Raw genomic sequence first — 57,671 nt, 5'->3', positions numbered from 1 at the left:
CCCACAAGGCGCTTGAGGCCATGGGCGGCGTGGGCGGTTCGGTGGACCGTACGGTCGGCGACGAGCACAAGCAGCTCGCCGCGGCACCGCCGAACATGCAGCGCCCGGCAGGCGCGCCGCAGACCCTGGAGGGGAAGCCCAAGACGGACGCCGCGGCGCAGTACTCCCAGGATCCGGCACAGAAGTCCGACGCTCCCAAGGACGAGAAGGCCGAGGTCAAGGGCGAGAAGAAGCCCGAGGGACAGATCGAGGCGGAGAAGGCGGAGGAGCCCGGCGGCTGGGACACCTTCAAGATGGCCCTCGGCTTCGGCGTCGGCTGGGTCGCGGAGAAGCTCGGCTTCAAGGTGGACAAGGAGGAGCTGGCCGCCAAGTTCGCGGGGCTCCCGACGAAGGACGAGGCTCTGAAGCAGGCCCAGGCGGGCAACGCGCCGGGCGTGAACATGCAGGGTGCAGCCGACGAGAAGGCCGGTGAGCAGGACCAAGCGGTCGACGCCAAGGGCCAGGAGGCCGTCACGACGGGCCGTGACGACGCCGGGCGCTCGATGGGCGAGAACCAGGTCTACCCCAACGCCCCCAAGGAGGAGCTGAAGGGCAAGGTGCCCGGCCGCGAGGGCGGCAAGGGCGGGGTGCGTACGGGCAAGGCGTCAACGGGGGCGGTGCCGGCAGAGGCAGCATCGACCGTGGCGGAGCACGACCGGAAGCCGCAGTTCCAGCAGGCGTTCAGCAAGGGCCAGAAGGAGATGTCCGACGGTCGCCAGACCAAGGACAAGAACTTCCGCCAGTCGCAGGCGAAGCACAAGCAGCAGGTCGCCGGCGAGGTGGCCAAGAACACCGCGGAGCAGACGGGCGAACGCGCGAAGGCCCAGTCGGAGGTCACGTCACAGCGCGCCGACTGGCGCACGGAGCAGGACCAGGAACTCAAGAAGCTCGGCACGAAGAAGAGCGAGAAGCGCGACAAGGTCCGCAAGGACGTCAAGGACCGCGAAAAGAAGACCGACGATGACACGAAGAAGGAGAAGGAGGACAGCGACAGAAAGATCAAGGAAAAAGGCAACAAGGCGGAGACCGACGCCAAGAACAAGACCGACACCGCGGCCAAGGACTCGGGCAACTGGCTCACGAAAGCCTTCGACTGGCTCAAGGAGAAGGTTCTCGAAATCAAGAACGCGATCGTCCGGATCATCCGGGAGGCGCGTGACGCGGTCGTCAACTTCATCAAGAACTTCAAGGAGAACGTCGAGCGCTGGATCAACGAGGCCCGCAAGTGGATCGTTGACACGATCAAAAACCTGATCAATGACCTGATCGAGTTCGCAAAGAACATGGTCAAGGCGATCATCGACCTCGCCAACCGCATCAGGAAATTCATCACGGACCTGATCGCCGCGGCGATAGCCCTGGTCACAAAACTGGCGGCACTCCTCAAGAAGATCATCACAGATCTCCTCAACCGCATCGCCAAGCTCCTCAGCGACATCCTGAACGTCCTGAAGAAGATGCTCATGGACGTCATCAAGGCGGTCGTGGACGCGATCAAGACGGTACTGGAGTACGCGTCCAAACTCCTCGGCGCGCTGGGCGAGTTCATGATGATTGCGATCGACTTCATGGACGACCCGGGCGGCTGGCTGAGCGGTGCGAAGAACTCGGCGGTCGACGGCGCGAAGAACCACCTGTTCCGCGAGGTCAAGAACGCGGTCAAGCAGTGGTTCCAGTCGAAGATCGAAGAGATCATCGGCGTCCCAAAGGCGATCATCGACAAGCTCATCAAGGGGGGCTTCACCCTCGAAAAGATCGTGAAGGAGACCTGGGACGCGATCGTCCCCCAGCTCCCCTTCATCATCGGCGAGATCGTCATCACCAAGGTCGTCGCGAAGCTGATCCCCGGCGCCGGCTGGGTCATGGCGGTCATCGACGCCATCCGCACGGCCATCGGCGCCCTGGGCGAGATCCTCCGCGCAATGGGCGCGGTCCTCGACTGGCTGAAGGCCGTACGCCAGGGCGGCGCGGGCATCCTCTTCGCCAAGGCGGTCGCGGCGGGCATCGTCGCCCTCCTCGAACTCGCCTACGAGGCCCTCCTCAACGGCATCGGCAAGTACGTCGCCAAGGTCGGCCGCCGCCTGAAGTCGGTGGCGGCCAAGCTCGGCAAGGGAGACAGGGGCGGCCCGTCGAGAGCCGGCGCGGGCGACGACAAGGGCGGCAAGCGGGAACAGCGCCGCGGCGACAACGACACCCCTCACCCCACCTCCACCCTCCCCAAGCCGGCCAAGGGCACCGGCCCGGACACCCGCCCCAACGCACAGCCCCACCCGAAGGCCGACCCGAACAAGCCCACAACAAAGAGCGGCCCGGACAAGGGCAAGGAACCAGGCCCGGCCAAGCCCAAGGACACGGACCCGTCCCGCCCGAAGGACCAGAACGCCCCGGGCAAGCCGAGGACCGACAAGGACACCCCCGGCAAGCCCAGGGACAGCAGGAACGACGACAAGGCCACCCCGACCAGGCCCAAGGACCAGGACGGCCGCACCACGCCCAAGGACACGGACAAGCCCGGCCGCCCGAAGGACAACAACGAAGACACCCGCCCCACCCCGTCCCCCAAGCCCAAGCCCAAGCCGGAACCCAAGCCCAAACCGAAGCCCGACCCGGAAACCAAGCCGAAGCCCAAGGACGACAAGGACGCTCCCGGCAAGCCCAAGGACGACAAAGGCACCCCGAGCAAGCCGAAGAACGACGACAAAGACCCCACAAAGCCGAAGGACGGCGACAGCAAGAAGCCCCGGGACACCAAGGACGGCGACCGCAAACCCCGCCCCAAGCCCGACCACGACCGCGACCGCCGCAAGCCCCGCCCCAAGCACGACAAAAAGGGCCCCGGCAGAACCCGGCCCAAGGACGACCACCGCGGCCCGGGCCGCCCGAAGACCAAGCCGGAAAAGAACAGGCGCAAGAAAGAGGAAGAGGAGGATTCCAAAGCCGAGCGCTTGGCTAAGATTGTCGCCCGCATCCGCCCCATCATCCGCAAGCGACTGGACGAGGGCTTGGAACCGGCCGCTCACCGGAACCTTCTCGCAGGACTACGTCGCTGGTACCGGCTTACCAGCCTCGCCAAGTCCGGAAGTCCCCATTTCACCGTTATCGCCAAGCTCAATCCACAAGCCCCGGTAACCCCCGGATACACCAAAGCCGAAGACCTCGATACGGACGACTACAAAGAACACACCGACTACCTCAAGAACGAACCGGACCCGGACCTGCCGGCCCCCCGCATACCCGAATTCACAAATGGCGTGCTCGCCAAGAACTTCAAAGCCGAATTCCTCAACGAGAAGTTCGCCAAAGCCAACGGCCAGAAGGCTCACTCCAGGCTGGTCCATGAGCCGATTGGTTTCCGCTACCTCAATAAGTACGACCTCAACACCGACGCCAGTACCCGGTGGGTGCGGATGCACCTGTTGACCGAGAAGCTGGGTGGGCCGTTCCTTGGATCCAACCTCGTACCTGCCCGCAACGTCATAAATAACCCCACTTTCAAGCGGGGCATCGAACGATTCCCCGAGGAGGAGATGCGCCGCAAGGACGACACTCGGGACGACAAACTGCGTATGGTCTGGTACAAGATCGATCTGACCTGGCACACCGGGCCGATCAAGGGTTTCCCACATTCAATCTCAGCTTCCTGGGGAACCTACAAGTTCGATCGCGGTGCCGGAAAATGGGAAGAAAAGCAGCCCGTCAACCGCGGGCCGCTGGCGCTATCTGTCGGACCGCTGGAGAAGCCGCCTCAGCCTCGCGGCCAGAGCAGCTTGGTTCGCGTCAAGCGCGACTCGGTCCGGCGCATGATACGCATGCTCCATATTTCGCCGGCATTCGCCGAAGCGATCGAGTACGTACGCACCCACCTGGGTGACGGCACACCGACCACCGTCAAGCCGGGCAGCACCGCTGAACTCACCCAACGCCTGAGCAATCTTCCGACGGAACGCCAGCAGAAGATCCGTGACTTCGCGGCTGGGATGATGGCCCTTGCCGTAGCCGAGCAAGAGAACCATCTGTCGTACGACGATTAGCCATGAGACCACAGAGCGGAACCTATGCGCACTCCAACCGAAATCGAAAAACGCCTTTTGCAGGCGCAGCAGGAGATCCTGGACTGTTCCGAGATCGCAGTGGAGCGCTCGGTCACGGGGGATCTGGGCGAGACATTCACCGAAGCGCCGGCACTGTTCTCCTATCTGCCGGATTGGCAGGGTGTCCAACTCGGCAACCGACTCTGCGCAGGAAGCCCTCGCATCTCGGAACTCGCCAACTTCTGGCACTACGGGCAAGCATCCGATGCCACGAAGATTAGCGGCGAGTTCCGAGTGACTGACCTGTTCACCGCTCTCCTCAAGAATCCGCCCGACCTGGCGTGGTCCGGTTCCACAGACGAGGAGAGGGACTTCTTCACTCAGTGGCGGGTCATCGATGACACCCCGTTGTCCGCCATGGGCCAGCTCGCAGCCATCCGCATCCAGCCTGAGGTCGATCCCTTGGAGATCTGGTACTACGACATGGAGCTGACCAGCACCGAAACCCGGGCCCGGCAGTACGTCCCCCTTGATCTCACCTACATCGAGTACCTGGAGCAACTGGCAATCACCAAGGGCACGCTGGGATGGCAGTACCTCTTCACCGACGAAGTCATGCTCGGCCACCCCGACTTCGAAGATGTCAGAAATCAGCTGACAGCGATGCTTGAACTTTTCCCGCGGCTCTTTCCTGCCTGGGACTACACAGAGCTCACGCGACGCCTGGAGGCACGGCTGTGACCACCTACGCCGACATACCCAAGCCCATTCGTTCCGGCATTGTCATTGTTGATCCTGAGCGTGGCACCCCCCAGCGGATCATCGTGCTGCAGTTCAATCCCGACACGCTTGAGCGCTCCGTCGCGCCTCAAGCCGCCGGCGGCGAAGGCGGAGGCGGTGGTGGCGATAGCGGCGGGGACCGGAATGAGGCGCTGCGGCTTAAGGGGCCGGCGCAGGAGAGCTGGAAGTTCACTGCGGAGATCGACGCTACCGATCAGCTGGATGTCGCGGCGCCGGATGGGATTCATCCTCAGCTTGCCGTGCTGGAAATGCTTGTGCAGCCGACTACCGAGCAGTTGAGGGCGGCCAGCAAGCTCAGCAAGAAGGGGACTATTGAGATCAGTCCCATTGAGATGCCGCTCACGCTCTTCACTTGGGGGAGCAAGCGGGTGATGCCGGTCAGGTTGACGGAGTTGTCTGTTAACGAGTCGGCGTTTGACGTCAACCTCAATCCCATCAGGGCCTCGCTCTCCATCGGGATGAAGATTTTGACGGTGAGTGACCTGCCGGCTGGGCATCGGGGGGCGGAGCTCTACCTCGCGCACCTCGCGCAGAAGGAGCAGTTGGCTCGGCGGGCTCGGGCCGGGAGCTTGGCGCAGTTGGGGCTCGGGGGAGGGATCTGAGCGTGATCGAGCCGTATGAGAGTGCGTTGGACGATGTGCCGGGGGCTCACCCGTATCCCCGGAGTAGTCGGTACCACGATGTGGAGATCGGGGTGCATCGCGCGCCCGACGGTACCGAGGTGAAGTACGCCAAGCGGAGGCTGTTGCCGCCGCTTGAACGGGATGAAGACGAGACCGTGCCGCATGTCGTGAGTGATGGCGAGCGGGCCGATCAGCTGGGGCAGCGGTATTTCGGGGAGTCGGGGCAGTGGTGGCGGATTGCTGATGCCAATCCGGTGTTGGCGCCGAGTGAGTTGACGGACGAGCCGGGTGAGGAGATCGCCGTGCCGTTGCCCGGTGGGTTCGCCGGCGGGATGGGTGGGCCGGGGGTGCGGAATGGCTGATGACCTGCCGGTGGGGGGCGGACCCGTCCACGCATCGCTGTACATGGGGCCGAAGTTGGCGCGGCTGGTGCCTCAGGAGGTGATGGAGGCGCTGCTGTCCGCGCAGATCACCAGTACGGCGGGGGAGAGGAGCGGGTTTCAGCTCGCCTTCGACCTCACGAAGAGGGGCGCCATCGTCGACCGGTTGCTGCCGGAAGGGTTTTTCGATCCTAAGACGCGCGTCATCCTCACCGTGGCCGTGAAGGGGACGCCTGTCGTGTTGCTGGATGGGCTCATCGTGCGGCAGGAGGTGGGGGCCAGTAATCAGCCGGGCCAGACCACTCTCACCGTCACCGGGGAAGACCTCACGCTCCTCATGGACCTCGAAGAGCGGACAGATCGGTATCCCAACCTGGCGCCCTCGCAGCGGGTGGAGCGGATTCTCGGGAAGTACGCGGATTACGGGATCGATGCGCGGATCATTCGGGAGCAGGTGCCGCAGCCGCCGAGGGAACAGGCCCGGGTGGATTACCAGACGGGGACTGATCTGCAGTATGTGAATGATCTGGCGAGGGCGAACGGGTACACCTTTTACCTCGATCCGGGGCCGGTTCCGGGGCGGTCGACCGCGTTCTGGGGGCCCGAGCAGCGGCTCGGGCAGCGGCAGCATGCGTTGAACGTGAATATGGATGTGAATTCGACCGTTGATCAGCTGACCTTTGCCTACGACGGGACGGCGAGGGAAGAGCCGCAGGCTCGGGTGCAGGACCCGGTGACGCGGCGGGCGCCGTTGCTGGCGCAGCCGGACATCAGTCCGTTGCGGCCGCCGCTCGGGCGGCGGGCCTCGCCGGCGCTGAAGCGTAAGACCCTCACCGGTACCGCGAAGAAGGATGAGGCGCTGGCGAAGGCGGAGGCATTGGGGCGGGCTGCCACCAGTGCCGACGCCATCAGTGGGTCGGGGCAGTTGGACGTCAACCGGCATGGATATGTGTTGCGGCCGCGGGAGTTGGTCGGGGTGCGGGGCGCCGGTGTGACGTACGACGGGGATTACTACGTGAAGAGCGTGACGCACAATCTCCGGCCGGGTTCCTACCAGCAGAATTTCACGCTTTCGCGGGAGGGACTGATCGCCCGCAGCAACGTCGTCCGCCCGTGACATCCACTCGTACCACCCAGGAGAAAGACACCACACATGGCGCCAGCATCCAACAACCGCTTCCTCGGCAAGTTCCGGGGCCGGGTGGCGAGTAATGACGATCCGTTGCGGATGGGACGGATCACCGCCCATGTGCCGGATGTACTCGGTGATGAGGCGTCGACGTGGGCCATGCCGTGCTTTCCGTTCACGGGGGCGCAGGCGGGGCAGTACGTGATCCCGAGCGAGGGCGCGGGGGTGTGGATCGAGTTCGAGCAGGGGGATCCGAGTTTCCCGGTGTGGACGGGGTGTTGGTACGGGTCCGAGGCCGAGATGCCGGTCGATGCGCAGACCGGCGCGCGGGCCGGGGCCGAGCCGGTGGTCATCGAGACGCAGGGGCATCACAAGATCGTGCTGTCGGACGTGCCGGAGGAGGGGATTCTGCTCCAGGCACCCGGGGGTGCGTCCGTGCGGATCAACGCGTCGGGGGTTCATATCAACAACGGGCAGGGGGCGTCGGTCCTGCTCAAGGGAGACCAGGTCGACATCAACGAGGGCCGGCTCACCGTGCCCAAGAAGCGCTGACGGAGACGGGGGAGCAGGAAGACGTGGGGAACGGGAATCTCATGCACGGCGGTGCCGTGATCAGTTGTCCGCACGGCGGGCGGGCGGTGTCCACCGCGGCCGGCGGGAACGGCGTACGCATCGACGGTCTGCCTGCCGTCACCGCCGCCGATCTCTTCACGGTCAGCGGCTGCCCGCACTCCGTCGGCGGCCGGCCGCAGCCGTGTACCAGCGTCCGCTGGACCACGGCGGCGCGCAGTGACGACGTGACGATCGACGGGGTGCCGGTGCTGCTCGACACCTCGGCGGCGATGTGTTTCAGCGCCGGGCTGGTGCCGCAGGGCCCGCCGGTCGTGGCGCCCGTCCACCAGGGGGTGTCCAGCCGATGAGGGCTGTGAAGAAGGTACGTAGTGAGATCGCGTTTCCGTTTCGGGTGGACCGGCGGGGGCGGACGGGGCATGCCGACCACGACGCGCATGTACGGGATCTGATCGAGCAGTTGCTGTTCACGAGCCCGGGAGAGCGGGTCATGCGGCCGGACTTCGGGTGCGGGCTGCTGGACCTGGTGTTCACGCCGAACAGCCCGGAGCTGGCGTCGGCCGTCGAGCTGTCGGTGCAGGCCTCGTTGCAGCGGTGGCTGGGCGATCTGATCGACGTCGAAGCGCTGGACGTGGTGAGTGAGGAGAACGTCGTACGGGTCGAGCTGCGCTATGTGGTGCGCTCCACCGGGAGCCGGCGCGACGAGGTGTTCGAGGGGCGGGGCGAGATATGAGTGACCAGCAGCTCATCGGCGGTGAGCTGGTGTGCCGTACCGACCAGCGGCGCGGGCGGATCAGAGCCGCGCGGCTGAACGGCATCGATGGAGTCGAGGTCGCCGATGACGGGGTGACGCTGACCGTCACCTTCCTGGGGAAGGCGCCGCACGGGCTGCGCCCGGAGAACGTGCGCATCGACGGCGGGCGCCGGATCACGGGCCTGGAGGCGCTGGAGGTGTCCGTCGAGCGGGAGGAGGACCCCGAGCTCGACGACCGGCTGCATGTGGTGCTGGACCGGACCGGGGACACCTCGCGGTACCGGCTGTCGGTCGTGGAGACCGATCCGTACGGGCGGCCGGGGACGGAGCCGTACGAGGGGTTCGACCAGCGGTACTTCACCGCCGACTTCCGGTTCCGGACCGACTGCCCGAGCCCGTTCGACTGCGCCGAGCCCTCGCCTGACGACTGCCCCGACACCTTCGAGCCCGCGCCGGTCATCGACTACACCGCGCGGGACTACGACACGCTGCGGCAGCTGGTCCTGGACCGGCTGCGGCTGACCACGCCGGACTGGGTCGAGCGCAATCCGGCGGATCTGGGGATGACGCTGGTCGAGATGTTGGCGTACACCGCGGACCAGATCAGTTATCAGCAGGATGCGGTGGCTACGGAGGCGTATCTCGACACCGCGCGGCGGCGGGTGTCCGTACGCCGGCACGTGCGGCTGATCGACTACCCGATGCACGACGGGTGCAGCGCGCGGGCCTTCGTGTCCGTGGCGGTGGCCACCGATCTGGTACTGCTCCCGGGGACGTTCCGGTTCGCGGCGGTGGACTTCCGTACGTACGGGCCGCGGGACCGGCCCGAGATCGGGACGGTGATCGACGACCGGGACCTGGCCGTGCTGGACGAGCGCGGGTCGGTGGAGGTCTTCGAGCCGGTGTCGGACGCTCCCCTGCGGCTGCGACCGGAACACAACGCCATTCGGCTGTGGACCTGGGGGGATGAGGTCTGCGCGCTGTCGAAGGGCGCGACGGCGGCGACGCTGCGGGACGAGTGGGCGGACGAGGCCTGCGAGGCCCGTGCGCTGAAGCTTTCCCCCGGTGACCTTCTCCTCTTCGAGGAGGTGAAGGGGCCGCGTACCGGGACGCCCGGCGACCAGGACCCGACCCACCGGCAGGCCGTGCGGCTGACGTCCGTCACCCCGGCCGTCGACCAGCTCGACGGGCAGCCGGTGCTGGAGGTCACCTGGGCGCAGGAGGACGCGCTGACGTTCCCGCTGTGTCTCTCGACGCGGGGTGGGACGGACTGCGCGCCGGTCGAGGACGTGAGTGTGGCGCGCGGCAATGTGGTGCTCGTCGACCACGGCCGGTCGCTGGTCTTCGGCGAGGACCCGGAGGGGGTGCCGGAGACGGTGACCGTGCCGCCCGTACCGGCCGTGACCGGCTCCTGCGAGCCGCCGGCCTTCGGGTGTGCCGAGCACGAGGGCGACGGGAACGCCACCGCGCGGACGATCAACCATCTGATCGACAAGACGAAGCACCACCGGGCGTTGACCGTCGACGACATCCGCGAGCTGTTCGAGGTCGTGGGCGAGGAGGCGACCGCACGGGCCGGGCTCGGGCTGGAGCTGGCCGGGCAACGGCGCGAGAAGGTCGTGCCGGGGACGGTGTACGCGCAGGCCGAGGCGTTGCGCACGCTGCTGGCGCAGTCCGTGTACCCGGGCATCAGGGCGCGGTTCCGGCCCGTCCTGCACCACTCCCCCGTCGCCCGCACGGTGCCGTTCCCGCGCCCTGAGCTGGTGGCCGCCGGGCAGGCCGAGCGGCTGGCCGGGATCCGGGAGCGGGTGCGGGCGCGGCTGGTGGAGCTGTGGCGCAGCGCCCGGGACCACGACGGACTGTCGGAGGCGGAGATCGCGGAGCTGACGGTGGTGTTCGGGCTGCGCGTCCTGGAACACATCGAACTGCACCGGCATCCGGCACGGGCGCTGCGCGAGCTGCTGCACCGCGCCGACCGGCTGCTGGCCGCCAAGCTGCGCCGCCTTGAGGTGCTGACCGCGCGGGCGCGGGCCGGCACGGTGCTGGACGGGCGGATCGCCTGGGAGATCGCGCACAGCTGGGGCCCGGCGTACGCGGCGGGACTGCACCCGGACGAGCCGGTGCTGCACGGCCCGGCGGCCGCGCTGCTGCCGGACGCGCGGGCCGCGCTGCCGGCCGTACGGATCGAGGACGGCGAGCACACCTGGGAGACGCGCCGGGACCTGCTGAACAGCGGGCCGCGCGACCGGCACTTCGTGGGCGAGTGGGAGGACGACGGGCGGATCGCGCTGCGCTTCGGCGACGGCCGGTACGGCGCGCGCCCGGAGCCCGGCAGCCGGCTCACCCTGCACTACCGGCTGGGCGGTGGCACGGCGGGCAATGTGGGGGCCGAGGCCATCAACCATCTGGTGCTGAGCCGCCCTGCTGAGGATTCGGACGGCGGGGACCCGATGCCGGTGGCGGGGGTGCGCAATCCGCTGCCCGCCGTCGGGGGCGCCGAGCCGGAGCCCGTCGAGCAGGTGCGGCAGCTCGCGCCGCTGGACCTGAAGCGGACGCGTCGGCGGGCGGTCACCGCGGCGGACTACGCCGAGCTGGCGTCCGCGCTGCCCGGTGTGCAGCGGGCCGCGGCGGAAATCCGGTGGACCGGCAGCGGGCAGGAGGCGCACGTCGCGATCGACGCGGCGCGCACCGGAGAGCCCGCGCCCGAGCTGCTGGACTCGGTCGCGTACGCGCTGGAGAGCTACCGGCGCATCGGGCACGACCTGGTCGTGGAGCCGGCCCGCACGGTGCCGCTGGACATCGAGGTCGAGGTCTGCGCCGCGCCCGGCCATCAGCACGGCCGGATCCTCGCCGAGCTGACCCGCGTACTGGGCAACCGCCGGCTGCCCGGCGGACGGCTGGGCTTCTTCCACCCGGACGCGCTGACGTTCGGGGAGCCGGTGCGGCTGAGCCGTCTCACCGCGGTCGCCGCCGCCGTACCGGGCGTGGAGAGCGTACGGGTCACGCGGCTGCAGCGGCTCTCCCAACAGGAACACATCGACAACAGAGCGCTGGAGGACGGTGTGCTGCGGCTCGGCCCGCTGGAGATCGCCGTGTGCGACAACGACCCGGAGCGGCCGGAGAACGGCCGGCTGGTCATCGAACTCGGAGGCCTCGGAGAGCTCGGGGGTGCGCGATGAGCGCCACGTGCGGCTGCGGCTGCGGGGGCGGCAGCGACGAGCGGCGCGCCCCCGATGCCCTCTACAACCCGCCGGGGCGGAACGCCCTGGACTACCGCGTGGGTACCTACGGCACGTTCCTCGCCGGGATGCTGGACCGGCTGGCCTCGCCCGCCTATCCGGCGCTGCGCGGCCTGACCGTCCGTACGCCCGACGACCCGGCGATCGGGCTGCTGGACGCCTGGGCCGTGCTCGGTGACGTACTGACCTTCCACAGCGAGCGGATCGCGGACGAGGGGTATCTGCGGACCGCCAACGAGCACCGGTCGCTCGCGCTGCTCGGGCGGCTGGTCGGGCACCGGCCGCGGCCCGGCGTCGCGGCCGACACCCACCTCGCGTACACCCTGGACAAGGACCCGCGCGCCGAGGACGTGCCGGTCGTCATCCCGCGCGGGGCGCGCAGCCACAGCGTGCCGGCGTCGACGGGCGAGGAGTCGCAGACCTTCGAGACGACCGAGGACCTCACCGCGCGCTGGGCGTGGAACGAGCTGAAGGTCCGCAGGCGGCGGCCCGCGCTGCTCGTCCCCGAGGACCTGAAGACTCGGTCGGAGCTGTACGTCTCGGGCACGAACACCTCCCTGCAGACCGGCGACCAGCTGCTGTTCGACTTCGGCGGCAAGGAGCAGCAGTTGCTGCCGGTCGCCAAGGTGCGGATCGACCGGGAGGAGGACGTCACCGCTATCGGGCTGCAGCAGTCCGCGCCGCCCACGCTCAAGGAGCTGGTCGACGAGCTGAAGCAGTGGATCACCGAGCCGGAGGACGGCGGCGATCCGGACGATCCCGACGAGCCCGGCCCGCCCACCGCCGAGACGCCGAACCCGCGGCCGGTCAGCAAGCTGATCGAGACCTTCGACACCCAGGTGCTGGCGCCGCTGCGCAAGGACCTTGAGGGCGAGGCGGCCAAGACGCCTGCCGCGTTCGCCGAGCGCCTGGCGGGACCGCACGAGCGGCTGGCCGAGGCGCAGGTGCTCGCCGCGCCGTACGAGGCGGTCGCGGCCTGGTTCGAGCAGCTCGAAGCGGTGATCGGGGAACTCCGCGAGCGGGCCGAGGACTTGGAGCCCGCCCGGACCGTGCCGCCGTCGGAGCCGCAGCCGAAAAACGCGGGAGTCGGGGCCGGTGCCCCGCGACCCACGCCCGCGCTGCGCGTCCTGGACGCCGTGCTGCCCGCGCTCCGTACGAGCGTGGTGCGGCCCCCGTCCGGCGCGCGGGTCGTCTCGCGCGACCCCGGGCGGCTGTTCGCGCCCGGCTCGGACCTCACCGCGCGGCTGCTGTCCGCGCTGGACCCGCGGCTGTCCGACGGGATGTATACGGCGTGGCGGCAGGCCGCGCCGACGACGCCCGCCGCGCTCCGCGCACTGCTGGCGATGCGGGTGACGGCCGCGCCCTTCGGGGCCACCGCGCCGCTCAAGCCCGTGCAGGACGAGAAGGGCCGGGTGATCCGCACCTCGGACTGGCCGCTCACGGGCGGGGTGCTGACCAGTGTGCGGATCGTCTTCGACACGGCCGGCAAGGTGCCGGTGAAGGCGGAGTTCCAGCACGCCGAGACCGGCAGCTCCGTGCAGTACACGGAGAACCTGCCGTCGGAGAGCTCCTTCGACCTCGGGCCCGGCCGGGTCCAGGTGTCCACCCGCACCGGACAGGACCGCGATCTGAGCTGGCTGAGCCGCCGCCCGACCGAGTCCCAGGAGCCGGGGGTGACCATCCGGCTGCTGGCCGGGCTGCCCGAGCGGTCCCTGTTCGTGGCCCGCCCCGACGAGGACGGGAAGATCGAGGTCGCGGTCAACAACGGCGAGACCAGGACCTGGGACCTCGCGCCGGGCGACAAGCACCAGGTCCGGCACGGTGAGTACGAGGTGACCGTGCGGCGCACGCCGGGCAGCGAGCCGCCCGCCGTGGAGATCGGCATCGCCACCGTGCCCGAGCCCGCCAACCGCTACGTCCTGCCGCTGGACTCCGTACAGGACTCGATCACGGTCGGCAGCTGGGTGGCGATCCAGCGGCCCCGCAAGGGCGCCGAAGGTCCGGACGGCATCCCCGGCGACAAGAAGCTGGCGTTCGTCACCACCCGCGTGACGGCCGTGCGCACCGCCGCGTACACCAACTTCGGGATCACCGGGCGCGGTACGGAGCTGACGCTCGCCGACCCGTGGCTGGACGAGCACGACGTGTTGCTGTCGGCGATCCGGGACACCACCGTGCACGCGGGCGGTGAGCCGCTGCGCATGGCGGACGAGCCGCTGGGTGAGGACGTGCACGGCAACGAGCTGGAACTGGCCGACCTGTACGAGGGGTTGCGCCCCGGCCGGTACGTCGTGGTCTCCGGCGAGCGGACCGACATCCCCGGCTCGGCCGGGGTGCGCGGCACGGAGCTGGCAGTGATCGCCGCGGTGGACCAGGCGATGGACGGAGACCTGCCGGGCGATCACGTGCACACGGTCCTCACGCTCACCGCCGACCTCGCCTACCGGTACCGCCGCGACACCGTCCGTATCCAGGGCAACGTCGTCCCCGCCACCCACGGCGAGAGCCGGGACGAGCCGCTGGGCAGCGGCGACGCGGAGCAGACCAACCAGACCTTCGCGCTCTGGCAGTCCCCGCTCACCTGGCTGCCCGACGACAATCCGCTGGGCGCGGTGCCGGAGCTGGAGGTCCGGGTCGACGGGCTGCTCTGGCACCGGGTGGACAGCCTGGCCGGCCGCGGGCCGCGCGAGCGGGTGTACGTCCTGGGCGCTGCCGGGGACGGCCGGACGACGGTGACCTTCGGGGACGGTGTGCACGGCGCCCGGCTGCCCACCGGGCACGAGAACGTCCGGGCCCGCTACCGCTTCGGCACGGGCCGCGCCGCCAACGTCAAGGCCGGCCGCATCACCCAGGCGATCACCCGCCCGCTGGGCGTCACCGGCGTCACCAACCCGCAGCCGGCCACCGGCGGCGCGGACGCCGACGGCCCCGGGCTCACCCGCCGCACGGTCCCGCTCGCGGTCTCCGCGCTGGACCGGCTGGTCTCCCTCCCCGACTACGAGGACTTCGCGCGCTCCCGGGCCGGCATCGGCCGGGCAGCGGCGGCCGAACTGTACGACGGGCGGCGGCAGGTGCTGCACCTGACGGTGGCCGGCGTGGACGACAACCCCGTCGCGGCCGACGCCGAGGTGCTGCAGGCGCTGCGGTCCTCGCTGGCCGAGTACGGGGACGCCGCGCTGCCGGTCCGGGTCGACGTGCGCGAGCTGGTCCTGCTCCTGCTGGTCGCCCGGGTCAAGGTCGCGCCCGACCACACCTGGGCGGCGGTCGAGCCGCGGGTGCGGGCCGCGCTGCTGCGCCGGCTCGGCTACGAAGGGCGCGAACTGGGGCAGCCGGCCCGGCTGTCGGAGGTGCTGGCCACAGCGCAGGCCGTGCCCGGCGTGGACTACGTGGACGTGGACGCCTTCACCGGCGTACCGGCCTCCGCGACCCCCACCGACCTGGCAGGACTCGTCGACGAACTGTCCGGACCGCGAACCACGGTTCCGGCCCGCGGCGCCACGTACGACGAGCGCACCTACCGGGTCACCGACGACAAGGGCGAGTCGCTCAGCTCGATCGCGGGCCGCAACGGCATCTCGCTCGCCGAACTCCTGCGCCTGAACCCGGACATCACCGATACGCAGCCGCTGGCCAAGGGCCGCTCGGTGTACGTCTTCCGCGGCATCCGGCCGGCCCAGCTCGCGCTGTTCTCGCCGCAGGTCGCCGACACCATGATTCTGACGGAGGTCAAGTGAGGTCCGCCGACACCCTGACCACGACGACAGGGGGAAAGTGATGTCCAGGGAGCCGGACGGGCTCGCGGAGCTGCTCCCACAGTGGCACCGGCTGAGGGATGCGGAGAACGGCGAGCCGCTGCGCGCGCTGCTCGCCGTCATCGCCGAGCAGGTCGACCTCGTACGCGACGGGGTCGAGCAGCAGTACGACGACTGGTTCGTGGAGACGGCGGCCGAGTGGGTGCTGCCGTACCTGGGCGACCTGGTCGGCTACCGGCCGCTGCCCGGATACGAGCGGGTGCTGGCCACCGGCCTGAAGGACGGCGGGCTGCCGGACTCCTCGCGGCGGCGGCTGGCCGAAGCGCTGGCCCCGCGCCGCGACGTGGCGGCCACGGTCGCCAACCGCCGCCGCAAGGGCACCCTCGCACTGCTGGAGGAGCTGTCCGCCGAGGTGGCCGGGTGGCCGGCGCGGGCCGTGGAGTTCTCCCGGCTGCTCGCGCACGATCAGCCGGTGAAGCTGTACGGCTCGGGCACGGCGGCCGTCAACGGGCGGCGGGCAGCGCGCGGCCGGTCGATGGATGTCCGGGACTCGGCCGCGCTGGACCTGGCGGGCGGTCCCTTCGGGACGGTCGCGCGGACGGCCGACGTCCGCCGCGCCGACTCCCGGCGCCGGCAGGGCGGCCTCTCCCCCGCCGGGGTGGGCCTGTACGTGTGGCGGCTCAAGCCGTACTCGGTGACGCGGGCGCCCGCGTACTGCATCGACCGGGCCCGCAACCTCTACACCTTCTCCATCCTCGGCAACGACACCCCGCTGGTGACCAAGCCCGAGCCGGAGCCGTCGGCCACCCACATCGCGACCATCGACAACGTCCCGGCGTACGTCCGGCGGCGGCAGTTGCACGACCGGCTCGCCGACTACTACGGGCCCGGCAAGTCCTTCACGATCTGGCGGGACGGGCAGCACGAGCCGGTCGACCCCTCCGACATCGTGGTCACCGACCTCGCCGACTGGCGCTACCGGCCCAAGCGCGGCCAGGTGGCGGTCGACCCGGAGCTGGGCCGGATCGCCTTCGGCTCGCGCTCGGCGCCGCGCCAGGGCGTGTGGGTGACGTACCACTACGCCTTCGCCGACGACCTGGGCGGCGGCGAGTACCTGCGCGAGCGGGCGACCCCGGCGGGCGCGGCCGTGTACCGGGTCGGGCCCGGCCAGACGTACCAGCGGATCATGGACGCCTACGGGGACTGGCAGCACGACCGGCGGGCCGGGCGCTGCGGCCCCGACGGCATCATCGAGATCACCCACAGCGGCGCCTACCAGGAGCAGCTGGACTTCGACCTGGACCCGGGCGACCGCCTGGAGGTGCGCGCGGCCGAGGGCACGCGCCCGGTGATCCGGCTGCTGGACTGGTACAGCAACCGGCCCGACGCGCTGAACATCCGGGCGCGGGAGGAGGAGTGCGCGGCGGGTGACCGGCCGCGGATGGTGCTGGACGGACTGCTGATCACCGGCCGCGGCATCAACGTCCAGGGCCCGGTCGGCGCCCTGGCGCTGCGCCACTGCACCCTCGTCCCCGGCTGGTCGCTGGAGCCGGAGTGCCACCCGCACTCCCCCGACGAGCCCAGCCTCGTACTGGACCGGACGACCGCCTGCGTGGAGATCGACCGGACGATCCTCGGCACGATCGAGGTCATCGGCGACGAGGTGTCCACCGACCCGCTGCCGATCCACATCCGGGACAGCATCCTGGACGCGGCGGGCCACGACCGCGAGGCGCTGTCGGCTCCCGACTGCCGCCACGCGCACGCGGTCCTGCACGCGCACCGCACCACGGTGATCGGTGAAGTCCACGTGCACGCCGTGGAGATCGCGGAGAACTCGCTCTTCACCGGGCGGCTGCACGTCGCCCGGCGGCAGCTCGGCTGCATCCGGTACTCCTACGTCACGCCCGGCTCCCGCACGCCGCGCCGCTACCGCTGCCTGCCGGACCTCGTCGGTTCCGAGCAGGCCGGTGCCGTACGGCCGGTCTTCCGCAGCGAGCGGTACGGCACGCCCGCGTACGGGCAGCTCACCGCGCCGGGCGCGGACGGACCGGCCGGCGAGGGGTGCCGGCGGGCCGCGGAGGACGGCGCCGAGCTGGGCGCCTTCCACGACCTGTACCAGCCGCAGCGCGAGGACAGCCTGCGGGCGCGGCTCGCGGAGTACACACCGGCCGGCACGGATGCGGGGATCTTCTTCGTGACCTGACGCCACCACGGGGCGTCGACACCGCGCGTCCCCAGACGACTTACCGCCACGAGCTTCGACACGAGCTTCATCACGAGGGGGAACCCTTCACATGCACGCCGATCTCTCCCGCATCACCTTCCGGCCCGACGCCCGCTACTCCGCCGTCCTGGCCCAGCAGGGCCGCGTCCAGCTGGACGCGGACACCAATGAGCAGACCGCGATCCAGCTCTACCAGGCCCGGGTGACCGCCACCGACCTGATCGGGCAGCACGGCGGGCCGGCCGCCGACGCCGGCTTCAGGATCGACATGACCGGCGGCAGCCGCGAGCTGGACGACCTGTCCATCAGCCCGGGCCGCTACTACGTCGACGGCATCCTCGTCGAGGCGTACCGGCCGCAGCCGGGCGTCCCGGTGCCGGACCCGGCGGAGGCCGACACCAAGGACAACCACCCGGACGCCGCTGAGCAGCCCGCCGAGACGCCGACCACCTGGACGTACTGGGACCAGCCCGACGCCTACCGGGACGCGGAGCGCCCCGAGGACCGGCTGCCCACCCAATTCCCGTACCTGGCCTACCTGAAGGTGTGGGAACGCACCGTCACCGCGGCCGAGGACCCGGCGCTGCGCGAGGTCGCGCTCGGCGCCGCGCTGCCGGACACCGCGGCCCGGCTCAAGGTCGTCTGGCAGGTGCTGCCGCTGCCCGGCGGTGAGTTGGACATCGACGGCGACGAGACGAAGAAGGCCCCGGTCCGCGAGGCCTTCCGCGAGTGGGTGGCCGAGCAGCGCAAGGCCACCGCGCGGATCGCCGTGCGCAGCGAGCGCCCCGACCAGGCCGACGACGACCCCTGCCTGGTCAAGCCGGACGCCCGCTACCGCGGCCCGGAGAACCAGCTGTACCGGGTGGAGATCCACGACGGCGGCGCGGCCAAGGACGCCACCTTCAAGTGGTCCCGCGAGAACGGCTCGGTGACCTTCCCGGTGGACGGCCTGGACGGCACCTGGGTCGAGCTGGCGACGCTGGGCAACGACGACAAGCTGGACCTGGACGTCGGCGACCGGGTCGAGTTCGTGGACTCCGCGGTCGCGAGCCGGCTGGAGGCGCACCCGCTGCTGCGCGTGGAGGAACTGGACCTGCCCGGACGCCGGGTGCGGCTGTCGGAGGAGCCCCCGCAGCACGTCGGGCGGCGGCCCGAACTCCACCCGTATCTGCGCCGCTGGGACCACCGCGAGGGCGGCCGGGCCCAGGAGCGGCAGACGAAGAAGGGCGCGGCCGGGCGGCTGAGGAACGGCGCGGTGCGCGTCGAGGAGGGTGCCTGGCTGCCGCTGGAGGACGGCGTCGAGGTGTACTTCCAGGCCGGTGGCACCTACCGCACCGGTGACTTCTGGATCGTCCCGGCCCGTACCGCCACCGGCACCGTGGAGTGGCCGACGGACGCGGCCCGCCGCCCGCTGCTGCAGGCGCCGCTCGGACCGCAGGTGCACTACGCGCCGCTGGGCTGGGTGATGGGCGAGAAGACCGTGTCCGACCTGCGGCTGACGTTCAAGCCGCTGGCCGGCGAGGTCGCCGCGGCCAGCGACGAGGAGCTGGCGGCCGAGGAGGAAGCACGGGCTGCGGACGCCGCGGCCGAGGCGGAGAACGAGCCCGCCGACGTGGCGTCCGCCGGCCCGGCCCACGGCGCGGCGCTCCGCTCGCAGACGACGGCCGAGGCGGAGTCGCTGGCGGAGGAGTGACGCTGCCGGGGCGCCACGGGGAGCGCCACCGGGTACGTACGGGGCGGCGCGCGGGTGATCCCGCGCGCCTCCTGCCGGGGGACGGCCCGCGCTGCCGGGTCGAGGAAGGAGCACGACGATGGCGAAGCCGCTGACCGCGTCACGCCTGGTGAAGGCCCTGCGCGACGAGGGCCTGACCGTCCACGAAGTGCGCAACTGGCGCACGCACAACAGGAACTCCAAGGGCCTGTGGGGCCCGCTCAACGGCGTGATGATCCACCACACCGTCACCAAGGGCACCGACAGCTCCGTCGAACTCTGCTACGAGGGCCGCTCCGACCTGCCCGGGCCGCTCTGCCACGGAGTCATCGACAAGAAGGGGGAGGTGTGGCTGGTCGGCAACGGCCGCGCCAACCACGCCGGGCTCGGCGACTCCGACGTCCTGCGCGCCGTGGTCAACGAGTCCAAGCTGCCGCACGACAACGCCGCCAACACCGACGGCAACCGCCACTTCTACGGCTTCGAGTGCATCAACCTCGGCGACGGCGAGGACCCCTGGCCGGAGGAGCAGAAAGTCGCCATCGAGAAGGTGTCGGCGGCGATCTGCCGGGCGCACGGCTGGACCGAGAAGTCCGTCATCGGCCACAACGAGTGGCAGCCGGGCAAGACGGACCCGCGCGGCTTCACGATGGACGGCATGCGGTCCCGCATCAAGAAGCGGCTCGCGGGCAAGCCCAGCGGCGGCACGGACGGGAAGCCGGCCCCGGAGAAGCCCGCGCCCGAGAAGCCCGCACCGGAGAAGCCGCGGCCCGGCACCCGGTACGAACGCTTTCCCGGCGGCGGCTTCTTCCAGACCGGCGCGCACAGCCCGATCATCACGGCGATGGGCAAGCGGCTGGTCGCCGAGGGCTGCTCCCACTACGAGGACGGGCCGGGCCCGTACTGGACGGAGGCGGACCGCAAGTCCTACGCCGCCTGGCAGCGCAAGCAGGGCTTCTCGGGCAGGGACGCGGACGGGATCCCGGGCAAGGTGACCTGGGACCGGCTGAAGGTGCCGCGGTCGTAGCACCCGGATCATCAGGGCGCCCTCTTTGCGGAGGGAGCCCGCCCCGGACACACGGACGCCGCCGGGCTCCCCCTCCCCAAAGAGGGCGCCCGGCGGCGTTTTCCGTGCCGGTTCGAGTGACCGCTCACGTCACGGACGTGGCGCGTCCGTGCCGGTGTCCGTCCGGACGGCGTCCCCACAACGCCGTCCCCCGGACGTACGGCCCCTCGCGGTACCGGTACCGCTCCGGCTCACGCCGGAAATCGGGGAGTTCAGCCCGCCAGGCCCGGCAGCACCGGCAGGGCGGGGATGTTGGCGGGGTTGGTCAGGTCGCCCTGGGCCGCGTCGACGGGGAGGACGCGCTGCACACCGGCGACGGCGTTGCCCGCGGTCTCCTGGCCGTCGGCGGCCACGGTGGTGGCCAGGCCCTGCGCGAACGGCACGGCGTCGGCGGCGACACCCTGGGCGTACGGGGCGGCGTCAGCGGCCACGCCCTGGGCGACGGGGAGAGCGGCGGTGGCGGTGCCCTGGGTCAGGCCCTGCGCACCGGCCAGCGCACCCTGCGCGAACGGCACCGCGTCGGCGGCCGCACCCTGCGCGAAGCCCTGCGCGTCGGTCAGCGTGCCCTGCGCGAACGGCACCGCGTCGGCGGTCGCACCCTCGGCGAACGCCTGGGTGCCGGCAACCGTGCCCTGCGCGAACGGGGTGGCCTGGCCGGCCGCGTCACCGGCGAGCAGGCCCACGCCGCCCACCGCGTCCTGGGCGACCGGCACGACCTTGCCGACGGCGCGCTGGGCGACGGGCGGCAGCGTGTCGGCGGCGGCCTGGTCGACGACCGGGCGGGCGGTGGCCAGGGCTCCCTGGGCCGGGTTGGTCAGCGTGCCGGGACGCAGGTCGCTACCGGTCGCGGTGGTGACCACCCGGTTGACGGCACCGGAAGCGTCCGGCAGCTGCGGCACGGCGGGCAGCTTGTCGGTGGGCAGGCTCACGGGCAGCTTGTCCGTGGGGAGGTCGGCCGGCAGCTTGTCCGTGGAGAGGCCGGCGGGCAGGTCGGCGGGCAGCTTGTCCGTGGGGAGGTCGGCCGGCAGGTCGGTGGGCAGGTCGGCCGCGGGGAGCTGGTTCGGGAGGTCGCTCAGGTCGAAGGCGGGCACGCCCTGGACGGGCACGAACGGCACGACGACGGGCAGACGGCCGGCAGCGGCGTCCTGGACCTGGCCCACGGTGCCCTCGGCGGTCTTCGCGACCTTGCCGACCGTCTTGGTGGCCTTGCCCGCACCCTTGACGGTGCCGGCGGCCTTGCCCGCGCCCTTCACGGTCTTGGTGACCTTGTTCAGGTCGGCCTTCTTCTGCACGCCGTTCACGGCGCCGGTCACGTCACCACCGGTCACGTCACCACCGGTCAGGCCGTCGGTCAGACCACCGGTGGCGGGCAGGCCGTCCATGGTGTGCACGTCGCCGCCGCCCAGCGTGCCGGTCACCTTGCCGACCGTGGAGCCCGCGGTCTCCTCGACGGTGCCGCTCACCTGGTCAGCGGTCTTCTGCACCGTGCCGGTCAGCTCACCGGTCGGCAGGTTCTTCTGGACGGTGCCGGTCAGGGCGCCGGTGTCGGGAGCGTCGACGGGCAGTTCGGCGGCGTTGGCGCCGGTGGCACCCAGGGCCAGCAGACCGGTGGCGGCAGCGGCGACGACGATGGAACGGCGGATGTTCTTGCGCATGGTGGCGATGAGCCCTTCGGATTCCAGGGATGTGTCGGGCAGACCTGTCCCGCCCCCGCGCGGCAGGTCTTGAGGAGCTGACGGCCGTCGGATCCCTGCGCTCGCCGTACGTCGGCGAAGGCGCGTGCAGTGGAGATCCGGCGGAAGGTCTGCCCTAACCCGGGAATTCGAGGATGTCGGTACCGCGCTCGCGGGTCGGCGCACCGCCCGCGGCCCGTACGCCACCGGGCACCAGCCCGAAGCGCGGCTGTCCACCCGGCAGGACCGCGTGCTGGTCCCCGCCCCGGGGGCCGTTGCCGTCCCCGGTGGTGTGCGAGGCCGGCGCTGCCGGGCCCTGCGGGAGCTGGCCGGGCAGTCCGCCCCGGCCCTGTCCGGCACCGGCGTCGCCGGAGTCGGCACGCGCGGCCGTACGGTCCTGACCGCCGGCGTCCCCCGAGGGGGCCGTCAGCCGGCCGTCGGTACGGTCCGAGCCGCACCGCTCAGGCGCGGCCACGTGCTGCCGACCGCCGTCCCGCACGTCATCGTGGTGCGCCCGCTCGTCGCCGCGGTCCTGACCGGCGGTGTCGCCGGGCAGCCGGACCGGGAGACCGGTCGCGTCGCCCACGCCGCGTACGACGTCGTGCACCGGAGCCGTGACCGGCTCGGTGACGGGCTCCAGGCCCTCGGTGAGCGGGCGTACGACCTCGCCGAGCCGCTCCTCGGACGCCTGCGCGCCCTCGGAGAGCCGGGCACCGGCCCGCTGTGCGACGCCCGCCTCCGGCTCCGCGGCCGCCTCATCGGACTCCCCCTCCAGCGCCGCACCGCCACCGGCGAGCGGCGAACGCTCGTCGGTGGCGGAGGCGGTGGCAGCGGTCGACCCGGTGGCGCCGGCGGAGCCGGTACCGATGTGCTCGGTGGAGCCCGTACCGGTGTGCTCGGTGGCGCCGGTGGTGGCCTTCGTGAAGGCGCCCCGCGCCTGCTCGGTGCCGCTGTCCGCCGCGTGTGCGGTGGCGCCGCCGAACGCGACGGCCAGGGCGACGAACCCGACGAGGAAGAGCCCGATCAGCAGCGCACGCCGCACGGCCACGGTGCGCGGCAGGCGCACAGCGGCAGGCAGAGCGAGCACAGCAGACAAGGGGGGACCTTCCCGGAAGGACGGCGACCGGGACCAGGGCGACAGGCACCCCGGATCAACCAGCACGTCGCGGGTGATCGAGCGATGCACCGATCCTTGCACGAGCAGCCAGGGGCCGCGCAAGTCCCCTGTGCCACCTGTCACCGTTACTCCGCCATGTCCGGTATCGACAGTGGCGAAAGGGTGTACGACCTGCGAACACGCCCCTACACCCCGGGACGTGAGCCACGGAAAACGGGCCGCGAGTCACGGGCCGAGGGTCGCGGGCCGCGGGTCGCGTAGGCGGGCTACGGGGCACCGATCCTGTTGCGACCGGTCGTCAGGGACGGTGACTGTCGTCTCGTCAGGGACGGTGGCTGTCGTCGCCGACACGGAGACTGCCATCGGTACGGGACCTGTCGTCGGCGCGACGACCGCCACCCGCACGCACAGCCGCTCGGGCAGCCGCTCGGGCAGCCGCTCGGGCAGCCGCTCGGGCCGTCACGCCGTCGTGTCGGGCACCGGCAGCGGACGCTTCTCCAGCGCGGCCGCCATCACTTCCGGGAAGAGGTCGGGCGTACAGGCGAACGCCGGTGACCCCAGCGCACCGAGGGCCGCCGCATGCTCCCGGTCGTACGCGGGCGCTCCCTCGTCCGACAGCGCCAGCAGCGTCACGAACTGCACGCCGGACGCCTTCATGGCGGCCACCCGCTTCAGCATCTCGTCGCGTATCCCGCCCTCGTACAGGTCGCTGATCAGCACGACCACCGTCTCGGCGGGGCGGGTGATCCTCGACTGGCAGTACGCCAACGCGCGGTTGATGTCCGTGCCACCACCCAGCTGCGTGCCGAAGAGCACGTCCACCGGGTCGTCGATCTGGTCGGTGAGGTCCACGACCGAGGTGTCGAACACCACCAGCCGGGTGGCGAGCGACCTCATGGACGCGAGTACCGCGCCGAACACCGAGGCGTACACGACGGACGCCGCCATCGAACCGGATTGATCGATGCAGAGGATGACCTCCTTCTTGAGTGCCTGTGCTGCTCGCCCGTAACCGATCAGCCGTTCCGGAACGACCGTGCGGTACTCGGGGAGGTAGTTCTTGAGATTCGCGCGGATGGTGCGATCCCAGTCGATGTCACGGTGGCGCGGTCGGCTGATGCGCGCCGACCGGTCCAGCGCGCCGGTCAGCGTGGCCCGCGTCCGGGTCGCCAGCCGCTCCTCCAACTGCTCGACGACCTGCCGCACGACCGCCCGTGCGGTCTCCTTCGTCGTCTCGGGCATGGCCTTGTGCAGCGAGAGCAGGGTGCCGACCAGGTGCACGTCGGCCTCCACGGCCTCGAGCATCTCGGGCTCCAGCAGCAGCGCGGACAGGCCGAGCCGGTCGATCGCGTCGCGCTGCATCACCTGGACGACGGAGGTGGGGAAGTACCGCCGGATGTCCCCGAGCCAACGGGCCACGGCGGGCGCGGACCCGCCCAGCCCCGCCGACCGCGGGCCGCCGCCCTTCCGGCCGTCGCGCCCTCCGGGGCCGCCCGGTGCGCCACCGCCGGGCCCTTCGCCGTACAGCGCCCCGAGCGCACCGTCCATCGCGGCGTCCCGCCCGCGCAGTTCGTACCCGGTCCCGTCGCCCTCTCCCCCGCCGAGCACCAGCCGCCAACGCCGCATGCGCTCATCGACCAGGCCGTCACCGACCGCCCCCGTGTCCTGAGTCATCCCGTTTCCCCCTTCGCTGTGCTGACGCTGTGCTGGTGAGACGGCGAACCTCGCCGTTGACGTCGGCGCGACGGCCGGCCTCGCCGTTGACGTCGGCGTGACCATCGGCTTCGCCGTTGGTGTGGCGGTGCGGGCCGGCCGCCGCGCCGTGATCGGGGCGGGCGTGTGCCGCGCCGTGGTCGGAATGGGTAAGAGTCGCGCCGTGATCGAGATGGGCTCCTCCCGTGGCGTGCCACGACAGGGCGTACTTCTCGCTCCGGCCCAACAGGGCGTGCAAGGTGGGCAGGACGGCCGCCGCGCGGTCGCGGTCCAGGCCGGGACCGAACCCGAGGGCCGCCGCTTCCTCTCCGCCGGCGACCGGGCCGGGCCCGGCCGCGGTGCCGCCGCCGGGCTTGCCCGCGCCGACCGGCCCACGCCGGGTCAGCTCACCGAGCGTGCGCCGCACCCCCGGTTCGAACTGCGAGAACGTCCGGCGCAGCAGCGGCAGTACGTCCGTGAACGCCTCCCCCGGCACGCGCGTCAGCCAGTCGTCCACCAGCCCGAGCAGCCGCTCGTCGTGGACCAGCAGCATCCCCCCGCCGGCACCGCCGCCGACGAACCCCTCGATCCACGCGGCGGCATCCGCCGGCGGCACTCCGGGCGAGAGCGCAAGCCCCATGAGCCGCCCGGCACCGCCGCCGCCCTCCTGAGCCTGGCCGCCGTTCCCCGCCCCTTCGGTCTCGCCCAACGCGCCGTCGTCGACGAGCATGCGGGCCGACCGGCCCCGTATGAGCCCCGGTACGGCCTCCCGTTCTGCCAGGACGCGCAGCACCGCGATCCACCGCTCCCGCAAGCCCGAAGGGTATTCGGGCGAGGCCGCTGCGGCCTCCGGATTTCCTCCCGCGACCCGCTCCGTGTGGGACAGCAACGCCACCGCCTGCTGTGTCGCGTCCAAGTGCGTACGCATCTCCGCCGCGCCCTCCGCATCCAGTGAGGCGCAGGCCGGCGGCAGGCCGACGAAGACACGCTCGGCCAGGCCGACCGCGACCTCGCGCAGCGCCGCCGCGTCCGTACCGCGCACGTCGCCGTACCGCACCGACCGCACCAGCGCGGGCAACGCCTGCGCGAGATGGCCGACATCGGCGTCGAGCGCGGCCCGGTCGGCCAGCGCCCGCATCACCACCGGCAACGCGTCCGGCAGTTCGGCGAGCAGGCACCGCTCGGCCAGCGCCGTGACCTCGGCGAGCGCACCCGCCTCCGCCGCGTCGGACGCCGCCCGGGCCGTGGCCGCGGCGAGGACGGTCGTGCCCCAGATGCCCGCCTCCGCGACCCGCACCGACAGCTCCGGCTCCCAGCGCAGCCGCCAGGTCTCCCGGAACGTGCCCGTGCTCGCGCGGGAGTGGGCGGGCGCGCCCCACGGGATGTCCAGCAGTCGCAGCCGGTGCAGCAGGCGGCTGCGCGCGGCATCGGTCTCCTTGCGCAGGTCGAGCTCCAACTCGCGCTCTTTCGCCTCCGGCTTGAGGCGCAGGGAACGCTGGAGCCGTGCGATGTCCCGCTGGAGCGGTACGGCCGGCGCGGCCTGCGGCACCTCACCGAGCACGTCGCCGACCACCAGGCGGTCGTGGATCAGCGAGGCCGGCACGTCCGAGCCGCCACTCATCACGGCGCGCACCGCGTCCTCGGCCTCGGTGAGCCCGGCGAGCGGGCGCCCGCGCATCGCCGCGAGCGACTCGGCGAGCCGCACCGCCTCGATGACGTGAGCGGTGGAGACCGCGTAGTCCTCCTCCCGGAGCAGGCCCGCGACCTTGGTCAGCCAGCGCTCCATCGGCCGGTCGGGGCTGGCGAAGAGGTGGCCGTACCAGCCGGGTGAGGCGATACCGGCTCCGTAACCGCTGCTCCGGGACAGCCTGCGGTGCGTCCAGGGCACCCAGGTGGCCGACACCTTCGCCTTCGGCAGGCCCTTGAGGAGGGCCCGGTCGGCGGTGACGGTCGTACGGCGGGCCAGCGCCGGTACGTGCCACGCACCGCAGACGACGGCTACGTCGTCCCCGAACTCCCGGCGCGCCTCGCGCAGTCGGAGCCGCATATGGGCTTCCCGTACGGCGTCCCGGGAGTGCGCGTCCTCCTCGTACTCCTCCCGCAGCGCCCCCATGGCGTCGGCCAGCGCCTCGAACGGCGCCAACGCGTCCCCGGAGTCACCCGAAGTGCCGCCCGTTCCGGAGCCCGTGCCACGTCCCTCGTCTCGCTCCGTACCGCGGCCCATATCGCGTCCCGTGCCGCGGTGCTCGACCACGTCTTCCCACCAGCGCTCCGCGTCGTCGTACCCGGCCGCGTCCGCGAGCACCCCGATCGGGTCGACCCGCGCATCCACCTCCCGGTCCGAGGCCGCTGCCCGGTCCCCGTCCCGGCCCCGGTCCCGCTCCCCTTCCTCACCCGAGGCCGGGCCCGCGGCTCCCTCCACCGCGAGGGAGTGGGCCGCAGGGAGGTCGATGAAGCGCACCGGGATGCCACGCCGCAGCGCCCACCGGAGCGCCACCCACTCCGGGGAGAACTCCGCCATCGGCCAGAACGCGGCGCGCCCCGGATCCTCGGCGACATGCGCCAGCAGTGCCACCGGCGGCCGCATCTGCTCGTCAGCGGCCAGCGCCACCAGCGCGTCGGCCTCCGGCGGCCCCTCGATGAGCACCGCCTTCGGCTCGCACTGCGCCAGGGCCTCGGCGACCGCGCGGGCCGAGCCGGGCCCGTGGTGCCGCACTCCGAGCAGCCACGGCCCGTCCGCCCGGCGCTCCCCCGTAACATCCGCCCGGCTCTCCCCCGTAGCGTCCGTCCGGCTCTCCCCCGTAGCGTCCGTCCGGCGCTCCCCCGTAGCGGACTCCGTCATACGCTCACCTCCCGGCAGGCGCGGTAGAAGTCCTTCCAGCCGTCGCGCTCGCGGACGACCGACTCCAGGTACTCCTGCCAGATGACGCGGTCGGCCGCCGGATCACGCACGACCGCGCCGAGGATGCCCGCCGCCACGTCCGCCGGCCGCAGCACACCGTCACCGAAGTGCGTGGCCAAGGCCAGCCCGTTGGTGACGACGGAGATCGCCTCAGCTGTGGAGAGCGTCCCGGAGGGCGACTTGAGCTTCGTCCGCCCGTCCGCCGTCAGGCCGTCCCGCAGCTCCCGGAAGACCGTGACGACCCGGCGGATCTCGGCCATGCCGTCCGGGGCCGCCGGCAGGTCCAGCGAGCGGCCGATCTGCTCGACGCGCCGCGTGACGATGTCCACCTCGTCGTCCGGCGTGGCCGGCAGCGGCAGCACGACCGTGTTGAAGCGGCGGCGCAGCGCGCTGGAGAGCTCGTTGACCCCGCGGTCGCGGTCGTTGGCGGTGGCGATGAGGTTGAAGCCGCGTACGGCCTGCACCTCCTGGCCCAACTCCGGTATGGGGAGCGTCTTCTCCGACAGCACCGTGATCAGCGTGTCCTGCACGTCCGCCGGAATCCGCGTGAGCTCCTCGACCCGCGCGGTCATCCCCTCCGCCATCGCGCGCATGATCGGGCTGGGCACCAGCGCGTCCCGGCTGGGACCGTGCGCGAGCAGCTGCGCGTAGTTCCAGCCGTACCGGATCGCCTCCTCGGGCGTGCCGGCCGTGCCCTGGACCAGCAGCGTGGAGTCGCCGCTGACCGCCGCGGCGAGATGCTCCGACACCCAGGTCTTGGCCGTGCCGGGGACGCCGAGGAGCAGCAGCGCGCGGTCGGTCGCGAGGGTGGTGACGGCCACCTCCACGATGCGGCGCGGGCCGACGTACTTGGGCGTGATGACCGTCCCGTCGGGGAGCGTGCCGCCGAGCAGATAGGTGGCCACCGCCCACGGCGAGAGGCGCCAGCGCTCGGGCCTCGGCCGGTCGTCCGCGGCCGCCAGCGCGGACAGTTCATTTGCGAATGCATCTTCTGCGTGCGGCCGCAGGACCGCTCCGGAACCCGCCACCGGCCCGGCCTCCGCCGCCGTCCCGCGACCGCTTTCCGCGCCGTTCTCCACCCTCGCGTCAGACATGACTCCCCCTCGTCCCAAGCCGTCCGGCCCGCACCCCGCAACCCGCGGGCCGCTTGCGGATTCCAGACTGCACCATGCCACTGACAATCGGCCTTGGCGCGACAAACTTGCTGGTCAAAGCAATTGTCAGTGGCTGGGTCTAGCGTTTTCACCATGCTGGGAACGGACGGGGAACAGACCCGGAAACCCCGAGCGCAGGGGGAACGCTGGACGACCGACCAGGTGCTGGCGGTGGCGCCCGACGCGGCGTCGCGCAAGGCCGGCGGAAAGCTCGCAACGCCCGGACCATGGTCGGGTACGGGCGCGGGCGACGGAGCGGTATGGGGCGTGTGCAAAGGGAGCGGCACCGCCTCGTACCGCACGATGATCGACACGACGGGGCCGGCCTTCAAGTGCGGCTGCCCCAGCCGCAAGTTCCCGTGCAAGCACGCGCTGGGGCTGCTGTTGCTGTGGGCCGGAGAAGACGGTTCCGAGGGGGATACCGAGGCGGTGGTGTCGGCCGGTGAACCGCCGCAGTGGGTGGCCGAGTGGTTGTCCGGACGGCGGGAGCACCGCGAGGGTCGACCGGGCAAGGGGGACAAGGACGGGGGCAAGGACGACAAGGGGGGCAAGGGACTGGCAGACCCGGCGGCGGCGCGCCGACGGGCGGAGCGCCGGGCGCAGCGCATCGGCGCGGGGGCCGAGGAGTTGGAGCGCCGGCTCGCGGATCTGCTGCGGTCAGGGCTGGCCGCGGCGGACCGCGCGGGGTACGGCAGCTGGGACGAGACGGCGGCTCGTATGGTCGACGCGCAGGCGCCCGGACTGGCAGCGCGGGTGCGGGAGTTGGCGTCGATACCGGGTTCCGGGGCCGACTGGCCGTCCCGGTTGCTGGAGGAATGCGCGCTGCTGCACCTTCTCGACGAGGGGTTCCTGGGTATCGAGCGGCTTCCGGAGCCGCTGGCGGCCACGGTCCGCTCACGGGTCGGCCTGCCGGCCGACCATTCCGGTGCAGCCGAAGTCTCCGGCACAGCCGAAGTGTCCGGTGCAGCCGAAGTCTCCAGTGCAGGTGCAGTTGATGTATCCGGTGCAGCGGAAGGCGCTCCGGACGGACCCGTCGACGGTTCCCGGGAGCGGACGGTCCGGGATCGGTGGCTGGTACTGGCACAACAGGACCGCGAGGAAGGCCCACAAGGGAAGCTGACCACGCGGCGTATATGGATGCGGGGCGAGCGAACGGGCCGCATGGCGCAGCATCTGTCCTTCGCCGGCCCGGGGCGGACACACGAACTGGCCCTACCACCGGGGCTCGTCCTGGATGCCGACCTCACCTACCACCCCGGCGCCCGACCGCTGCGCGTCACTCTGGGCGAGCGGTACGCACCGGCCGCGCCAGGAGGCGTACCGACCGGGTGCGGCACGGATGCCGCGCTCGCCGCGTACGGAGACGTGCTGCGCGACGACCCGTGGTTGGACTCCTGGCCGGTGGTGCTCGCCGACGTGGTGCCGATACCGGCCCGGCCGCCCGCACCCGGGCGGCCGGCCTCGGGCTGGCAACTGGCCGACGTGGACGGCGAGTCGGCGCTGCCCGTGGATCCGCGCCGTGCGGGCGAAGCGGGTCTGTGGCAGCTCGTCGCGATATCCGGTGGCGGCCCGGTCACCGTCTTCGGCGAGTGCGGCCACCGCGGCTTCGTCCCCCTGACCACCTGGGACCCGGCCCCGGTCGCGCTCTGAGGAGGAGAGGTAGAGGAAAAGGAGGAGAGGGAAACGAGGGCGGGGGCCCCGGGGGCCCCGGGGGGGGCGGGCAGGGGACCGGGGGGCGGCGGCATGCAGCCGCCCGGGGCAGCAGGCAGGCCCGCACAGGGCCGAACGGAGGGAGAGGGAAGCCGTGAGTGATGTGGGCGGAACGCGAGGGGGCACCGCTCCGTGGGGGGAGCTGGTGAGCGTCGCGTTGCTCGGGACGGACCGGCGTGCGCCCGACGTACCGGTGCGCGCGGGGCAGGAGCCCGCCGCCGCGCTGCTGGACGCGGCGGCGGTGAGTACCGTACGGCGGCGGGCCGGGCTGCGGCCGGCGCCCGCGGCGGAGCGCCCGGCCCCGGCCCCGCCGGACCCGCGGCCCGAGCTGCCGGACGCGGCGCGCCGCAGGCTGGCGCTCCTGCTGGCGGATCGGGGTGGGAACGGCGGCAGCCGGCGGGGGGCGGCCCCTGACCTGATGGAGTTGTTGCCGCAGTGGCTGGCGGCGGCCGGGGAGAAGGGGTACCGCGCGCCGGCCGCGCTGCTGCCCGCCCTGCTGGACGCGGCCCGGGCCCGTACGGATCTGCGGCCTGCCGCGCTCGCGCTGGCCGGGCCGCGGGCGTTGTGGCTGGCGCGGCTGAACGACGACTGGAAGTTCGCGCTGCGCGGTATCGGCGGCGCGGCGGCGATACCGGCCCGGGGCGACCAGGAGGCCGTCCGCCGCCTCTGGGAGGAGGGGCTGTTCGCGGAGCGGGTGGCGCTGCTGTCGGCGACCCGGCGCCTGGATCCGGCGGCGGGCCTGGCGCTGCTCACGAGTACATGGCCCACCGAACGGGCCGAGGACCGGCTGATGTTCCTGGATTCGCTCCGGGAGGGGCTGTCGGCGGCGGATGAGCCGTTCCTGGAGAAGGCGCTGTCCGACCGGAGCCGGAACGTGCGGGCCACGGCGGCGGAGCTGCTCTCCGCACTCCCCGGCTCCGCACTGGCCACCCGCATGGCGGAGCGCGCGGCGGCCTGCCTGCAACTCGCGGACGGGCCCGTGGTCGTCGCGGAGCCGCCCGAAGTCTGCGACGCCGGGATGGAGCGGGACGGGGTGGTGGCGAAGGCACCGGCCGGACGGGGCGAACGCGCCTGGTGGCTGGCGCAGTTGCTGGAGTCGGCGCCCTTGGGTGCGTGGTCCGAACGGCTGGGCGGCCGCGGTCCGGCGGAGATCGTCGCCCTACCGGTGGCCGACGGGCGGCGTACGGAGGTGCACGACGCCTGGTGCCGGGCGGCGGTGCGCCAGCGCGACATCGCCTGGGCGCGGGCTCTGCTGGGCAAGCCGTCGGCGGCGGCCGACCGGCCCACGCCGATACCGGGTTCGGACCCCGTGCGCGCCGAGTCCTCCGCCGCGGAAGTCGGGTCGTCGCGTGACACCGCGAAGCTGCTCGGGGTACTGCCGGCGGAGGAACGTGCCGCGTGGGTCGCGGAGTTCATCGCATCGCACGGGCTGTCGGACGCGTTCCGGCTGCTGGGGGTGTGTGCCGTGCCGTGGACCGAGCCGCTCGGCACGGCGGTGGTGGACGCCCTCGACATCGCGCGGGACGCCGGGAGTTACCCGTGGAGCTTCAGCGGGGTGATGGGGCTGGCCGAACGGTGCCTGGACCCGGCCGCGGCCGACCGGCTCGACAAGCTCACGGCCAGGGGCGACGAGCCGGAGGACGGCTCGCCGGGCGCCGACGGGTACTGGTCCGAGGCCTTTCAGCGCCTCGTCGGCACCCTCCGGCTCCGCGCCACGATGCACGCCGAGCTGGCCGGACAACCGACGCGCCCCGCCGGAGCACAGCCGACGCACCCCGCCGGAGCGGAGTCATGAGTGTTGGGGGCGGCGCCATGAGTGCCGGGGAGCGGAGCCATGAGTGCTGGGGGGACGGCGCCATGAGTGCGGGGGGGGGGGACGGCGCCGTGAGTACTGGAAGGGGCGGAGCCGTGAGTACTGGGGGGCGGAGCCGTGAGTGCCGAGGGCGGAGCCGTGGGTGCTAGGCGGTGGGGTGCGCCTGGGCGCGCGGGAGCCCCGCGCGCCCACGCCGTGCGGGCAGCCGGCGGGTCAGGCCGTCAGCTGGCGGACGTTGGCGTTGACCCAGTCGACGATGGAGGCCGTCGTGGCACCGGGGGTGAAGATCTCGGCGACGCCCAGCTCCTTGAGCGGGGGGATGTCCGCCTCGGGGATGATGCCGCCCCCGAAGACCTTGATGTCCTCCGCGTCGCGCTCCTTGAGCAGTTCGATCACCCGCGCGAACAGGGTGTTGTGCGCTCCCGAGAGGATCGAGAGGCCGATGGCGTCGGCGTCCTCCTGGATCGCGGTGTCGATGATCTGCTCCGGAGTCTGGTGGAGCCCGGTGTAGATGACCTCCATACCCGCGTCACGCAGCGCTCGTGCGATGACCTTGGCACCACGGTCGTGGCCGTCGAGCCCCGGCTTGGCCACCACCACACGGATCGGACCGGTCACACCCATCACTGCCTCCAAGCCAAGCGCGGCACGTGCCTTGACCAGTGCCGTCGAGCCGACAACCGAATGCGCGGCCGCCCGGGCGGCCACCAGCGTGAACGAACGTTATCTCCAGCATCGCGTACGGAGCCGTTTCGCGACATGGAGGGAGGGGGAAATCACACGTGGGACACGTTCGCTACGCGCCGTACGCCGCACCCCCATCCGCCGCCGCGAGGCGGCGGGGGCGTCTGCGGACGGCGCAGGGAGCCACAGCAGGTCGTCGCACCGCCGCGTCGTGAGCCGCGCGGCACGGAGGTGCGCATTCCGGGTACGTACAGGCCTTATGCACGCGCACGAAGTGCGGGGAACTGGTATCGCATCGCGTACGGACCGTACGTAGGACGGACGCAGGAGCAGCGGGGACACGTGCCGGCGAGAGCCGCCGGTACGCCCGCACCGATACCACGACGTCACAGGCGAGCACGGTGACGGGGACCGGGTACGCACCCAACGGCTCCCATGAGGGCATGACGGGGGACAGAGGCGTCCTTCCCATGCCGTTCGGGAGGTCGGCCGATGAAGGCCTTGCCCTTTCTCTGCTGTCTGATCCGCCCCTCCGCCGCCAAGCTGCGGGTCACGGTCTGGGAGCTGGCGGTACTCGCGGGACACCTGTTGCTGTACCCGATGGGCGTCTCACAGGAGCAGGCCGCGGCAGCGGCGGCCCGCGCCCGGGCGACGGCCGACGCCGACGCCGACGCCGCCACCGAAGACCTGCGCTCCGGTCACCGCATCACCGGCGCGGAAGCCGCCACGGGCTACGCCACCGGCACAGCCGATGGCCCCCTCGGCATCGTCGGCCCGACCGCCGGCGCCACTGCTGCTTCCACCGCTTCCAGAGCGAGGGTGGCCGCCGGGTCGGCGGCCACCGCCGCGGGGGCCACCGCCGCGACCCGGGCGCGGGTCGAGGCGCGGGCCGGCTCCAGAGCCGGAGTCGCAACCACGGCCACGGCCACAGCCACGGCCACGGCCGCAGCCACAACCGGGGGCGGAGACGACGTCGACCGGTTGCCGGCGCCCGCGCTGCTGCCCACCGAGGGGCGGTCGCACCCGCCCGTGCTCCTGCTGCACGGCTTCATCGACAACCGGTCCGTGTTCGTACTGCTGCGCCGCTCCCTGCGCCGGCACGGCTGGCGCCATCTGGAGGCGCTCAACTACTCCCCTCTCACGTGCGACATACGCAAGGCCGCCGAGTTGCTGAGCCGCCACGTGGAGGACGTCTGCGAGCGCACCGGCCACCGCCGCATCGACATGGTGGGCCACAGCCTCGGCGGGCTGATCGCGCGGTACTACGTCCAGCGGCTGGGCGGGGACGCTCGGATCCGGACGCTGGTCACGCTCGGTACGCCGCACGCCGGTACCCGGCTCGCCTCGCTGCTGCCCGCGCATCCGCTCGTACGTCAGATGCGGACGGATTCCGACGTGATCAAGGAGTTGGCCCAGCCGGCGCCGAATTGCCGAACGCATTTCGTCTGCTTCTGGAGCGATCTTGATCAGATGATGGTCCCGGTCGAGACGGCACGGATCGATCATGACGATCTCCGAACCCGGAACGTTCATGTCTCCGGTGTCGGACATCTCGCCTTTCCGGTCAACGGCGCGGTCGCCGCCGGTATCCGCGAGGCACTGGCCGCGGCGGACCCGATCAATCCGGCACAGCCGGAGGCGGCCGACACCGCACCGGAAGGGGCGACACACGACCGGGCATCGGTGGCCTGACCTCGCCCCTTAACCGCCCTGACCTCCGCACTTGCCGTGGTGGCCGGACCTCGCGCCGAGCCGCGCGCCGAAGCCGGCCGCCACCCCAATTGATCTCGAACATTCATCGAACGCGGCGCCAAGAACATGCCTGGCGTCCTCCGAAACACGGCCAAATGCCCGGTCTGGAAGGGCCCGAAACCTACGGAAGATTGTCGCCGTCGCATACCGCCGGGTACAGTCGCCGCTAATTCTCCTGCTGCCGAGGCGAAAGAGAAGTTGGTGGTGAACGACCGTCACCCGTCGGGGAACCCAGACCCGACCGGCTCTGCTGCTGACGCCTCGTACGGGTCCCATCCCGGTTACGAGCCGCACGGACAGCAGGACCCTCAGCTCGGTTACGCCGCGTACGACGGGTACACCACCGGCACGTACGACACGGGCGCGTATGCCCCCGGGGCGTACGACCCGACCATGTACGAAGCGGCCGGCTACGACACCGGGGCCTACGGCACCGTGTCCTACGACGGCGCGACGACGCACGACGGCGGAGCGTACGACTCCGGCAGCTACGACGTGAGCGGTGCGTACGACCCGAACGGCACGTACGACACCGGTACGTACGCCACGGGGTTCGGGACCGGCATCTACGACCCGTACGCGTACGGTGCGTACGACAGCACCGGTACGTACGACGTGAGCGGTGGGTACGATCCGAACGGCACGTACGACACCGGCTCGTACGGCACCACCGGCGCATACGACGCGACCGGGGCCTACGATGCCGCCGGTCCGTACGACGGGTACGACCACCAGGACGCCGGCGCCTCCGCCGGCACCGGTACCGACACCGGGCAGTGGGACGGCCAGGCCTGGGCCGGCGCCGAGGGCTACGAGGCGGCCTATCAAGGCGCGGAGTTCCAGGAGTTCCAGGCGACCCAGTTCGGTACGGGCCCCTACGACTCCGGACAGTTCGACACCGGGCAGTTCGAGGCGGGGCAGCTCGGCACCGAGCACCTCGATTCATCCCCTCTCGACCCGTCCGTGTTCGAGACCGCTCAGTTCGAGACCGCGCAGTTCGAGGCCGTCGAGTCCGTCGAGTCCGTTCAGGGCGCGGGCCCCGAGGGCGCCGCCGAGTCGACCGCCGTCTTCACGACCGACGACCTGGCCGCGGCCGGCGCCGGTACCGGCGCTGACGAGGACGGCGACCTCCACTCCGCCGTCACCGCGATCATCCCCACCCCTGCCGTCTCCCCCGAGAGCGGCCTCGACGGCCCCTCCGGGGCTGCCTCCGGCGGCCGCCGGGCCGCCCGGCGCGAGGCGCACGGCAGCGGCGGCGGCCGGGGCCGGCGGCGTACGCCGAAGAAGTCCGCGCTGCTGACCGTCGCGGTGCCGTCCGTGGCCGCCATGGGCGTGTGCGCCGTGGCCGCCGCCTCCGTGTCCGGCGCGACCGACAAGGAGGACGACACCGCCGTACAGGCCGCGTCGGACGCCTCCGCCGTGAAGCCGTCCGCTGCGAACAACAAGCTGGACTCCCAGCTCTCGAATCTCAGCGCCGACGCGAACGACTTCGCCGACCGTGCCAGTCGTACGCAGGAACGTCTCGACCTGCAGGCCCGCCAGGCCGCCGAGAAGAAGCGCAAGGCCGAGGAGGCGGCGCGCAAGGAAGCGCTGCGCCCGAAGTTCGTCCTGCCGGTCAAGCAGCACGGGCTCAGCGCCCTCTACGGGCAGGCCGGCGTGAACTGGATGTCGCTGCACTCCGGGATCGACTTCCCGGTCAGTTACGGCACGCCCGTGATGGCCGCGACCGACGGCACCGTCGTCACCAAGTGGAACCCCGCCTACGGCAACATGGTGGAGATCACCGCGCCGGACGGCACGGAGACCTGGTACTGCCACCTCAGCAGCGCCAAGATCCGCTCGGGCACGGTGAAGGCCGGCGACGTCATCGCGTACTCCGGTAACTCCGGCAACTCCACCGGCCCCCACCTGCACTTCGAGGTGCACCCCGGCGGTGGCGACGCGATAGACCCGCTGCCCTGGCTGCGCTCCAAGGGCCTCGACCCCAACTGAGCCGACCGAGCCGACCGAGCCGAGCCGCGCGCACGCACGAGAACACGCAGACGGCCCGGAACCCTCGGGGGCTCCGGGCCGTTCGTAGGATCACAGCCTTCGTACGACTACCGCCTCCACACCCGCCTACAGCTTCTGCACCGCCTGCAGCCTCCGCACCGCCTGCAGCCTCCGCACCGCCTACAGCTTCTGCACCGGCGCGTACCGCAGCAGCAGCCGCTTCGGCTTCTCGCCGCCGAAGTCGATCGTCGCCTCGGCGTTGTCGCCGCTGCCCTTGACCCCGACGACCGTGCCGAGCCCGAAGCTGTCGTGCGTGACGCGGTCGCCGACGGCCAGCGAGACCACCTGCCGGTCCTTCGCGCGCCGGGTCGCGAAGCCGCTCGGCCCGGCCTTGCCGCGCGAGGAGAACGTCGATCCGAAGCCGCCGCCGGAGAGGCCGGAGGACAGGCCGGAGGAGAGCCCGCCCATGGAGGCGGACGGCGTCGCCGGGCCCGTCCGCTTCCACTCGACGTACTGGTCGGGGATCTCCTCCAGGAAGCGGGACTGCGGGTTGTACTGGGGCTGGCCCCAGGCGCTGCGCATCGTGGAGCGGGTGAGGTAGAGCCGCTCCTGGGCGCGCGTGATGCCTACGTAGGCCAGCCGCCGCTCCTCCTCCAGCTCCTTGGTCTGGCCGAGCGCGCGCATGTGCGGGAAGACGCCGTCCTCCATGCCGGTCAGGAAGACGGTCGGGAACTCCAGGCCCTTGGCGGTGTGCAGGGTCATGAGCGTGATGACGCCCGTGCCCTCCTCGTCCTCGTCGGGGATCTGGTCGGAGTCGGCGACCAGGGCGACCTGCTCCAGGAAGTCGGAGAGCGTACCCGGGTTCTCCTCATCTCGGTCCTGCTCGAATTCGAGGGCGACCGCGGCGAGCTCCTGGAGGTTCTCGATGCGGGTCTCGTCCTGCGGGTCCGTGGACGCCTGGAGCTCGGCGAGATAGCCGGTACGCTCCAGCACGGCCTCCAGGACGGTCGCGGGGCCGGCACCGGACTCCACGATCGTCCGCAGCTCTTCCATGAGCGTGTTGAAGCGCTTGACGGCGTTGGCGGAGCGCGCGGCCATGCCGTACGCCTCGTCGACGCGGCGCAGCGCCTGCGGGAAGGTGATCTTCTCGCGGGCCGACAGGGCGTCGATCATCGCCTCGGCGCGGTCGCCGATGCCGCGCTTCGGGACGTTCAGGATGCGGCGGAGCGGGACGGTGTCCTCGGGGTTGGAGAGCACGCGCAGGTACGCGAGGACGTCCCGGACCTCCTTGCGCTCGTAGAAGCGCACGCCGCCCACGACCTTGTACGGCAGCCCGACGCGGATGAAGACTTCTTCGAAGACACGGGACTGGGCGTTCGTGCGATAGAAGATCGCGACATCGCCGGCCTTGGTCTCGCCCGCGTCCGTGAGCCGGTCGATCTCGTCGGCGACGAACTGCGCCTCGTCGTGCTCGGTGTCGGCGACGTAGCCGGTGATCTTCGGGCCCGTGCCGGCGTCGGTCCAGAGGTTCTTCGGGCGGCGGTTCTCGTTGCACTCGATGACGGCGTTGGCGGCCGAGAGGATCGTCTGCGTGGAGCGGTAGTTCTGCTCCAGCAGGATCGTCGTGGCGTTCGGGTAGTCCTCCTCGAACTGGAGGATGTTCCGGATCGTGGCGCCGCGGAAGGCGTAGATCGACTGGTCGGCGTCGCCGACGACGCACAGCTCGGCGGCGGGCACCTCGGGCGTCCCCGGGCCGACCAGCTCGCGCACGAGGGTGTACTGCGCGTGGTTGGTGTCCTGGTACTCGTCGACCAGGACGTGCCGGAAGCGGCGGCGGTAGTGGTCCGCGACGTCCGGGAACGCCTGCAGCAGGTTCACCGTCGTCATGATGATGTCGTCGAAGTCCAGGGCGTTGGCCTCGCGCAGCCGCGCCTGGTACATCGCGTACGCCTCGGCCAGGGTCTTCTCGAAGCCGTCCGCGGCCGTCCCCGCGAAGTCCTCGTGGTCGATGAGCTCGTTCTTGAGGTTGGAGACCTTGGCACTGAAGGACTTGGGCGGGAAGCGCTTCGGGTCCAGGTCCAGGTCGCGGCAGACCAGGGCCATCAGGCGCTTGGAGTCGGCGGCGTCGTAGATCGAGAACGACGAGGTGAAGCCCAGCTTCTTGGACTCGCGGCGCAGGATGCGCACGCACGCGCTGTGGAAGGTGGAGACCCACATGGCGTTGGCGCGGGGGCCGACCAGCTCCTCCACGCGCTCCTTCATCTCGCCCGCGGCCTTGTTCGTGAAGGTGATCGCGAGGATCTGGCCGGGGTGGACGTGGCGCGAGCCGAGGAGGTGCGCGATGCGGTGCGTGAGGACGCGGGTCTTGCCGGAGCCGGCGCCGGCGACGATGAGCAGCGGCGAGCCGGTGTGCACGACGGCGGCCTTCTGCTGGTCGTTCAGCCCCTCCAGCAGCGCGGCCGGGTCGACGGCGGGGCGGGCGGCGCCGTCGCGGTAGTACGCCTCGCGCGGCGCGGGCGCGTCGTAGCGGCCGCCGAAGAGGTCGTGCGGCACCTCCTCCGCTGCCGGACGGTCCTCGTCCTCGGGAGGCGGCGGCTCCTCGTCCTTGGGGTCGAGGTCCGCCAGGAAGCTGTCGTCAAAGAGGCTGCTCATCGCCCACCGAGTCTAGGCCGCCCCACCGACAGCCCGGCCCCGGCCGTGAAATTCGGGGGCCAAGGACACACCAAGGACACACCCGGCGCCCGTGGCCGGGTGGCCGCGCAGGGTAGGGCACGCGGCATCCGGTCACGGACGGACAACGAGACCGGACTTTCCGTGGTCGCAGCCGGTCACACATCGACGCGGACACGATCAGGTCACGAAAAGATTGCGGGCAAATCGAACATCAGCCTTCACAGGAGTCACACGAGTTGGCTACGGTGCCGACCGGGCAGCCCGCCCCAACGCTGGCGAGAGCGTCAGCACGGGCCGCCCCGCCGAGTCCGGCCTGTACGTACGCACGGCGATTGCTGGTAGGCACGGCACCGCCCGTACCGCACGGCAGCTGTTCGTACGCACGCCAGCCGGAGCCGGGGACCCACACGCACGACCGGGGTGAATCGGCCGGCGCGGAGCGATCCGTACGGCCGTAGGGCACCTTCCGTAGCACCTGTGGGCGCGTGCCCCCACGCACGCGCCGTACGCGCCCGAACCCGACAGCTAACCCGGTAGGCGGTCCACGGAAGGAGTCGCCGGCCTTGGCGTCTCATCGCAAGCCGCGCACCCGCATGCTCACCGTGCCCGCGAACCGCCGTACGGCGGCCGGGCTCACCACCGCGGCGCTGGCCTCGGTCACGCTGCTCACCCAGACCGCGGACGCGGCCCCCAAGAAGCCCCAACCTTCCATAGAGGAGGTCAAGAAGAAGGTCGACGGCCTGTACCGGCAGGCCGAGGTCGCCACCCAGAAGTACAACGCCGCCAAGGAGCGTTCCGCGACGCAGCGCGAGAAGGTGGACGAGCTGCGGGACGCCGCGGCCCGGCGGACCGAGAAGATGAACGAGGCCCGGCGTGAGCTGGGCACTTTCGCCTCGGCCCAGTACCGCTCCGGCGGGCTGAGTCCGACCGCGCAGCTGATGCTGGCGCGGGATCCGCAGCAGTTCGTGGACCGCAACCACCTGATGGCGCGGCTCAGCGGCCGGCAGCAGGAGGCGGTCGCCGACTACCAGGACCAGCAGGCGCAGGCCGCGCGCAAGCGTGCGCAGGCGACGAAGGGCCTGGAGGAGCTGCAGAAGTCCCAGGACGCGCTGAAGACGGCCAAGCAGGACGTCCAGGGCAAGCTGACCGAGGCCCGGCAGCTGCTGTCCCGGCTCACCGCGCAGGAGAAGGCGCGGCTGGCGGAGCTGGAGCGCAAGAAGGAGGCCGAGGCCAAGCGCAAGGCCGAGAAGCTGGCGCGGGAGCAGGCCGAGCGCGAGCGTGAGCAGAACGCCGGGTCGGGCGGTGCGGACGGCGGGTCCGGCTCCGGTACGGGCACCGGCTCCGGGACCGGGCTGCCGGACGGCTCGTACTCGACCAAGGCGGAGAAGGCGCTCGCCTTCGCCCGCGCGCAGCTGGGCAAGCCGTACGTGTGGGGTGCCACCGGGCCCACGTCGTACGACTGCTCGGGGCTCACGCAGGCGGCGTGGAAGGCGGCGGGCGTCTCGCTGCCGCGGACGACCTGGGACCAGGTGAAGATCGGCACGCGCGTCGCCACGAAGGATCTGCAACCGGGTGACCTGGTCTTCTTCTACGACGACATCAGCCACGTCGGGATGTACATCGGCGGCGGCAAGATGATCCACGCCCCGAAGCCGGGCGCGAGCGTACGCGAGGAGTCGATCTACTACATGCCGATCTACGGGAGCGTACGACCGGCCTGAGACACCGCGCGACCAGTCTGAGACAGGGTTGTCCGGAACGACGAAGTGCGCGGCCGCCGCCAGGCAGCCGCGCACTTTTCGTGTCCGTGCATCCGTGGTCCGTGTGTCCGCCGCGCCGGGACCGCCGGGACGGGCCGGGGTCAGGTCCAGAGCAGGGCGATGAAGATGTTGACGACCGTGAGCAGGCCGACGAGCCCGAAGAGCGGCTTCTCCACCTTCTCCTCGTCGCGCTTCACGTAGACCAGGCCCAGGATGACGATCAGGACGGCGAGCTTGACGCCGATCTTGATGTTGTCGACCGCGTAGTCCTGCATCTGGTTCAGGCCGACCAGGATGACGCCGGTCACCAGCATCGTGAGCGCGCCGTGCAGCATCGCGGGCACGAAGCGGGCGGTGCCCGCGCCCATCGCCTTCATCTGCGTGAGGAAGCCGCCGAGCAGCGAGGCGATGCCGATGATGTGCAGGCCGACGAACACATTGATCACTACGTCCATAGTGGTCGATCGTAGCTCCGGCACCACGCGACCCCTCGGGCAGGTCCGCCCGTCGCCGTCGCCCTCATCACCTCACCGGATCGAACTGCCGCGCGCCTCTGGTCCGCACTCTCGTACGTCACCGGTCGAGGCCGTTCATCCGGCGGCCGAAACGGGCACGGCCCGGTCGGGGAACGGGCAATCCCCGGCAATGCCCCCCTTGCCGACCGCCGGGAGGTTTAGCGTCCTCGTCCAGGCGGCCGGCTCCCCACCGCCGTCGGTTCCGCCCCGACGGCCGCCGGCCGCCCCCGCCGGAGGTACGGCGGTGGCTGTCACCTCGCCATGGCGGCATAGCAGTTGTCGCCCTGAGTGTCTTCTCTTGCGGGGCACGTTGCGGGCGCGCCGGCGGGTCGCGCGAGACCACAGGGGTCTCCCTGATGCTTTGCTGACGCGAGGGAAACGCCGGGCAGTTGCGGGCCCGCCGCCTGGTCCAGCTATCAATGAATTCCCGCTCAGAATTCGACCGATCGGTCGAATTCCGCTCTCCTCACGTCCGCACCGGCCGGTGACACCGGGCCCGCCAGTGATATTCGGCCACGGAAATGGAGCATCGGCGATTCAGTGCAGACGCGGCACATGACCGCTCACCACGAAGTCCCGCAGCAGGTCCATCGCCCGTTTCGGCGACTCGCGGAAGACCCCGTGCCCCGCTTCGGCCACGACGTGCAGCCGTACGTCCGCATGGCTCAGCCGGTGCGCGAAGCGGCGGGCCGCCGAGGCGGTCGCCACCGGGTCCTGCTCGCCCGCCAGGATCATCGTGCGGCACTCCAGCCGCTCCAACCCGCGCCAGGGGTCGAACTCCCTGGCCAGCACGGTGCGGAAGTGGTCCAGTACGTCGTCGTTCCAGCGCACCCGGCGGAGCCGGTCGTGGGTGGCCGCGTCCCCGCCGGGCCGGTGGGAGTACAGGGGCAGGCAGATGCGTTCCCACGCATCGGTCGTCTCCTCGCCGTTGTCCCCCGCCCAGTACCGGAGGGCGACGTCCCGCGCCTCGGGCCCTCCGAGCCGTTCGAACATGTCCAGCCGTTCGTACGTGTCCCCGGGCATGACGCTGTCCAGCACCAGCCCGGCGAACCGGTCGGGGTGCCGGATGGCCGCCAGCAGCGCGACCCACCCGCCGCTGGACGAGCCCAGGAGGACGGGCCGTTCGATCTCCAGCGCGTCACAGAAGTCGATCGCGTCGTCCGCCCACCGCTCCCACGTCCACTGATGCGGCCCGCACCGCACCGAACGGCCGCTCCCCCGCTGGTCGAGGTAGATGACCTGCGCGAAACCGGCCGCGGCGGAAAGCTCCGGTTTGAACAGGGTGTGGTCGGCGCCCGGTCCTCCGTGGAGCAGGACGATCGTCGGCCGTTCGGCCATGTCCGGTCCGTCCGTCTCCAGTTGGGCTCCCTCCACATCGAAGTAGAGCCGAACGCCATCACCGATATGTACCCGCACGGCCCTTGACCTCTCTCAAGTAGCCTGATTTTCCAAGGATTCGGGTGGCCCCGGCAGCGTTATGCAAGGGGGCCGAATTCGACCGTCACTATTGCGAAGCTCTCGCAATACGATCGGGTCCGTGGACACAATGACCGAGCACCACCGCGTGCCCGTGGCACGGCCCGAGGTCGTGCGTGCCTGGGTGGACGGCTGGGTGCGTTCGCGCGGCGCCGACGGCGCGGTCGAGGTACCGGGCGGCTTCCGGATCGCCGTGGGCCGCACCGACCAGGTCGCGCGGTACGTCCTGCCCGCCGCGGACCCCGCGGTGCTGCGCCGCCTGTCCGTCGCGCTCATCACGCCGGGCCTGTGGCTGAAGGTCTGCGCGCCCCGTTCGGCCGTGGAGCCCGCGCTGCCGGCCTCCTGGGAGTTCCAGGCGCCGGAGTACCTGATGACCGCCCCGCTGGGCCGTACGCCGCAGGGCGGTACGGCCCGGGCACCGGGGAGGGCGGAGCTGCCGGCGGTGCCCGACGGGCTGCGGGACGGCCTGGTGCCGGGCGCGGCGCCCGCGCCGCCGCCGGACCCGGCCGTACTGCCGGGCGGGTACGTCGTCGAAACGGTCGCCCAGGGCAGCACCGTCGACGCGCGGGCGTTCGCCGCGACGGGCGAGGTGGCGGCCGGCGGCCGGGTCGCGCTGGCCGGCACGACGGCCGTCTTCGACCAGGTCCGCACCGACCCGGCGCACCGCCGCCAGGGGCTGGGCCGGGTCGTGATGACGGCTCTCGCGGCCCGCGCGGCGCAACAGGGCGCCACGCAGGGCGTGCTGGTGGCCCGGGACGACGGCCTGTCCCTGTACCGGGCCATGGGCTGGGAACTGCACTCCCCCGTGACCACAGCGGTGCTCCGCAGACGGGGCACGCGGTGAGCACCGCCTCGCTCGCTCATCGTGCTCACTCGCTCATCGTGCTCAGTGGGGGGCGGGGCCCTTGCCGCCGGCGGCGTACGCGGCGCCCGCCGCCCGGCCATCGCAGTAGCGCCACGCGTCCGTCACTGCGCCCACCTCCACCTGGGGTGCCGGCCGGGGTCACCGCTGAGGTGCCCGGTTGGTGACTTCCAAGGTATGACCGGTCGGTCGCCCGGTAGTGACGAGCGACGGAACACCTCAGGACATCGGGTCGCCTTCATCGAGCGGCCCCCGGCGGGCCGGGCGGGCGCGTACACTGCCCGCCCCGCCGCGGAGGCCGGTGTCAGATCAGGCGGCGGGCCGTCGCCCAGCGCGTCAGCTCGTGCCGGTTGGAGAGCTGGAGCTTGCGGAGGACCGCCGACACGTGCGACTCGACCGTCTTGACGGAGATGAACAGCTGCTTGGCGATCTCCTTGTACGCGTAGCCGCGGGCGATCAGCCGCAGCACCTCGCGCTCGCGCTGGGTGAGGCGGTCGAGGTCCTCGTCGACGGGCGGGGCGTCCGTCGACGCGAAGGCGTCGAGAACGAAACCGGCCAGTCGCGGGGAGAAGACCGCGTCCCCGTCCGCGACCTGGAAGATCGCGTTCACCAGGTCCGTGCCGGTGATCGTCTTCGTGACGTAGCCGCGCGCGCCGCCCCGGATGACGCCGATGACGTCCTCCGCCGCGTCGGACACCGACAGGGCCAGGAAGCGGACCGGGCGCTCCGGGTCGGCCATGAGCGACGCGGACCGGCGCAGCACCTCCACCCCGCCGCCGCCGGGCAGGTGCACGTCCAGCAGTACGACCTCGGGCCGAGTGGCCGTGATGACCGTGACCGCCTGGTCGACGTCGGCGGCCTCACCGACCACCTCGACGCCGGTCACGTCGGTCTGCCCGATCTCGGCCTGGACGCCCGTACGGAACATCCGGTGGTCGTCGACGAGGACCACCCGCACCCGCCGGGCCTCCCCCGCGCCGCTCCCCTGTGCTGCTTCGGTGGCGTTCACTCCGCGACCCTCTCCATGTCCAGTTCCACTACCGTCCCCCCGTCCGGGGCCGAGCGCAGCCGCGCCGTACCGCCGTTGCGCTGCATCCGCCCGATGATGGACTCCCGTACGCCCATCCGGTCCGCCGGCACCGCGTCCAGGTCGAAGCCGGGCCCCCGGTCGCGTACCGAGACGAACACCGACCGGCCCTCCACCTCGGCGTAGACCTGCACCGCGCCGCCGCTGCCACCGTACTTGGCGGCGTTGACCATCGCCTCGCGCGCGGCCTGCAGCTGGGCACCGAGCTTCTCGTCCAGCGGGCAGTCGCCGACGACCACGACCTCGATCGGCACGCCGTGCGCGTCCTCGACCTCGGCGGCCGCTCGCCGGACGGCGTCCGCCAGGCGGTCCGGCTCCTCGTCCTCGTCCTCGTCCTTGCCGCGGCCCTCCGGCTTGTACAGCCAGGCGCGCAGCTCGCGTTCCTGGGCGCGGGCGAGGCGGGCCACTTCGCGGGGGTCGTCGGCGCTGCGCTGGATGAGGGTGAGGGTGTGCAGGACGGAGTCGTGGACGTGGGCCGCGACCTCGGCGCGCTCCTGTGCCCGGATGCGCATCAGGCGCTCCTCGGAGAGGTCCTGCATCATGCGCACGAGGTAGGGGCCCGCGAGCAGGGCGATGCCGACGACGACGGCGAGGGCTGCCTGCAGGACCGAGCCGAGGTTCCGGACGGAGCCCTGGAGGATCACGATCGCGGTGACGCCGATGCCGACCAGGAGGACGCCGGCCGCGCCGCGCACGAAGGGCAGCACGCCCTTCCTGCGGCCGAGCTCCAGCCACTGGGCGCGGCGGGCGTTGTCGGCCTGCCGCCACACGAGGGCGACGCCGGCGCCGATGAGGAGGACCGGCCACAGGTAGGCGTTGGCCTCCCCGAGCCGGAAGTTCGACGCGAGCACGGAAGCGCCGATGACCAGGGCGATCAGCGCGAAGAGCTGCCCCTTGTCGGGGCGGCGCAGGCGGCGGGGGCGCCGCCCGTCCGGGGCCGCGCCTTCGGGGGCGTACGGGCCGTACGCGGCCTGCCGGTGGGCGTCGACGCCGCCGACCCCGAGGGGCACGAAGAACCAGAACACGGCGTACAGAAGGGCGCCCATGCCCTGTGCCACGAAGAGCGCGACGAACACGATCCGCACCCAGGAGACGGGCAGCCCCAGATGGCCGGCCAGGCCGCGCGCGACGCCCCCGAGGAGCCGGCCGTCGGCGCTGCGGTAGAGGCGGCGCGGGGGGCGGTCGGCGGGGTCGGGCACCGGGGCGTACGGGCCCTCGGTACGGGGCGGAGCGGTCGTCATGCTCCCGATCGTCACACGCGGACGGAGCTCCGGGCATCAGGGTCGACCCTGATCGTCCCCTGATCGGCCCGGGGCCCTGGAGGGAGAGGCGCGCTCAGTCGGCCGGCTGCTTGTCGCGGAAGCCGTCGCGGGCCACGTTGAAGACGTTCTGGTAACGCGCCCACTGGGCCTTCGGCGCGGACAGGTAGAGGGCGTACTCGCTCTCCCCCTCCTTGCCGAAGCCGAGGTCGATCGCGCGGAAGTCGCGCACCCGGCCCTTGAAGGTGAACTCCCAGACGGCGGCGGGCTGCCCCTGGAACAGGGTGTCCTGGAGGCGCAGCCGTTCGTACCCCTCCGACTTGGCCTTGAGCTGCTGCTCGACCTGCTCGAAGTGGCGGACGTGGTTGGAGCTGGCGAACCCCAACACGCTGACCTTCAGGCCGACGAGTCCGGACGGGTGGAGGTAGTCGACCTCGTTGCGGTTCGGCATGGCCTGGCGGGTCCAGCCGTTCGGTACGGGGAAGGAAACGCCCATCTTCTTCTCCGTGACCAGGTGGTAGCCCTTGGGGACCTTCGGCGGGTCCAGGCTCGCGGAGGCGGACGGCTCGGCCGGCGCGCCGGTCTGCGGCGCCGCCTGGACGCCACCACCGTCCCCCAGGACGCGCACCAGTCCGGCCGCGACCGCGCCTGCGGCCACGACGGCCGCCGCGCCCCACAGGACGAAGCGCAGCGGACGGCGGCGGGTGGCAGCCGCCGGGCCGCCCACGAGGACGGGACCGGTGGTGTCGGTGTCACGCTGCGCGGGGACGGAGGGGAAGCCGCCGCTGCCGGGGACGGCACCCGGGCGAGTGCCGGTACCCGTACCCGTATCGGTACCGACACCACTACCGGTATCGGTATCGGTGCCCCTGGCCCTGCCCGCACCCATGTCGAGGGTGCCGGACCCGGTCGCCGTCGCGGCTCCCCGCCCGATGCCCAGGCCGGCTTCCGCGCCGGTGCCCGCGGCCGCCGGGCCGGCCCCGCTGCCCGTTCCCGCCGTCGTGAGGCCCTCGACGGTGAGCAGCTCGGTCATCGCCTCGGAGGCAGGCGCGCGGAGGGCCCGTTCGACGGTCTCGGCGGACGGGCGGTCCGACGGCTCCTTCGCGAGCAGCGCCTCGATGAGGGCCGTGAGCGGACCGGCGTTGCGGGGCGGGTCCAGCGGGTCGACGGCGATCGCGTACGCCGTCTCGACCGCGGTGTTCTTGCGGAACGGGGGCCGACCCTCGACCGCCTGGTACAGGGTCGCGCCCAGCGCCCACAGGTCCGAGGCCGGGCCGGGGGTGCCGCCCTTGACGCGCTCGGGCGCCAAGTAGTCGATGGAGCCGACCAGTTCGCCGGTCTTGGTGAGGGTGGACGTGCCGCTGGCCACCGCGATCCCGAAGTCGGTGAGCACCACCCGGCCGTCCTCGCCGAGGAGGACGTTGCCGGGCTTGACGTCGCGGTGCAGGACGCCCGCCGAGTGCGCGGCGCGCAGCGCGGCGATCATGCCGCGGCCGATGCGCGCCACCTCGGCGAGCGGTACGCCCTCGCCCGCGAGGACGGCTTCCTTGATGACGTCGCCGAGCGTCACGGAGGGGACGTACTCCATGACGATGCAGGGCAGCCCCGCGTCGTCCACCACGTCGTGGACGCCGACGACGTTGGAGTGGTTGATGCGCGCGGCGGCCTGGGCCTCGCGGCGGGTGCGCTCGTTGCGCATGGCCAGTTCGTCCGGCTCCAGCTGGAGCGAGGAGGCGTGCAGGCGCTTGACGGCGACCTGCCGGCCGAGCAGTTCGTCCTGGGACCGCCAGACGGTTCCCATGCCGCCCTGGCCTATGCGTTCGAGCAGGCGGTACCGCCCGGCGACCAGCCGACCCTCGTCCACCGCAGCCTCCGACACCGCACGCCCTCCGGCTCCCCCACAACCCGTCAGAGGACAACGATAGTCAACGGAACCTCACCCGTAACGGGCCGGTCGTGCTCGGCCGCTCTCCGGACCTCGAAGAATGCCGGAGGTGTCAGGAGTGTCGGGGATGCACCGACCCGGATCTCAGGGGCCGGCCAGGGTTGTCACTGATGCCGGGCGACGATTCCGCTTGCCACCATGGGCGCATGAACGACGCTTCCCCTCCCGGGCCGGCGCACGGCGCGACCGCCGATCCTCCGCCCCCGCCGCCACCCCCGTTGCGGCGCAGCCGCACCAAGGTGGTCGGTGGGGTCTGCGGCGGCCTGGGGCGGCACTGGGACCTGGATCCGGTCATCTTCCGGATCGTGCTGGCCGTACTGGCGGTCAGCAGCGGCATCGGCCTCATCGTGTACGGCCTCGCCTGGCTGCTGATCCCGATGGCGGGCGAGGACGAGAACGAGGCGCGCCGGCTGCTGTCCGGGCGTGTCGAGGGGACCGCGCTGACCGCGATCCTGGTCGCGCTGGTCGGCTGCGGGCTGTTCCTGTCGGTGCTCGGCCGGGGCGGCGGCATGGCGTTCACGGTCATGCTCGCCCTCGCGGTGGCCGGGTCGGCGTACTGGTCGAAGCAGCGGCGGACCGCGGCGCAGGGCACCGGCCCGGTGGACCCGGCGACGGCGCAGGCCGTGGCGGACGCGCCGCCCGAGACGCAGGCGCCGCCCGCGCCCGGCTCCCCTTCGTGGTGGCGCGACCCGCTGGCCAAGGAAGACCGGCCGCCGGGCACGCACGCCGGCCGCACCGGCTACCTGTGGGGGCCCGCGGACACGCCGCCGTACGAAGCGGCGACGGCCGGCGGGTACGCCGCCGGGCCGTACCGGAGCCGGGCGCACACCGACGGCCCCGGTACGGGCGCCACGGTGCGGCCGGATGTCCGGGAGCGGCGGCCGAAGCGGACCGGGCGGTCGATCGGCGGCCTGACGTTCCTGCTGGCACTGCTCGCCGGCGCGGTGGCCACGACCGCCACCTGGCGCGACGCCTCGGTGCCGGCGAGCCTGCAGGCGGGGCTGGCCGCCGCACTGGTGGTGTTCGGGCTCGGCCTCGTGCTGAGCGCGTGGCGCGGCCGGACCGGCGGCGGCACGGTCTTCATGGTGGTGGTCACCGCACTGCTGCTGGGTGCCACGGCCGTCCTGCCGCGCAACATCACGACCGACTGGGACGTCCGCACCTGGCTCCCGTCGACGGCTGCCGACGTCCGCCCGTCCTACGAACTGGGCGCGGGACGCGGCCACCTGGACCTCAGCGCGCTGCGGCCGGAGCGGGGGCAGACGATCCGCACGCACGCCGAGGTCGGCGCCGGGCTGCTGCGCGTGACGCTGCCGGACGGCGTACGGGCGCGGGTGCACATCGAGGTCGGGCTCGGCGACATCCAACTTCCGGGCGAGACGCCCGACAACCCCGACAACCCCGATAACCCCGATAACCCCGACAACATGGACGTGGCCTCGCACCGCAGCCGTACGGTGACGCTGCCCGCGCACGGCCTGAAGAAGGGCGAGCGGCCGCGCGGCACCCTGGATCTGCGGCTGGAGGTGGGCCTCGGCCAGGCCGAGGTGGACCACCTGCCGTCGACGAACCCGCCGCGCGCGCCGGAGGCACCGGCAGCGCCCGGCACACGAGAGGAGGTGGCCGATCGTGCCGCGGCATGAGTTCCAGCCCGCGCGGCTCGTCACGGGCCTGACCGCGCTCGGCATCGGCGGCGGCTACCTGCTGGACTCCGCGGGGCGCGTCGACGTACCGGGCGCCTGGCCGCTGATCGCCCTGCCCGCCGGACTGTTCCTCTCGGGCGGCGTCTCCGCGCTGTACGGCCTGGCCCGCCGCCGGCGGCGCGGCACGGAACTGCCGCCACCGGAGCACGGCGCCGGCTGACCGCGCCGCACCGCGCCGTACCGCGCAGCCGGCAGCGCTGCCGTCAGCCGATGAGGTGGCGGCCGAAGCGGCGGCGTCGTCTCGCGTAGAGGGCGTCGACGGAGAGGTACGGCGTGCCGGCCAGCACCAGCGGCAGCCACGCCATCAGGTACGCCAGGTCGTTCCCGAAGTAGTACGGCGAGGTCGACCAGCTGACGGTCAGCCAGAGGCTCAGCGAGATCAGCGCGCCGCCGCACGCCGCGAGCCGGCCGAGGACGCCGAGGAGCATGCCGAGGCCGACCGCCAGCTCGCCCGCCGCGATGGCGTAGCCGAAGCCGGCGGGGCTGTGGAGCGCCAGATCGACCAGGGCCGGCACGCCGGCGGAGTCCCGCGCCTGGCGCATCGTCTCGCCGATCGAGCCGGTGCCGGAGGCCGCGAAGAACCCCGGCTCGGTGAGCTTGTCCAGGCCCGCGTAGACGAAGGTGACGCCGAGGAAGATCCGCAGCGGCAGCAGCGCGTACCTCCCGAGCGTGGCGCGCAGCCCGCCCGGGCCGTGCCCCCCACCGGATCCTCCGTGGTCGATCGCGAGCGCCCTGCCCGTGTGCACCATGATGTCCTCCCGCCTCTGCGTCGCCACCCGGCGCGGACGATTCTGCCCACGGGCAGGCGTTCGAAGACTGATACGGACCGGGCGGCACAGAACGTTCAACGGAACCGGGCGAAACAGGATGCGCCCGGCATCCCCGTGTCACTCCTGCATGTCACACGTGCGCGTCATTCCTGGACGAACAGGGGGTAGGCGGCGGACTCGACGCCGGCCGCCGTGATGACGCGTACCTCCGCGCGGCCCGGTTCCACGTCGGCCGGCACCGGCACGACCAGCACGCCGTCCGAGGGGTTCGCGAAGCCGCCCGGCACCGGCACCAGCGGCACCTGCACGTCGACCCCGCCGATCCGGACGACCGTACGGGCCAGCCGGTGCGGCGGCTGCGCGCCCGGCGGCACGAAGCCGCTGCCCCGGATCTCGATGTCGTCGCCGGTGCGCACCGGCCCGTCCAGGCCGCCGATCTCCCGGGCCCGCACGACGGAGAGCACGACCGGGCGGCCGCCCTCCGCGTACTTGCCCGCCAGATACGTCGCCGCGCTGACCGCCGCCAGCGCCACCAGCCCCCACGGGAGGTCCGGGAGCCGGTCCGGCTCGACGGCGAGCCGGACCGCGGCGAAGACCACGGCGACCGCGTTCAGCAGCAGGTACTGCGCGTCCGCGAAGCTGCCGCGGCCCGCGTCGTCGGTCAGCAGGTCCCCGGCGCGCGGGCATTCGGCGGGGACCTTCTGCTGCCGCCCGGCACGGACGCGGACGGACACCAGCCGGGCCGCGGCGACCGCGACGGCACAGGCGATCGCCACCACGGTCAGCAGCCCGGCGCCGCGCGCGAGGCCGAAACCCGCCAGCAGCCGGTGGCGCGCGGCGGCGTCCGGGGCCGACGCCAGCCGGACCGCCCACATCAGGACGAGCCACCCGGCGGGCAGCAGCCAGGCCGTGGCGACCGTACGGGAGGTCGACAGCCGCCCGTCCTCGCCGACGACGGGCGCGAGAAGACCGCCGTGTTCGCGGTGCCGGCGGACGAGCACCGTGAGCAGCGCGGCCGGCGCGACGGCCGCCGCCAGCGCCGCCGTACGGGAGTCCGTCCAGCCCGCGCCGATCGCGGTGAGCGCCTGCCCGAGCAGCAGGGCCCCGACCGCGCCCCACAGGACGAGGGGCGCGCGGCGCCGGACCGCTTCGCCGCGGGCGCGGCCCTCGGCGGCGGCGCGTTCGGCGACGGCCCGCGCGGACTGGGCGAGTTCGTCGGAGATCCACTGGCGCGCCGCGCCCGCGGAGTGCACCAACCCTGCCGGTACGCCGCGGCCGGCGGCGAAGTCCTCGCGCAACGCGAGGAACGCGGCGACCGCCTGCCGGTGGCCCGTACGGGCGCCGTGCGGGCAGTCCCCGCAGTCGCACGCCGTCCGCGCGCCCGCGGCCGCGCCCTCTTCCGCGGTCGGGGCCGTCCGGCCGTACCCGCCCGCCGTGGCCTGCCCGTGCTGCCCGGCCTGCCGGCCCGCCGCGTCCACCGACACTGTTCCGTACCGCCCGCTACCCGTAGTCGCCGTGCACCGCTCCCGGTTGGCAGCGTTGGCTGCGCATTGTGCCGAGCGCGCGTGGCCGGCGCCAACCGCGCTGCTCCAGAGGGTGCGGGCGGGCGGCGCCCGGCCGCCCGCCCGAAGAGGTCCTCCCGCCCGAAGAGGTCCTCCTGGCCGAAGAGGTCCTCCTAGCCGAAGAGGTCCGGCTCCTCGCGACTGATCTGCTGGAACAGTGGCTGGTAGTTGATCCACGCCACCAGGTCGCTGCCGAGCTGCTCCCGAGTGCGCAGCGCGTCGCCGTGGTCGATGCGGACGGGCTTGCCCGCCGCCTTCGCGGTCAGCTGCACCTGGCAGGAACGTTCCATCGCGAGGAACCACCAGGCCGCGGCGTCCACGGAGTCGCCGACCGTCAACAATCCGTGATTGCGCAGGATCACCGCCTTGTGCGGGCCGAGCGCGGCCGCGATCCGCCGCGCCTCCGCCTCGTCCACGACCACGCCCGTGTACGCGTCGAAGAGCGCGTGGTCCTCGTAGAACGCACAGACGTCCTGCGTGATCGGCTCCAGCAGCTCACCCAGCGAGGCCAGCGCCCGGCCGTACGTGGAGTGGCTGTGCGCCACGGCGACGACGTCCGGGCGGGCGGCGTGGATCTGCGCGTGGAGCGCGAAGGCCGCCTGGTTGACGTGGTGGCGGCCCTCGACGACCTGCCCCCCGCTGTTCACGAGGAGCAGGTCGCTGACGGTGACGTGCCGGAAGGACATCCCGAAGGGGTTCGCCCAGAAGCAGTCGCGGAACTCCGGGTCCCGGACGGTGAAATGGCCCGACACGCCTTCCTCGAAGCCGTGCCGCCCGAAGAGCCGCAGCGCCGCGGCGAGCCGCTCCTTGCGGTACCGGCGCTCCGCCTCGACGGTCGGGTACGTCGGGGGCATCGCGAACTGCAGCTGTTCGATGGGTATCGGCGTCGGTTCGGGCATTCCGGCTCTCCCTCGTGTGTGGCTCGCAGGGAAGCTACGCCGGGGTGCGTGAAGAGACCAGTGAGGAGGCGGGCGGTTGCGGTGGAGGTGGTGTGAACCCACCTCTTCCCGACCCCCGCCCCCTCTTCCCGCTACTTCTCGTCCTCGCCGCTCAGCAGGCGGACGCCGCGGAGCAGCGCCGAGTGGTCCAGCTCGCCGTCGCCGCGGGCCACGGCGGAGGAGACGAGCTGGGCGGCGGTGGCGCCGACGGGCAGCGTCGCGCCGACCGCGCGGGCGGCGTCCGTGACGATGCCCATGTCCTTGTGGTGCAGCGCGAGCTTGAAGCCGGGGCGGTAGTCGCCCGCCAGGAAGTTGGCCATCTTGCGGGTGAGGACGGCCGAGCCGGCGAGCCCGCCGTTCAGCACCTCCAGGGCGGCCGGCAGGTCCACGCCGGACTTCTCCAGGAAGCCGATGGCCTCCGCGCAGGCCTGCAGGTTCACGGCGACGATCAGCTGGTTGGCGGCCTTCACGGTCTGGCCGGCGCCGTGCGGGCCGCAGTGCACGATCGTCTTGCCCATCGCCTCGAACACGGGCCGGGCCGCCTCGAAGTCGGCCTGCTCGCCGCCCACCATGATCGAGAGCACGCCCTCGACGGCACCGGCCTCACCGCCGGAGACGGGCGCGTCCAGCACCCGCACGCCGTGCTCCTTGGCCCGCGCGGCGAGGTCGATCGAGGTCTGCGGGGTGATCGAGGACATGTCGATCAGCAGCGCGCCGTCCCTCGCGTGCGCGAGGATGCCGTCGTCGCCGTACGCGACCTCCTCGACCTGCGGCGATGCGGGCACCATCGTGATGACCACGTCGGCGTCCCGGACGGCCTCGGCGATGCTCGCCGCCTCCGTCCCGCCCGCCTCGACGAGCGCGCCCGCCTTGCCCGGGCTGCGGTTCCACCCGCGCACGGTGTGCCCGGCCTTCGCCAGGTTGACCGCCATCGGGCTGCCCATGATCCCGAGTCCGATGAAACCGATGGTGCTCATGGAGTACGCCCCACTTACTTCCGCATTGCGGAGTTCTGATGCCGTAGTACGGAATCAATTTTCCGCGGCACACCCCGGACCGTCAACAGCCGACCGTTCACCACGCCTGCTGTCGATCGCTGTCACGTCGATGTCGACGGAAAAGGGGGCCGCCAGCTCCAGGTGGTCGCGCTGAATTCCGATGAGGCCGTAATTCCTGGTCGCCGGGTCGAGCTCGTAGACATGGACGAAGGGCTGCCCGCCCCTCCGCTCGGCCCGCCAGAAGTGCGGAATACCCACTGCAGCGTACTTGCGAGGCTTGACGTCGCGGTCCCGTTCCGCGGAATCGACCGAGACGGCCTCGACCGCCAGGAGGACGTCCTCCGGCCGCAGCCAGGTGTCCTTCGGGCCGGTATCGGCACCGGCCGTGGCCACCAGGACGTCGGGCGCGACGCGGTTGCGCTCGTCGAGTTTGACGTCGAACTCCCGGAAGACCTCGAACTCGTCCGGCACCTGGCCCACCAACGCGTGTTCCAGCAGGCTCAGCATGCGGGAGTGCCACACCGTCTGCGGGTCGAGGGCCACGAGGTCCCCGTCGAACAGCTCGGTACGCCGGGGAAGGTCCGCCAGCCGGTCGAGATCGTCCGAGGTGAAGCCGCCCGACGGGGGAACGGGACGGGGCGACCACCATTCAGACCATGTCACAGGTGCTCGATCTCCGCGAGGTCGATGTCGATGTCGAAGGGGGTGGCGAGCTTGAGGCGGTCGTGGTGCACACCCGAGGGGTGGTAGGTGCGGCTCTTCATGTCGAGTTCGTAGGTGTGCACGACCGGGCGGCGGCCCGCACCAGCCTTCTCGACCCGCCAGAAGTACGGGATTCCGGCGCCCGCGTACTTGTGCGGCTTGGTGTCGCGGTCCCGGGCCTCGGATTCCGGGGAGACCACTTCGACGGCGAGCATGACGTCTCTGGCTTGGAAGTGCGCCTGATCGTCGTTCCGCAGCGCCACGGCTCGTACGACCGAGATGTCCGGCTCCGGCCCGTTTCGCTCGTCGATGGCCATGGCCATCTCGCGCACGACCAAGAGCTCAGGGGGCACGGTGCGGCGCAGCCCGTTCACCAGAAAATCGATCACGACGCTGTGAAAATAGCGCTGTGGGCTCACAAAAATCAGGCTCCCGTCGAGCAGCTCAGTGTGCGGCGGGAGGTCGGGCAGCGTCAGCAGGTCGTCCACGGTGTAACCGTCCTGCGGCGGCACCGGCCAGTGGTGCTCGGTCTCGGCGGTCATGAGTCCTCCCATGGACGGGATTCTGGGCCGTGCCGTCAGCGTACCCAGCACATACGACGACGCCGCCACCCAAACGAATGAGCGGCGGCGTCGTGGTCGGCCGGGAGCGTCCTACCGAAAGGTCACTCCCACTCGATGGTGCCCGGGGGCTTGCTGGTGACGTCGAGGACGACGCGGTTGACGTCGTTGACCTCGTTGGTGATGCGGGTGGAGATACGGCCCAGCACGTCGTACGGCATGCGGGTCCAGTCGGCCGTCATGGCGTCCTCGGAGGAGACCGGGCGCAGCACGATCGGGTGGCCGTAGGTGCGGCCGTCGCCCTGGACGCCGACCGAGCGGACGTCGGCCAGCAGCACGACCGGGCACTGCCAGATGTCGCGGTCCAGGCCGGCCGCGGTCAGCTCCTCGCGGGCGATGGCGTCCGCCTCGCGGAGCAGGTCCAGGCGCTCCTTGGTGACCTCGCCGACGATGCGGATGCCCAGGCCGGGGCCGGGGAACGGCTGGCGCTGGACGATCTCGTCGGGCAGGCCCAGCTCGGAGCCGACCATCCGGACCTCGTCCTTGAACAGCTGGCGGAGCGGCTCGATGAGCTGGAACTCCAGGTCCTCGGGGAGGCCGCCCACGTTGTGGTGGGACTTGATGTTGGCCGTGCCCGTGCCGCCGCCGGACTCGACGATGTCCGGGTAGAGGGTGCCCTGGACCAGGAACTCGACCGGCTCGCCCGGGTCTGCCTCGGCCACGATCTCGGCCTGGGCCTGCTCGAAGACGCGGATGAACTCGCGACCGATGATCTTGCGCTTCTGCTCGGGGTCGGAGACCCCGGCGAGGGCGTCCAGGAAGCGCTCGGAGGCGTCGACGACCTTCAGCTGGACGCCGGTGGCGGCCACGAAGTCCTTCTCGACCTGCTCGGTCTCGCCCTTGCGCATCAGGCCGTGGTCGACGTACACGCAGGTCAGCTGGTCACCGATGGCCTTCTGGACCAGCGCCGCGGCGACCGCGGAGTCCACGCCGCCGGACAGGCCGCAGATCGCGCGCTTGGAGCCGACCCGCTCGCGGATCGCGGCGACCTGCTCCTCGATGATGTTGCCCATCGTCCAGTTGGGCTCGATGCCGGCGCCGCGGTAGAGGAAGTGCTCCAGTACCTGCTGGCCGTGCGTGGAGTGCATCACCTCGGGGTGGTACTGCACGCCGTACAGCTTCTTCTCGTCGTTCTCGAAGGCCGCGACCGGGACGACGTCCGTGGAGGCGGTGACCGTGAAGCCCTCGGGAGCGGCGGAACAGGCGTCACCGTGCGACATCCACACCTGCTGCTCGGCCGGGGTGCCTTCGAAGAGCGTCGAGGCGTTCTTGGAGACGGCCAAGGCGGTGCGGCCGTACTCACGGGCGCCGGTGTTGTCCACCGTGCCGCCGAGCTTGATGGCCATCAGCTGGAAGCCGTAGCACATGCCGAAGATCGGGACACCGGCCTCGAACAGGGCACGGTCGAGGCTGGGTGCCCCCTCCTCGTAGACCGACGACGGTCCGCCGGAGAGGATGATGGCCTTGGGGTTCTTCGCGAGCATCTCCTCGACCGGCATGGTCGAGGGAACGATCTCGCTGTAGATCCGCGCCTCGCGGACCCGACGGGCGATGAGCTGGGCGTACTGCGCGCCGAAGTCGACAACGAGGACGACATCCGGGGCGGCGGCGGGGGGCGCTGCTGGCACTTCGGCGGCCTTCCGGCGGTGGTGGAGCTACGGGGTTGTGCTTTCGATTCTACCGGGCACATACTGAGGACCATGTTCACGCAGCTGACCTTCGTCTTTACCTATGGCACCGGCCCGTCCGGCTGCCACAGGTCGCGCTGCACGAACCGCTGACACCAGCGACAAGCGACTTCCCAGGCGCCCCGGGCCGTACAAGGCCCGGGGCGCTGGCGTTTCTCCGGGTGGTGCGGTTCCGGGGCCGGCAGACCCCAGGAGACGGACATGAGCAGCAGCAACCGGGCGACGGCAGTGAGCGCGACCGTGACCGGGACCACGGCGGCCGGGCACGCGCCGGCCGGCGCGACGACGGTGGCCGGGCCCCG

General features: G+C 71.9%; 41 protein-coding genes and 1 riboswitch (2 of these 42 only partly in view). Of the genes, 22 read left to right on the top strand and 19 right to left on the bottom strand.

Annotated elements, in window-relative coordinates; genetic code table 11:
• The 13 genes from IF20_RS05080 to IF20_RS05020 form a co-directional block, all read left to right on the top strand.
• Positions 1-4,070: the 3' portion of an eCIS core domain-containing protein gene (locus tag IF20_RS05080; protein ID WP_052863734.1), read on the top strand. Its footprint begins 2,776 nt before the window's first position; only the last 4,070 of its 6,846 coding nucleotides appear in the window; its start codon lies off the left edge, out of view; it ends in the stop codon at positions 4,068-4,070.
• Positions 4,071-4,094: 24 nt separating this feature from the next.
• Complete coding sequence (locus IF20_RS05075; protein WP_199896495.1) at positions 4,095-4,811, top strand: hypothetical protein; 717 nt, start codon at positions 4,095-4,097, stop codon at positions 4,809-4,811.
• On the top strand, positions 4,808-5,473 hold the full coding sequence (locus tag IF20_RS05070; RefSeq protein ID WP_052863732.1) for a hypothetical protein: 666 nt from the start codon (positions 4,808-4,810) through the stop codon (positions 5,471-5,473). Before IF20_RS05075 ends, IF20_RS05070 begins: the two co-directional genes overlap by 4 nt.
• Complete coding sequence (locus IF20_RS05065; protein ID WP_052863731.1) at positions 5,470-5,856, top strand: hypothetical protein; 387 nt, start codon at positions 5,470-5,472, stop codon at positions 5,854-5,856. The genes IF20_RS05070 and IF20_RS05065 overlap by 4 nt, the downstream gene beginning before the upstream one ends.
• A complete protein-coding gene (locus tag IF20_RS05060) occupies positions 5,849-6,991 on the top strand; it encodes a hypothetical protein (RefSeq protein ID WP_052863730.1) in 1,143 nt (380 codons plus the stop codon). Before IF20_RS05065 ends, IF20_RS05060 begins: the two co-directional genes overlap by 8 nt.
• A 36-nt stretch (positions 6,992-7,027) precedes the next feature.
• On the top strand, positions 7,028-7,555 hold the full coding sequence (locus tag IF20_RS05055) for a phage baseplate assembly protein V (RefSeq protein WP_052863729.1): 528 nt from the start codon (positions 7,028-7,030) through the stop codon (positions 7,553-7,555).
• Between the two features lie 23 nt (positions 7,556-7,578).
• Positions 7,579-7,923: a hypothetical protein gene (locus IF20_RS05050; protein WP_234426507.1), complete on the top strand. Its 345-nt coding sequence runs from the start codon at positions 7,579-7,581 to the stop codon at positions 7,921-7,923.
• On the top strand, positions 7,920-8,306 hold the full coding sequence (locus IF20_RS05045) for a GPW/gp25 family protein (RefSeq protein ID WP_052863727.1): 387 nt from the start codon (positions 7,920-7,922) through the stop codon (positions 8,304-8,306). The genes IF20_RS05050 and IF20_RS05045 overlap by 4 nt, the downstream gene beginning before the upstream one ends.
• Positions 8,303-11,506 carry a putative baseplate assembly protein gene (locus IF20_RS05040; RefSeq protein ID WP_052863726.1) on the top strand — a complete coding sequence of 1,068 codons (3,204 nt, stop codon included), beginning with the start codon at positions 8,303-8,305 and terminating at the stop codon, positions 11,504-11,506. The genes IF20_RS05045 and IF20_RS05040 overlap by 4 nt, the downstream gene beginning before the upstream one ends.
• Entirely contained in the window at positions 11,503-15,300 is a 3,798-nt protein-coding gene (locus IF20_RS05035) for a putative baseplate assembly protein (protein ID WP_052863725.1), read from the top strand. Before IF20_RS05040 ends, IF20_RS05035 begins: the two co-directional genes overlap by 4 nt.
• A gap of 40 nt (positions 15,301-15,340) precedes the next feature.
• Entirely contained in the window at positions 15,341-17,524 is a 2,184-nt protein-coding gene (locus tag IF20_RS05030) for a hypothetical protein (RefSeq protein WP_052863724.1), read from the top strand.
• A gap of 91 nt (positions 17,525-17,615) precedes the next feature.
• Positions 17,616-19,238: a DUF6519 domain-containing protein gene (locus IF20_RS05025; RefSeq protein ID WP_052863723.1), complete on the top strand. Its 1,623-nt coding sequence runs from the start codon at positions 17,616-17,618 to the stop codon at positions 19,236-19,238.
• Positions 19,239-19,356: 118 nt separating this feature from the next.
• Positions 19,357-20,283: a peptidoglycan-binding protein gene (locus tag IF20_RS05020; protein WP_052863722.1), complete on the top strand. Its 927-nt coding sequence runs from the start codon at positions 19,357-19,359 to the stop codon at positions 20,281-20,283.
• A gap of 251 nt (positions 20,284-20,534) precedes the next feature.
• On the opposite strand, the gene IF20_RS05015 is transcribed toward IF20_RS05020, so the two are convergent.
• The 5 genes from IF20_RS05015 to IF20_RS04995 form a co-directional block, all read right to left on the bottom strand.
• Positions 20,535-21,977: a serine/threonine-protein kinase gene (locus tag IF20_RS05015; protein WP_052863721.1), complete on the bottom strand. Its 1,443-nt coding sequence runs from the start codon at positions 21,975-21,977 to the stop codon at positions 20,535-20,537.
• A gap of 154 nt (positions 21,978-22,131) precedes the next feature.
• A complete protein-coding gene (locus IF20_RS38960) occupies positions 22,132-23,091 on the bottom strand; it encodes a hypothetical protein (RefSeq protein ID WP_199896494.1) in 960 nt (319 codons plus the stop codon).
• 480 nt (positions 23,092-23,571) lie between these two features.
• Positions 23,572-24,786, bottom strand: a complete 1,215-nt coding sequence (locus IF20_RS05005) for a vWA domain-containing protein (protein WP_052863719.1) — start codon at positions 24,784-24,786, stop codon at positions 23,572-23,574.
• Positions 24,758-27,646, bottom strand: a complete 2,889-nt coding sequence (locus IF20_RS05000) for a DUF5682 family protein (RefSeq protein ID WP_234426506.1) — start codon at positions 27,644-27,646, stop codon at positions 24,758-24,760. Before IF20_RS05000 ends, IF20_RS05005 begins: the two co-directional genes overlap by 29 nt.
• Positions 27,643-28,800: an ATP-binding protein gene (locus IF20_RS04995; RefSeq protein WP_234426505.1), complete on the bottom strand. Its 1,158-nt coding sequence runs from the start codon at positions 28,798-28,800 to the stop codon at positions 27,643-27,645. The genes IF20_RS05000 and IF20_RS04995 overlap by 4 nt, the downstream gene beginning before the upstream one ends.
• Before the next feature lie 153 nt (positions 28,801-28,953).
• Between IF20_RS04995 and IF20_RS04990 the strand changes: the two genes are divergently transcribed.
• Positions 28,954-30,510, top strand: a complete 1,557-nt coding sequence (locus IF20_RS04990; RefSeq protein WP_052863717.1) for an SWIM zinc finger family protein — start codon at positions 28,954-28,956, stop codon at positions 30,508-30,510.
• A gap of 154 nt (positions 30,511-30,664) precedes the next feature.
• A complete protein-coding gene (locus tag IF20_RS04985) occupies positions 30,665-32,365 on the top strand; it encodes a DUF5691 domain-containing protein (protein ID WP_110943829.1) in 1,701 nt (566 codons plus the stop codon).
• A gap of 231 nt (positions 32,366-32,596) precedes the next feature.
• Here the strand turns inward: IF20_RS04985 and IF20_RS04980 are convergent, their stop codons facing one another.
• A complete protein-coding gene (locus IF20_RS04980) occupies positions 32,597-33,007 on the bottom strand; it encodes a cobalamin B12-binding domain-containing protein (RefSeq protein ID WP_052863715.1) in 411 nt (136 codons plus the stop codon).
• Between the two features lie 765 nt (positions 33,008-33,772).
• Here IF20_RS04980 and IF20_RS39810 point away from each other — a divergent pair.
• Positions 33,773-34,759: a lipase family alpha/beta hydrolase gene (locus tag IF20_RS39810; protein ID WP_407702457.1), complete on the top strand. Its 987-nt coding sequence runs from the start codon at positions 33,773-33,775 to the stop codon at positions 34,757-34,759.
• Positions 34,760-35,023: 264 nt separating this feature from the next.
• Positions 35,024-36,811, top strand: a complete 1,788-nt coding sequence (locus tag IF20_RS04970; RefSeq protein WP_052864043.1) for a M23 family metallopeptidase — start codon at positions 35,024-35,026, stop codon at positions 36,809-36,811.
• Positions 36,812-36,991: 180 nt separating this feature from the next.
• Here the strand turns inward: IF20_RS04970 and pcrA are convergent, their stop codons facing one another.
• Complete coding sequence (pcrA, locus tag IF20_RS04965; RefSeq protein WP_052863714.1) at positions 36,992-39,463, bottom strand: DNA helicase PcrA; 2,472 nt, start codon at positions 39,461-39,463, stop codon at positions 36,992-36,994.
• 394 nt (positions 39,464-39,857) lie between these two features.
• Positions 39,858-40,039: riboswitch (cyclic di-AMP (ydaO/yuaA leader) on the top strand.
• Between the two features lie 8 nt (positions 40,040-40,047).
• On the opposite strand from pcrA, the gene IF20_RS04960 reads away from it, so the two are divergent.
• Positions 40,048-41,205 (top strand): C40 family peptidase, encoded by a 1,158-nt coding sequence (locus IF20_RS04960; protein ID WP_052863713.1) that lies wholly within the window; start codon positions 40,048-40,050, stop codon positions 41,203-41,205.
• A 140-nt stretch (positions 41,206-41,345) separates the two neighbouring features.
• Here IF20_RS04960 and IF20_RS04955 read toward each other — a convergent pair whose 3' ends face one another.
• A complete protein-coding gene (locus tag IF20_RS04955) occupies positions 41,346-41,699 on the bottom strand; it encodes a hypothetical protein (protein WP_052863712.1) in 354 nt (117 codons plus the stop codon).
• Between the two features lie 597 nt (positions 41,700-42,296).
• Entirely contained in the window at positions 42,297-43,097 is an 801-nt protein-coding gene (locus IF20_RS04950; protein ID WP_052863711.1) for an alpha/beta fold hydrolase, read from the bottom strand.
• A gap of 208 nt (positions 43,098-43,305) precedes the next feature.
• Here IF20_RS04950 and IF20_RS04945 point away from each other — a divergent pair, with 208 nt between their 5' ends.
• A complete protein-coding gene (locus tag IF20_RS04945; protein ID WP_052863710.1) occupies positions 43,306-44,079 on the top strand; it encodes a GNAT family N-acetyltransferase in 774 nt (257 codons plus the stop codon).
• A 322-nt stretch (positions 44,080-44,401) separates the two neighbouring features.
• Here the strand turns inward: IF20_RS04945 and IF20_RS04940 are convergent, their stop codons facing one another.
• The 3 genes from IF20_RS04940 to IF20_RS04930 form a co-directional block, all read right to left on the bottom strand.
• Positions 44,402-45,106, bottom strand: coding sequence for a LuxR C-terminal-related transcriptional regulator (locus IF20_RS04940; protein ID WP_052863709.1), 705 nt, complete (start codon positions 45,104-45,106; stop codon positions 44,402-44,404).
• A complete protein-coding gene (locus tag IF20_RS04935) occupies positions 45,103-46,425 on the bottom strand; it encodes an ATP-binding protein (RefSeq protein ID WP_052864042.1) in 1,323 nt (440 codons plus the stop codon). The genes IF20_RS04940 and IF20_RS04935 overlap by 4 nt, the downstream gene beginning before the upstream one ends.
• A 94-nt stretch (positions 46,426-46,519) precedes the next feature.
• Positions 46,520-48,322, bottom strand: coding sequence for a serine/threonine-protein kinase (locus tag IF20_RS04930; protein WP_052863708.1), 1,803 nt, complete (start codon positions 48,320-48,322; stop codon positions 46,520-46,522).
• A 212-nt stretch (positions 48,323-48,534) separates the two neighbouring features.
• On the opposite strand from IF20_RS04930, the gene IF20_RS04925 reads away from it, so the two are divergent.
• Both IF20_RS04925 and IF20_RS04920 read left to right on the top strand, forming a co-directional pair.
• Complete coding sequence (locus IF20_RS04925; RefSeq protein WP_052863707.1) at positions 48,535-50,031, top strand: PspC domain-containing protein; 1,497 nt, start codon at positions 48,535-48,537, stop codon at positions 50,029-50,031.
• Positions 50,018-50,251, top strand: a complete 234-nt coding sequence (locus tag IF20_RS04920) for a hypothetical protein (protein WP_052863706.1) — start codon at positions 50,018-50,020, stop codon at positions 50,249-50,251. Before IF20_RS04925 ends, IF20_RS04920 begins: the two co-directional genes overlap by 14 nt.
• A 43-nt stretch (positions 50,252-50,294) precedes the next feature.
• Here the strand turns inward: IF20_RS04920 and IF20_RS04915 are convergent, their stop codons facing one another.
• The 7 genes from IF20_RS04915 to guaA form a co-directional block, all read right to left on the bottom strand.
• Positions 50,295-50,840 carry a DoxX family membrane protein gene (locus IF20_RS04915; protein WP_110943828.1) on the bottom strand — a complete coding sequence of 182 codons (546 nt, stop codon included), beginning with the start codon at positions 50,838-50,840 and terminating at the stop codon, positions 50,295-50,297.
• A gap of 164 nt (positions 50,841-51,004) precedes the next feature.
• Entirely contained in the window at positions 51,005-52,345 is a 1,341-nt protein-coding gene (locus IF20_RS04910) for a hypothetical protein (RefSeq protein WP_407702445.1), read from the bottom strand.
• A 191-nt stretch (positions 52,346-52,536) separates the two neighbouring features.
• On the bottom strand, positions 52,537-53,322 hold the full coding sequence (locus tag IF20_RS04905; RefSeq protein WP_052863705.1) for a class II aldolase/adducin family protein: 786 nt from the start codon (positions 53,320-53,322) through the stop codon (positions 52,537-52,539).
• Between the two features lie 131 nt (positions 53,323-53,453).
• The gene (locus tag IF20_RS04900; protein ID WP_052863704.1) at positions 53,454-54,338 is read right to left on the bottom strand and encodes a 2-hydroxy-3-oxopropionate reductase; all 885 of its coding nucleotides are present in this window, start codon (positions 54,336-54,338) and stop codon (positions 53,454-53,456) included.
• A gap of 54 nt (positions 54,339-54,392) precedes the next feature.
• Complete coding sequence (locus IF20_RS04895; RefSeq protein ID WP_052863703.1) at positions 54,393-55,022, bottom strand: Uma2 family endonuclease; 630 nt, start codon at positions 55,020-55,022, stop codon at positions 54,393-54,395.
• Positions 55,019-55,615 (bottom strand): Uma2 family endonuclease, encoded by a 597-nt coding sequence (locus IF20_RS04890; protein WP_110943826.1) that lies wholly within the window; start codon positions 55,613-55,615, stop codon positions 55,019-55,021. The genes IF20_RS04895 and IF20_RS04890 overlap by 4 nt, the downstream gene beginning before the upstream one ends.
• Positions 55,616-55,725: 110 nt before the next feature.
• Positions 55,726-57,309 (bottom strand): glutamine-hydrolyzing GMP synthase, encoded by a 1,584-nt coding sequence (gene guaA, locus IF20_RS04885; protein ID WP_052863701.1) that lies wholly within the window; start codon positions 57,307-57,309, stop codon positions 55,726-55,728.
• A gap of 261 nt (positions 57,310-57,570) precedes the next feature.
• Here guaA and IF20_RS04880 point away from each other — a divergent pair, with 261 nt between their 5' ends.
• Positions 57,571-57,671: the beginning of a chorismate mutase gene (locus IF20_RS04880; protein ID WP_052863700.1), read on the top strand. 271 nt of this gene lie beyond the right edge of the window; only the first 101 of its 372 coding nucleotides appear in the window; the start codon lies at positions 57,571-57,573; its stop codon lies beyond the right edge, outside the window.

It is taken from the genome of Streptomyces niger (assembly GCF_000718305.1).
In the GTDB taxonomy this organism is placed as follows: Bacteria; Actinomycetota; Actinomycetes; order Streptomycetales; family Streptomycetaceae; genus Streptomyces; species Streptomyces niger.
This window is presented reverse-complemented; position numbering and strand designations above follow the sequence as displayed.

Coding starts and splice junctions, on each gene's coding strand:
- IF20_RS04925 (WP_052863707.1), top strand. CDS start 48,535: ATGAACGACGCTTCCCCTCCCGGGCCGGCGCACGGCGCGACCGCCGAT.
- IF20_RS05025 (WP_052863723.1), top strand. CDS start 17,616: ATGCACGCCGATCTCTCCCGCATCACCTTCCGGCCCGACGCCCGCTAC.
- IF20_RS04945 (WP_052863710.1), top strand. CDS start 43,306: ATGACCGAGCACCACCGCGTGCCCGTGGCACGGCCCGAGGTCGTGCGT.
- IF20_RS05000 (WP_234426506.1), bottom strand. CDS start 27,646: ATGACGGAGTCCGCTACGGGGGAGCGCCGGACGGACGCTACGGGGGAG.
- IF20_RS04955 (WP_052863712.1), bottom strand. CDS start 41,699: ATGGACGTAGTGATCAATGTGTTCGTCGGCCTGCACATCATCGGCATC.
- pcrA (WP_052863714.1), bottom strand. CDS start 39,463: ATGAGCAGCCTCTTTGACGACAGCTTCCTGGCGGACCTCGACCCCAAG.
- IF20_RS05015 (WP_052863721.1), bottom strand. CDS start 21,977: ATGCGCAAGAACATCCGCCGTTCCATCGTCGTCGCCGCTGCCGCCACC.
- IF20_RS04990 (WP_052863717.1), top strand. CDS start 28,954: ATGCTGGGAACGGACGGGGAACAGACCCGGAAACCCCGAGCGCAGGGG.
- IF20_RS04935 (WP_052864042.1), bottom strand. CDS start 46,425: ATGACGACCGCTCCGCCCCGTACCGAGGGCCCGTACGCCCCGGTGCCC.
- IF20_RS05055 (WP_052863729.1), top strand. CDS start 7,028: ATGGCGCCAGCATCCAACAACCGCTTCCTCGGCAAGTTCCGGGGCCGG.
- IF20_RS05045 (WP_052863727.1), top strand. CDS start 7,920: ATGAGGGCTGTGAAGAAGGTACGTAGTGAGATCGCGTTTCCGTTTCGG.
- IF20_RS04980 (WP_052863715.1), bottom strand. CDS start 33,007: ATGGGTGTGACCGGTCCGATCCGTGTGGTGGTGGCCAAGCCGGGGCTC.
- IF20_RS05060 (WP_052863730.1), top strand. CDS start 5,849: ATGGCTGATGACCTGCCGGTGGGGGGCGGACCCGTCCACGCATCGCTG.
- IF20_RS05030 (WP_052863724.1), top strand. CDS start 15,341: ATGTCCAGGGAGCCGGACGGGCTCGCGGAGCTGCTCCCACAGTGGCAC.
- IF20_RS05005 (WP_052863719.1), bottom strand. CDS start 24,786: ATGACTCAGGACACGGGGGCGGTCGGTGACGGCCTGGTCGATGAGCGC.
- IF20_RS05020 (WP_052863722.1), top strand. CDS start 19,357: ATGGCGAAGCCGCTGACCGCGTCACGCCTGGTGAAGGCCCTGCGCGAC.
- IF20_RS04905 (WP_052863705.1), bottom strand. CDS start 53,322: ATGCCCGAACCGACGCCGATACCCATCGAACAGCTGCAGTTCGCGATG.
- IF20_RS04995 (WP_234426505.1), bottom strand. CDS start 28,800: ATGTCTGACGCGAGGGTGGAGAACGGCGCGGAAAGCGGTCGCGGGACG.
- IF20_RS04950 (WP_052863711.1), bottom strand. CDS start 43,097: ATGGCCGAACGGCCGACGATCGTCCTGCTCCACGGAGGACCGGGCGCC.
- IF20_RS05075 (WP_199896495.1), top strand. CDS start 4,095: ATGCGCACTCCAACCGAAATCGAAAAACGCCTTTTGCAGGCGCAGCAG.
- IF20_RS04890 (WP_110943826.1), bottom strand. CDS start 55,615: ATGGGAGGACTCATGACCGCCGAGACCGAGCACCACTGGCCGGTGCCG.
- IF20_RS04915 (WP_110943828.1), bottom strand. CDS start 50,840: ATGGTGCACACGGGCAGGGCGCTCGCGATCGACCACGGAGGATCCGGT.
- IF20_RS05040 (WP_052863726.1), top strand. CDS start 8,303: ATGAGTGACCAGCAGCTCATCGGCGGTGAGCTGGTGTGCCGTACCGAC.
- IF20_RS05035 (WP_052863725.1), top strand. CDS start 11,503: ATGAGCGCCACGTGCGGCTGCGGCTGCGGGGGCGGCAGCGACGAGCGG.
- IF20_RS04900 (WP_052863704.1), bottom strand. CDS start 54,338: ATGAGCACCATCGGTTTCATCGGACTCGGGATCATGGGCAGCCCGATG.